Origin of the sequence: Methanobrevibacter sp. (assembly GCF_045646205.1) — an archaeon.
Lineage (GTDB): Archaea > Methanobacteriota > Methanobacteria > Methanobacteriales > Methanobacteriaceae > Methanocatella.
This window is the reverse complement of the sequence record NZ_JAZRKF010000035.1, coordinates 1-57671: the sequence shown is the minus strand read 5'-3', so window position 1 is coordinate 57671 and position 57671 is coordinate 1. Positions and strand designations below refer to the sequence as shown.

Genomic DNA, 57671 nt, shown 5'->3' with positions numbered 1-57671 from the left:
TTCAAACACTCCAAATTGATGGAAAAAATACATCTAATGTTATTTTGGAAAATGCTGACGGTACATTTACAAGATATGTATCACTGCTCAATAACGGTAACTTATATGTATTTAAAGTAAATGGAAAATCACTGAATGATACAACATCCAGTGAAATTGAATCTGTATTGCAATCAGTACATATTGGATAGTATGAATTAACTTCATACTCTTCAATTTAATTTTTTTAGTATACAATGAGTAAAATAAAGATAGCTTTATGTCAAATGAATGTAGTTGACAATAAGCAAAAAAACATATTGAACGCAACTTCAATGATAAATGAAGCTGCTAGTTTAAATTCTAATTTTATTGTTCTTCCAGAAATGTTTAACTGCCCATATTCCAATGATAAATTCGTTGAATATGCAGAAGAAGAAAATCAAAGCCCCACACTTAACGCCATTTCCAAACTAGCCGAAAAACATGACACATATATTTTGGCCGGATCAATACCTGAAAAAGAGGATTCTGAAATATTCAACACCAGCTACCTCTTTGATAAAAATGGTGAAATAATTGCAAAACACAGAAAGATGCATTTGTTTGACGTTGATGTCAAAGGAGGAATCTATTTTAAAGAATCAGACACATTAACGCCAGGAAATGAATTTAATGTCTGTGAATGTGATTTTGGAAAAATCGGGCTTGGAATATGTTATGACGTCAGATTTCCCCAACTAGCTCAAATAAATGTCGAAAAGGGTGCTGAGGTATTATTTTATCCGGGAGCATTCAATATGACAACAGGACCTGCCCACTGGGAACTTCTTTTTAGGTCAAGAGCTTTGGATAATCAGGTATTTTGTGTTGGTGTTGCTCCTGCATTGAATGAATATGCAAGCTATCACAGCTATGGCCATTCAATTGTTGTCAATCCATGGGGCGAAGTTATTTGTCAGTTAGGCCAAAAAGAAGAACTCAAAATTGTTGAAATAGATTTAGACGAAATAAAAAAAGTAAGGAATGAAATTCCTATTTTAAAAAATAAAAGAAATGATTTGTATGAAATAATTGAAAAATAATTATTTCATCTTATTTAATCTGTCAACAAACCATTTTTCTTTTCCAGGTTTTTTTACAGACAATACATCAATAGCTTTTTCTAAAACAGCCACTTCAGCATCATAATCATTTAATTTTCTATATAAAATAGCCAATCTTTTATATGGAGCGTCCTTATCACTTTCAGATTGAACATATTTTTCATACTCTTTTATTGCCTTTTGAGGATTGGTTTTTTCCATTTCCTTAATTGTTTTCATAGGGATTGTGCTGACCACAACTTTTCCTTCAGATTTAGCTTTTTGAAGTTTTTCAGCCTTTTTAAGAGCTTTTTTACAAGATTTCTTAAAGTCTTCATCTTTTTCTGCCCTTCTTGCTTTTTTAATCAATGCAATTGATTCATCTGTAGCCAAATCAGCACATGCATGAATAGTGGCTAATCTAACTCCCCAATCTTCATCATCCAATCCTTTAGCAATTACATCCAAGTAATCATCAGCCTGAAGTTCACCCAAAGCACGGATTGAAACTTTTCTAACACCAAAGTCTTCATCACTTACTGCTTCGGCAAATAGAGGAATAGCTTTTTCATTATTAGTTTCTTTTAAAGCGAATGCTAAAAATCTTTTGTTTTTACCGGATTCGGATGTGAATTTAGAAACCAATCTGTCAAATGCAACATTGCCCATATTTCCTAAAATTTCTGCAGCTTTAAATCTGACTTGTGCACTTTCATCTGTTGTAGCTTCAATCAATGGGTCAATAGCCGCTTCATCAGTTACGCCAATTAATGATTCGATAGCTTCTTTTCTAATACTTACATCTTCGTTTTGAAGATTTTCAATCGCTTCAGTCATTGTTAAATTAGACATTTTTATAACCTCTAATATCAATATATTAATTATTAATTTTGAAAATATATAATCTTTAATACAAACAGAAAATTGGTTACTATGATTCATGAGCAGACAAAAAATTATTCAAAAAAGGCCATATACAAAACCCTGCATCCATGGGTGAGAGAGTGGTTTGACAACAAATTTGATGATTTTACGCCTGCACAGAAAAGATCAATTGTAGAAATCCACAAAAACAAAAACATTTTAGTTTCATCACCGACAGGTTCAGGTAAGACATTGACCTCATTTTTATCAATTATCAGTGAGCTTACAACATTATCCGAGAAAGGGCGTCTTGAGGATAAGGTTTACTGTATCTACATTTCTCCCCTGAAAGCGCTGGATAACGATATCGAGAAAAACTTAGAAGAACCCCTTCGTGAAATTGAAGAAATTGCAGGTAAACCCTTAGGAATCAGAAAAGCTGTCAGAACAGGAGATACAACCCAATACCAAAGGCAGAAAATGCTTAAAGTTCCGCCACATATCCTGATTACTACACCTGAGACATTGTCAATTCTTCTTGTTGCTCCAAAGTTCAGGGAGAAATTAAGCCATGTCAAATATGTTATCATTGATGAAATACATTCTTTAGCTGAAAATAAGCGTGGAGTTCATTTAAGCCTATCATTGGAAAGATTACAGCATTTAGTCGGTAATTTTACAAGAATCGGCCTTTCAGCAACGGTCAGTCCGCTTGATGAAATCGCACGTTTTTTAGTCGGATATGAATATGGCGTCGAAAGGGAATGTGAAGTCGTCAATATCGATTATTTAAAGGATTTGGATATGGAAGTGATGTGTCCGGTAAGCGACATTACGATTGCCGATGAAGAGGACACGAGAATGGGAACATACAGTCTTCTTGATGACCTGATTCAGGAAAACAAGACAACATTAATCTTTACAAATACACGTAGCGGAACCGAAAGATTCGTCTATAACCTGAAAAAGATGTTTCCAATGAACTATAATGATGAAAACATCATGGCACACCATTCCTCCCTTTCAAAATCCGTCAGACTGGAAACTGAAAACAAATTAAAAGAAGGAAAACTGAAAGCGGTCGTTTCATCAACATCCCTTGAACTGGGTATTGACATCGGTTATATTGATTTGGTTGTGCTCATTAACTCTCCAAAATCAGTTTCACGTGCACTTCAGAGGATTGGGCGAAGCGGACACAGGCTACATGAAAAGTCAAGGGGAAAAATCATTGTAACCGACAGGGATGATCTGGTTGAATGTTCCGTTCTTTTAAAGAATGCCAAAGAGGGAAAAATCGACAGGATACAGATTCCAAAAAACTGTTTGGACGTTCTCGCACAGCACATTTATGGAATGAGTATTGAAAACATATGGGATATTGATTATGCCTATGATGTCATTAGAAAAAGCTATTGCTATAAAGACTTATCAAGAGACGATTATGAGGATGTTTTAAGTTATATGGCCGGAGAATATCCTCAGCTTGAAGAGAGATATGTCTATGCAAAGATTTGGATTGATTATGATAAGAAAACATTTGGTAAAAGAGGCAAATTGGCAAGAATGCTTTATTCAACAAATATCGGTACCATCCCCGACAGTTCAGGAGTTTTAGTAAAATGCGACGGAGAAACTGTGGGCAAGATTGAAGCCGAATTTATGGAAAGGCTGAAAAAAGGAGATACTTTTGTTTTAGGAGGAAATACCTATAGATTCAATTATGGTAAGGGCATGACAATCAATGTTTCACCGTCCAGCGGTCCTCCGACAATACCATCATGGTTTTCACAGCAATTGCCGTTGTCATTTGATTTGGCAATGGACATACAGCGTTTTAGGGCACATATGGATTCAATGTTTCAGTACAGACGAAGCAAAGAAGAAATTATGGAATTTATCTACGATTATCTTTACGTTGATGATTTTGCGGCCAATTCCATATATGAATATTTTGTTGAACAGTTCAAGTATGCTCAGATTCCAAGCAACAGGAAAATGCTGATAGAGTATTACCGTGGTTTTGGTGGAAGACGCTTTGTAATATTTCATAGTTTGTTTGGAAGAAAGGTGAATGATGCACTCTCCCGTGCAGTAGCTTACTTGGTAGCAAGAAGATACAATATGAATGTCACGATATCCATATCTGACAATGGATTTTACTTAAGTTCGGACAGTAAAATTGGCGGACTTGAATCATTCAAGGAATTGACTCCGGAAAATTTCCGCCCGATACTTACACAGTCACTTGAAAAGACAGAAACCTTAGCAAGCAGATTCAGACACTGCGCCGGACGTTCATTAATGACTCTCAGAAGATATAAGGGAGAATCAAAATCCGTTGGTCGCCAGCAGGTCCGGGGAAAGATATTGCTTAAATTCGTTCAGGAAATGGATGAAAATTTCTCAATATTGAAGGAAGCTAAAAGGGAAGCTCTCGAAGATTATATGGACATTGAAAATGCTCAAAAGGTAATAGAATGGATTGCATCAGAAGACATGGAAATAAAAACAATAAATACTGTAATTCCAACGCCATTCGCATTCAATCTAGTTTCACAAGGCTATCTTGATGTTTTAAATCAGAACGATAGAGCAGAATTTACAAAAAGAATGCATTTGGCAGTGCTTGAAGAAATCAAGAACAAACTAACCGATTTATATTAACAAATAATATTTAATAATGAAAAGATATAAATAACCTTAAAAAAAATAATATTCTAGTTAAATTCTAAAAGGTGAAATAATGACTAAATGGAGTGCAGTGATTATTGGTTTTATATTAGCAATGTTTGTTCAACTGTTCTTTGGACGTTATGAATTTATAGGATTATTAATTGTTGGATTCATTGTAGGTTATATTGCCCATTCCGGAGCAGCGGGAGGACTTTGGAATGCAGCAGTTGCCGGAGCATTCGGTACAATAGTATCTGCAGTACTTTTCATCATACTTGTTACGGTAGGAAGCAGTGCTACCGGAATTCTGGGAGGACTTACCGGTTTTACAGTTTCTGGAATCACCAGTTTAATTGAAGTTGCAAAAGAAATCATTTACTATGCAATAGTAATGGGGATTACCGGAGCAGTAGGCGGAGCTATTTCATCAAAAAAAGAATAGGGGAGAAAATATGGAGTTATTTACTGATATTGATTGGAAATCATTAATTATTGGTGCAGCCATAACTGCTGCAATAATTATTGTTGCGTCACATGGCTATGATTGGTTATACGTATTCTCAGCCATTGGAATAATATATGTTGGATATACAGCTAAAAACATTAAATATGGAACTATCCTTGGTGCTGTTGCTGCAACACCTATTGTTATTTTAGCATTTCAAGGAACATTAGGAACATTTTCAGGATTTTTCGCAACAGAAACTGGAATAATTACTTCAACAATACTTATTCTTCTTGTAGGAGCATTTATCGGTTTTGTTGGTGCATGGGGTAAAAGAGACCGCATTAAAGCAAAAGAAGAATATGAGAAAAAACAGAAAATCGGAAAAAATAAAAATAAAAATAAAAAGAAAAATAATAACTAAATTATGTTATTATTTTTTCTAATTCATCTCTTTCTATACCATTTTTAATTTCTAAAGCAATTCTTCTACCCATACTCATCGGTTTGCCGTAGGTTAAGTATGAGTAAGGAGATCCGTCCATGAAAGTGTTTGTACCACCATCAGTTCTTGCACTAATTTCAAAACAAATAACTTCCAGGTTATCGTTTACTAAAGTTTGCATACAGAACGGTCCGTTTAATCCCGGTGCAACTAATTTTTTAGCGCTTTCAGTTAATTTATCAGCGATATCGAATACTTGCGGAAGTAATGATTCTCTGATTACTGCAGGGTGGTTACCGGTTACAACATAGGAAGGGCTTAAATCAATGTCCAATTGGTCTTTTGCAGGCATTCTTACAAAACCATCGATACTTGATTCATATCTTGTATCCATTCCCATTAATTCAACGGTATCATCCAAAGCGGAGTAGAAATAGTGTATACAGTAATTACAACCTGAAACATATTCTTCAATGTGTGCTGCCTCAACATCAGAGTCTTCTAACCATCCACGTGATTTCATAGCTTCGATTTTAGCATCGAATTCTTCTGTGGAGGATGCTACAAAGTAACCTCTTCCTCCTCTTGCTCCAGGGAATTTGACCATTACCGGTCTGTCGATTTGGTCAGGACTGTCATATTTATAAGGGATACGGACATCACCTTCAACAAGCAATGCTCTTTCCTTATCTCTTTCAGCTTCCCATCTTAAAACATCCCTATTACCGAACATAGGGACATTGAATTTATCTTCAACGTTATCCAAACCGGCATATGCTACAAAAGAACCGTGTGGAATTACAATTGCATTCATATCTCTTAATTGTTGTTGAACATCTTCATTTACGATGTCTTTGAATTCATCGACAATGATATATTCGTCAGCAACGCCAAACCTTTGATATGGTATTTCTCTTCCTTTTTGACAAACAATAGCTGTTCTGAAACCTTCTTCTTTAGCACCCTGTAAAATATGTAAAGAAGTGTGGCTTCCAAGGGTAGCGATAGTTATTTCATCTTTATCATATTTACTTAAAATCTCCAAAATGTCTTCTTTTTTAACTTGACCCATAAATATCAATCCTCGAAGATGATGATATTATTTATATTTTTATAAATTAATAACTCTTTTTATTTGAAAATTTAAATGTTATAATAAACAGAGTATATTTGAGGAAAACGTTATGTTAATAGGATTAATTTCAGACACCCATATTCCAGACAGGGCAAGAGTGATACCGACAAAAGTTTTAGAGTCATTTGAAGATGTTGATTTGATAATGCATGCTGGAGATTTAACAACGACTGACGTTATTGACGAATTGGAAAAAATAGCTCCAGTAATTGCCATACAGGGAAATATGGATAGAGTTGCAGGACTTGATTTGCCAAAAGCAAGAGTAATTGAGTGCGAAGGCGTTAAAATTGGAGTGGCGCATGGAGAAGTCTATCCAAGAGCAGATACTCAGCAATTATTATATCTGGCAAAACAATTGGACGTTAATATCCTGGTTACCGGCCATTCCCACCAGCCAAAAATAGAACAGGTTGAAGATGTGCTGCTTTTAAATCCCGGAAGTCCAATCGTTCCCAGACTTGCCGACAGGACTGTGATGTTACTTGAAATTAATAATAAAAATGTTGATGTTGAAATAGTTAAAATCGGTGCGCCGGTATGTGCTGCGCTTGATTTTAGTCAATACCCGGAGGAATGAACTATGGGCAGCAAATGGCAGATGGAGAGAAAAAAAGACCCTTATTATAAAAGAGCCAAATCAGAGGATTATCGTTCAAGAGCATCTTATAAACTTAAACAGCTGGATAAAAAATATAAAATCATTAAACAGACAAATACGGTTGTTGATTTGGGAGCGGCCCCTGGCGGATGGTCACAGGTAGCCTTAGAAAAAGTAGGTGAAGAAGGCATTGTAGTTGGTGTTGACTTAAATCATATAAGAGCCCTTCCGGAAGAAAATTACTACAGAATAAAAGGAGATTTCACCACACAGGAAGTTCAGGATAAAATCATGCGTGTAATTGGTGGAAAGGCCAAAGTGGTAATGAGTGACGCATCACCGGAATTGTGCGGCATTAAAAACCTGGACCAGTTAAGATCAATTGATTTGACAAATGCAGTTATCGGAATAGCTGACAATATCCTAGAACAAAAAGGAAATCTTGTTATGAAAGTATTTCAGGGCCCAGAATATAAGGAAATGCTTGACGGACTTAAAAGGAAATTCAGACAGGTTAAAACAACCAAACCACCGTCATCACGTAAAAAAAGCTCTGAAATGTATGTTGTCGGTTTAGGTTACAAACATCGTGTGAAAAAATAGAAATCGTGCATAAAACGGAACTTAATAGGGAATTAATAAAATATGAATAACCAGGCACAATGGAATTCTATTCTAACATTTATCTTAGCCATGATTGGATTAACCATTGGAATAGGTAATATCTGGCGTTTCAGTTATGTGCTATATTCCAATGGAGGGGGATCCTTTTTCATACCGTATGTTATTGCAATAATCATCATGGGAATTCCATTTTTAATTTTGGAATACGGATTGGGTTTTAGTTTTAAGGCAAGCTTCTCAAAATTGATGCGCAGTATACGTCCCGAATTTGAAATTATCGCATGGATGGTAGTTTTATTCGTGTTTATCGTTGTAATATACTACATGGTTATTTTGGGCTGGGATTTTGTATATTTACTAAATAGTTTCAATTTCGGATGGGGAGATAATCCAGCTTCCTTTTTCACAAACAGTGTGGGAGGAAGTGCAAATTTAGCCAACGCAACATCATTCATTATTCCAACACTAACTTGCACATTGATTTTATGGGTGATTTTTTGGTTCGTATCATATAGAGACATCGATAAAGGAATAGGAAGATTATCCACAGTTTTAATTCCACTGTTATTCATATTAATGATACTCATTATCATTTATGCATTTACGCTGCCAAATTCTGAATTAGGGATTATTACATTGCTTACTCCAGATTGGTCGGCTTTATCGAATATAAATATTTGGCTTGCGGCATTTGGACAGATAATATTTACTTTAAGTATAGGACAGGCCATGGTATATACTTATGCAAGTTATCTGCCTAAAAACACGAAATTAGTCGATGAGGTATTGTTGGTTGTAGTTACAAACTCATTATATGAGATATTTGTTGCATTGGGAGTATTCTCCATACTGGGATACATGTCCTCCATTTCCACAATACCAGTGAATGAACTGATTAGTGAAGGTACGGGATTGATATTTGTAGTATTTCCTCAGATTTTTAATGAAATGGGATTAATGGGTCATATTATAGCCCCATTATTATTCACTTCCATATTATTTGCAGGAATCACATCTTCATTTGCATTATTTGAACCTATGCTTTCCTCAATGTGCGACAAATTTGGATGGTCCCGTCGAAAAGGAGTTACAATATTAACAATTGTTGCCTGTATCTGTTCAGTCCTCCTTTCAACAGGAATCAGCAGCCATTTAGTTGAAGTCATTGATAGTTTTGTAAACAATTTTGGAATTTTGATTTTAATCGGTGCCCAGGCAATAATATTCGGATGGTTCTACGGTGTTGAAAAAGTAATACCATATTTAAATGAATTTTCAACAATTAAAATGGGTAAAAAATGGATTTTCATAATTAAATATATATTACCAATTCTTTTAATAGCAATATGGATATTCGGTCTTTTTGGATTAGTCGAGAATAGTAATTTGTTTGAAATTGTTGTTGATTTGATTATCACAGTTATTGTAGTTAGCCTTTCAATACTCTTCACAAAAATTAACCGTTCAAACAACCTGCAAAAATAAGAATTTCTAAAAAAAATAAAGAAAAAAGAATTAAAGATTATCAAATGCTTGACGAGCATCTGCCAACTTCTGTTTAGCGAATTCAATCCTACTGTCCACTTCATTTGACGGTTTATCAGCATCAAGTGCAGATTTAACATTATCAATAGCAGAAGAGGCACGTGAAAGTTCTAATTTAGCATCATTATATTTCTGAACATCATTTGTAGTTCCTGAATAATATGTTGATTTAACAGATTCGAACTTGGATTCCAAATCCCCATATTGGGATTTTAACTCAGCCAAATCATCATATTGATTTCCTGAAGATATTTCATCAGTGATTGATTCATTTACGACGCTAAACCCTACATAAGCCACAACAATAATTGTAGCGATAATCATGATAATTCCAACAACGGAAATCAGCATGGATGTGGATTTAAATAAGCTTAATCTTGATTTTCTCATAATTACCTCATCATAAAATAAATATTAATATAATTTTTTATTAATTTAAGTATAAATGTTTTTCTTAATATAACATTATCCCACAAATTAGTTAATTCATTGCCACAACCGTTATTGTATTCTTGAAAAATTATAATTCTCTTCGTTTAAGTTCTTTAGTAATTTCAACTGAATCTGTCGTGAATGGTAATGTAATAGTATTGGCCAAATCTTTAAGGGACTTTTTACCACTTTCCTGTTTTGATTGCTCCATACCTTTGACTATCCATGATGTTATCACTTCATTCTGCGTCATTTTAGATTTAACTGCAAAATCATTGATTTGTTGAATTAACTCATCATCTAACGTTAATGAAATTTGTCTTTTCCTCATTGAAAACACCACATGCCATCTTTGTAACGAAATATGTCAGCAATACTTAAAAAATTTTTTGTGTAAACTAATCTATCCAATTGTTTTTTATGTATGAAAAATTAATGTAATATATAATGAAATCTACTAATAAATCACAAACATCAATTGCGAAATTTGAGGAATTTTTTGCAACCTCATATAAGGATGATGTGTTTGAAATTCTCGAAACGTATCCTGATAACAGATCGCTGACTGTAGATTATAATACATTAGAAGTGTTTGATCCGGACTTGGCTGATTTGTTGATAGATAAACCTGAGGAAGTTATTGAAGCAGCGCAAATAGCTGTTAAAAATATTGATCCATTGGCTAAGGATGCCGATTTGAATATCCGTTTCAAGAATGTGACAAATATCATTCCTTTAAAGATACTGTTGAGTAAATATATTGGAACATTCGTTGCTGCAGAAGGTATTGTCAGGAAAACTGACGAAATAAGACCTCGTATTGAAACTGCAGTTTTTGAATGTAGGGGCTGTATGCGTTTGCATGAAGTGGAGCAGACTTCAGACAGGACAATACTGGAACCTTCCCTATGTGGAGAATGTGGTGGAAGGTCTTTCAGACTGCTTCAGGAAGAATCCCATTATATTGATACTCAAACGGCAAGAATGCAGGAACCTTTAGAAAACTTGTCCGGGGGAACCGAACCTAAACAGATGTTGATGATTTTAGAAGATGATTTAGTAGATGAATTAAACCCTGGAGATAAAGTAAGAATTACCGGTACTTTAAAGACGTTCAGAGAAGAGCGCAGCGGTAAATTCAAGAATTACATTTATGTCAATCATATCGAACCTCTGGAACAGGAATTTGAAGAGCTGCATTTATCAGAAGAAGACGAAGAGGAAATCCTTGAGTTATCAAAAGACCCTAACATTTATGAAAAGATTATTAAATCAACTGCCCCTTCAATCAGAGGTTATCGTGATGTAAAAGAAGCTATTGCATTACAGCTCTTTGGAGGATCTGCAAAACAGCTTGAAGATGAAACCCGTTTAAGAGGAGATATCCACATTCTTATTGTAGGAGATCCGGGTATTGGTAAATCCCAGATTCTTAAATACGTTTCAAAACTGGCTCCAAGAAGTATTTATACAAGTGGTAAAGGTACTACCGGTGCAGGTTTAACTGCAGCTGCGGTTAGAGACGAATTAGGCGGATGGTCTCTTGAAGCAGGTGCACTGGTTTTAGGAGACCAGGGTAACGTATGTGTTGACGAACTGGACAAGATGCGTTCAGAAGACAGATCAGCACTTCACGAAGCTTTGGAACAACAGACCGTTAGTATTGCAAAGGCAGGAATTATGGCAACATTGAATTCAAGATGTTCCGTTCTTGCAGCGGCAAACCCTAAATTCGGAAGGTTTGACAGATTTAAAGTACTAGCTGACCAGATTGAACTGCCACCCCCAATCCTATCTCGTTTTGATTTGATTTTCGTTGTTGAAGATAAACCTAGCAGAAAAGGAGATTCCGAGCTTGCACAGCACATTCTTAATATTCACCAGTCAAATACTGTGAATTATGAAATTGAACCAGATTTGCTTAGAAAATATATCGCTTATGCACGTAAAAACGTTAATCCAGTTTTAAGTGATGAAGCAAATGAAGTATTGAAGAATTTCTATGTTGATACAAGAAACAGTAGCGGCAATACAGAAGAAAACTCCGTTGTTCCAATCACTGCAAGACAGCTTGAAGCTATTATTCGTTTAGCAGAAGCATGTGCTAAAATGAAATTAAAAGAAGTTGTTGAAAAAGAAGATGCTAAAAAGGCAGTGCGCCTACAAATGGCATGTCTTAAAGAGGTCGGAGTAGACCCTGAAACAGGTGAACTTGAAGCAGACATTGTTGGTGGAGGAAGGCCAAAATCCGAAAGGGACAAAATGAGCACACTTGTCGATGAAGTCAAACTGCTTGAAGAGGAATATAACGGCCAAGCTCCGTTAAATGTTTTAAAAAGCAATATGGAAGAAAAGCACGGTGTCAGTGAAGATAAAGTTGAAAATCTAGTCAGAACATTACAGCAAAGAGGAATTCTTTACGAACCTAATTCAGGATACTGGAAAAGAGTATAGGTAAAATTATGCATGGATTGAAAATCAGAGATATAACGATTTTCAACAATAACTTAATAAATGATTAAAATCATAGTTAATATATTATACTTATACTAATTTTTATGGAGCGATAATATGGATAAATATGAAGATTTATTAGAAAGAGCAATAGACCAATTACCTCCTGAAGTATTTGAACACAAAAGATTTAAAATTCCTAAAGCTTATTCAGATATCCAAGGTAATAGAACATTCATTAAAAACTTTAAAGAAGTAAGTGAAGGTTTGAATAGAGACCCTCAGCATTTATTAAAATTTTTAATGAGAGAATTAGGTACTGCAGGTAACGTAGATGGTGCAAGAGCAATATTGCAAGGTAAATTTACCCATTACTTAATTAATGAAAGAATTGAAGATTATGTAGACAAATACGTAATTTGCCATGAATGTAACAGACCAGATACTAAAATTATAAGAGAAGGCAGAATATTCCTATTGAAATGTTCCGCTTGTGGTGCAACCGCTCCGCTTAAACAATTATAATTTTTTATCTTTTTTACTATTTTTTAAATGATTTTTATGTTTTGTATAGAATGTGGAAGCGAAAATAAACAGATGGTGGGAGAAATCTGTATTGATTGTTTTTTAAAGGATTTTCAAATGATAGAAATTCCTAAAAACATTAATGTGGAAATCTGCAGCCATTGTAATAGCCGTCTGGAAGAAGGAAAATGGAGTGAATCATATCTTCCGGAAGAGGAAATCATCTATCGTGCACTGGAGAGAAATATAAAAATCAATGATTTGGTTGAAAACGAAGAAATTAACCTTGAAATAGACCAGATTAAAGGAACAATAGCTAACTGTTTTATTGAAGTTGTCGGTGACGTATATGGAGTTTCAATTGACGAAACACATGATGTGGAAGTAAGAATTCAAAAAACTGTTTGTCCACCATGCAGCAAAATGCAGTCAGGATATTATGAAACCGTAATTCAGTTTAGAGCTGACAATAGAGAGATTAAAACTGAAGAGTATGAAAAAGCCGATGAAATTGTTGCAAGAACACTGGACAAGCAAGCAAAAGTAGACAAATTAGCATATTGTCCTCAAATAGCTAAATTAAAAGAAGGTTATGATTATTATATCGGATCATTTAAAACCGGCCGTAAAGTTGCTGAAGCCTTAAAAGACGAGTTCGGTGGAGTTATCAAAGAATCCCCGAGACTTATAAGTGAAGACAAATCCACCGGAAAAGGACTTTATAGAATTTGGATTTCCGTTAGAATTCCTGAATTTGAAAATGATGACATTATTGAATTTGAAGATAAAATCATACAGGTAACTGACATTGATAAAAACAGAGTTGTTGGAACGGATATTAAAACCGGCAAAAAGCATAATATCCCATTAAAGAATATGGACAATATCAAACTTGTTAAAAAAGCATCAGATATAGAAACTACAACCATACTTTCAATGTCACCGAGAATAATTCAAATTTTAGACCCGAGCGATTATTCAGCAGTTGATATGGAAATGAAAGAAGACTTCAGCGATTATAATATCGGCGATGAAATCAAGATTATTAAAATTGACAATTATATTTACTTAATCAAGTGATAACATGGATATTGAAGAAAAAATTCAGTTAATTGAAGAAGGTACCCTGGAAGTTATAGACACAGAAGAATTAAAAGAAATTCTCAAAAAAGACCAGCCTATAGCTTATACAGGATATGAACCTTCAGGAAAAATCCATTTAGGACATGCCGTAACTGTACAAAAGCTTAAAACATTACAAAAATTAGGTTTTAAAATTAAAATATTGCTTGCAGATTACCACGCATTTTTAAATGGAAAAGGAACCGTTGAAGAGATTGCGCAAACTGCAGAATACAACAAAAAATGTTTCCAGGCATTAGGACTTGATGAAACCACTGAATATGTTTTAGGTTCATCATTTCAGTTAGATGCAGATTATACAGATAAAGTTTATCAATTAGCTACAATGACCACATTAAAAAGAGCAAGAAGAAGTATGGATCAGGTAAGCCGTGCAGACGATAATCCTAAAGTAGCCAGTGTAATCTATCCAATCATGCAGACTGTAGATATGGCTGCTCTGGAAGTTGACATTGCATTAGGAGGTATGGAACAGAGAAAAATCCAAATGTTAGCACGTGAAAACCTTGAAAAAATTGGTGAAAATGTTCCTGTATGTATCCACACCCCATTATTGCATGGTCTTGACGGTGACGCTAAAATGTCTTCAAGCAAAGGCAATTATATTGCAGTAGACGATTCCGTTAAAGAAATTACTAAAAAAATCAATAAAAGTTACTGCCCACAGGGAGAAATTGAAGGCAATCCAATGATTGAAATTGCAGAAACTTTTGTTTATCCAAATCAAGATACTTTACTTATTAAAAGACCTGAAAAGTTCGGCGGAGATATTGAATTAACTCATGACGAATTGATCAAAGAATTTGGTGAAGGCAACTTACACCCAATGGATTTGAAAAATGGAATTAAAGATTTCTTAATTGAATTCTTTGCACCTGTAAGAGAATATATGGAGGAAAATTAAATGGAAGAAGAAGAATATCAAATGGGAATACCAAATGGTGTTGGAGAAGCTATGCTTGCACATGCAATTGATAAATTTGATGTGAAACTCGAACAGACCGAATTTGGCCCTAAACTCATCGGTTCTTATGAAGAACTTGAAAAAGCAAAACAATTCTTGGCAGATGCCATTGCTGAGAGATTAAAAGAATTAGAAGGATAATTATCCTTCAATTTACTATTTTTTTATTAAATTTTTTTACAAAAACTTTTCAACTTCTGCCATATACTCTTCAGCATTATTAAACTTCTCTTCAGCATCTTCTTTAAAAAAAACTGCAAGAGAATCATAACTAGTATCTCTCCTCATAGCTCTAGCGTCAGTTAAATATCCAAAAATTTCACTATCAAAATCACCATCGCGAATAAATTCACGACCGAATACTCTCACTAGACCTTCATGAGTTTAAACTGTATAATCTTTAGTAAGTAATAATGCTTTAGATGCACTATACATGGCATAATAAGAATGAGTAATTGAATCCCTATATTGGCCGGCATCTAACAATATTTTGGCTGATTTAAGTTCGTATCTAGCTAAACTTAATTCAGCATCAATTTTCTTATACGGCTCATTATCCAACAAGAACCACACCTTCATTTAATACATTAGTTAAAAATGGATAATTTATTGTTTTATTGAAATGTTCTTCAGTCATCAAATGAGCGGAAATCAATTCATCTTTTTCTAAAACAATATCAACAACAATTTTATTTATATCTTTCCTAATATCCCTAGCGATTGGAGAAACAATTAAAATATCAATATCGGATTCTTCAGTATCTTCTTCACGAGCAACAGAACCAAATACAATTATCTTTACAATATCTTCAGAATTTATAAGTTCTGCAAACTCTCTAGCAATCTCCATTCTATTATTCATCAAAATCACCAAAGACTAGTTTATTCTATAAAACAATATCAACTTCATTAATAATAAATATTTTCAAACTGAGTCTATGAAAAAAATTTGCCTAAAAATAATCAGAAATTTTCAAAACGTATTCCATATATTACAATTTTAATAAATTTAACAGTGCAAAGTTTTTGGACGAACAGAAAAAGTTGTTGCGGAAATATTTGGTACTACACCACCAAATATTACCATGCATTTTTCAAATATCGTTCAGGAAGAAGAGCTTGACAAAAAAAACAATCATAAAATCAAACGAGCTATTTAAAGACCAATCTGAATTTAGTAAGGAATCCTTACTAAACTCTAAAAAAGGCGGAAGACATGAAATATGGTATAATTTAGATGCAATGATACCAATTGGATATAGAATCAACTCTAAAGAAGCAACAAATATTATTAAATAAAAAATATTGATATTTAATCAATATAAAGCAAGATTTAATTTACCAAAAAAATAAGAAAAATCATGGCAAATTCACAAATTTAAGATTAATTCCATCATCGATTTTTAGCAATGCCACAGAAGCATTTGACTTAATGGGCCTGTTTGAACTTCCAGGATTAATCAAGTGCATTTCATTAACTATTTCATGATTTGGCTTATGGGTATGGCCGCTTACAACAATATCTGCACCATATTTTAAACCAGATTCATACAAATCTTTTTTGTCTCCATGAACCAAAAGAATCTTTTTGTCTTGAGCTTCAATTAGTTCATATTTTTCCAAATCCAAATTGTCATTATTTCCCAATACCGCAATGACTGGAGCAATTTTGCTTAAATCATCCAATACATCCTGAACAGTAATGTCTCCGGCATGCAAAATCAAATCCACACCATCAAAGATTTCAAATATTTTTTCTGGAAGTTTTCCTCTTTTGGGAGTAATGTGTGTATCTGAAATCAATCCGATTAACATAAATAAACCTTATAAATTAAAAAAAGAAAATTGGAATTAGCCTTCAGCATCCCAATCAATGAAATTATTTACTCCACGCACATACCAGCAATCAGGACACATTTCCTCACTGTCATCAACATATGTTCCGCAAACAGGACATTCCCACATAGCTATCACCTTGCATTAAACACATCTTTATAACAATATAACCATCCAAATATATAAAGTTATTGAATGCAATCCCTGCATAATCCCACATGAGGCGCTACAGCTTTTTTAATGTCTGATGAAACCTTATTGACACCATTATTAGCATCAATTATCTCATGATTGAAGTCTTTAATGATTTTTAAATAATTATCCTTAACATTAGCTAAAAATTCCTCATTTTCAAATTCATCCTCACCAGACGTTCTTGCTACAGAGGTTTTTACATCCAAATCCAAAAGTAAAACCAAATCCGGCTTTTTGGCATATTTATTAAGTTCAGCAATCCATTCAGCATGTTCCTGATAAGCCAAACTTGAAATAAATGATCTGTCTGATAAAATCACTTTTTTATCGTTTGATAACTCATCCATTATAAGCATCCTATCTGCTGCAAAAAGCAATCCCAAAGTTTTTTGAACCCTGTCAGTAGATGCATCGCTTCTTTGTAGGATTTTTCTAATCAATTGACCAATTTCAGATCCGGTTGGCTCAACAAATGTTTCTACTTCATATCCATTGGCTTCCAGCCATTCTTTCAGAAGTTCTATTTGTGTGGATTTTCCAGCACCATCAATTCCTTCAAAAACAATATACATAAAAATACTTTGATAAAAATATTATTTAAAATATAGCAAATTAAACCTCATTATAAATAATACAAAAAACATAATTTAATATGTTAAAAATTATTAAAGGTGTAAATAAAAAATGGTTTTACAGGAATTATTGGCTCCGGCAGGTTCTTATGAAGTTCTAGTGATTGCAGTTAACGCGGGAGCTGATGCAGTATATTTTGCAGGCCAGAATTATGGGGCAAGGGCTTTTGCCAAAAATTTTACTTTGGAAGAGATTGAAAAAGCAGTGAATTACGCTCATTTAAACAGCGTTAAAGTTCATGTTACGGTAAATACTCTTGTAAATAACTTTGAAATTATTGATGTTCTAAATTATTTATTTAAATTATACCAGATTGGCGTAGATGCAGTAATTGTGCAGGATTTTGGAATAATACAACTTCTAAAAACATTGATTCCTGATCTGGAAGTTCACGCTTCAACGCAAATGGCATTGAGCAATTATACTGCAATGAAATGGGCATATGAAAATAATATTAAAAGAATTGTTCTTCCAAGGGAAAAATCAATTGATGATATAAGTAAAATCCATAGCCAATTGGAAAAGGACAACATTGATTTGGAACTTGAAGCTTTCGGTCATGGCGCATTATGTTACTGTGTTTCTGGAAATTGCTACATATCATCATATAACAGCGGAAGAAGCGGAAACAGAGGAGCCTGTGCACAGCCCTGCAGGAGAGAATATCGTCTAAAATACAGAGGATATAATATCGGGAACGGATTTTTACTCTCAACTCACGATCTTGCAACCTATGACAATATTAAAGCAATATCCGATGCAGGCATTACTTCATTAAAATTGGAAGGAAGAATGAAATCCGGAGACTATATCGGAACCATAGTTAACAGTTACAGAAACATTATTGATGGAAATCCTGGAGATTGGAAAAAAGACCTGCATCTTGTTTTTAACAGACAATTTACAAACGGATACATCATGAACGACAAGCCTGGAGATGTTTTGGGAAGAGGAAGTTCAGGCCATGAAGGATTATATATCGGAGACATCACAGACATTGATGGAACCAAAGTGACGATTGAAATTAAAAATAAAGAAATACCGGTCATTTTAGAAAAAGGAGATGGAATAGCTTTTAAATACAACGGCAAAATCAAGGGAATCTATCTTGAAAACATCATAAAGCAGGATGAAAATGAAATTATAATCGACACCACCCGTCTGGTCAAGGTTGGAACTGAAGTTTTCATCAGTTATTCAGCAAAAACCCATGAAAGTTTAAAGCAATTTAAAAACGAAACGGTGAAAAGCAGCATTCCGATTAATGTCACATTCAATTTCCAGAAAGATTTGACCGCTTCAATTAAGGTCGAATACTACATTGACGGTGAATTAATCAATTTCAGACATAAGGGAATTGCCAGATTTGAAGAGGCCAAAAATAGACCAATAACTAACGAATCAATCATAACTCAGCTTGAAAAGACTGGTGGAACCCCATTTTATATGGAAAAAATAAGGTTTAATGACATGCCAGACAATTTATTCATCCCAATAAGTGGTCTGAATAAAATAAGAAGGGAAATCCTTGATAAAGCTCAGGAATTACTCTTAAATCATTATACCCCAACCAAGAAATCCGTTAAAGCAACGAGAAAACGATTACAGGAATTTGAAGAAAATTACAATTCCTACGAAAATAAACGTAATAAAAAAGCAAAATTGTCCCTGTTTGCCAACGATTTGTCCCAGGTTAGAGTGGCCAACGGATTTGATTTGAAAAGAATATATCTTGACGTTAATTGCTTATACAATAATCCTGAAGATTATTATGAAAACATAAAAGACATTTTAAAAGAAGCAACCCAAATAGCTCCGGAAACTGAGATTGTATGGGTATTGACATCATTCATTAACGAATATGAATTAATTAAAGCTAACGAAATAGTTAAGGAATTGGAAAGTGAAGGATATCTCATATCTGTAATGGGAGATTCACCAGGAATGGAAAAGATTTTTGAATGCAGCATCTATGGAAATCATAACCTTAACGTATGGAATTCATTCGCAGTGGAAAACCTGTCCAAATTCAACGGACTCATATTGTCATCCGAGCTTTCAGGACGTGAAATCAAAGAAATAACCCGGAAAAACTACATTAAAAATACTGATCTGGAAATGATTGTTCACGGTAATCTGGAAGTGATTGTAAGTAAAGACGACTTTTCCAACCTGAATGAAGGAAGAGACTTCATCATTGGAAACAATGCGGATTATGCAATCCTCGAAGATAAGAAAAGGAAAAAATTCAAATACAAAATATTTTTCGATTATAACACACAAAGCCACATCCTTAACAAGGACTGTCTATGTTTAATTGAAGAAATGAATGAAATAAAGACCCTGAACTTGGATAACTTAATTATTGACTGCAGATATTCAAATGAACAGTACACCAAAAGTATCTTATCCATTTATAATGAGAGTTTAGGTGACATAAGTGATGAAAAACTGTCTGAATTCAAATATGAAATAATGGACCTTTCACAATCATACATCAATAAAGGAAATTACATCGAAGGAAGATTACATGAGGATACCTGAGTTACTGGCCCCGGTCGGATCTGTGGAGCATTTAAAGATTGCAATTAATGCGGGCGCCAGTTCTGTTTATTTGTCTGGAAAAAACTATGGCGCGAGAAAGTTTGCCGAAAACTTTACTTTAAATGAAATTCATGAGGCAGTAAAGCTTGCACACCTGCATAATGTACGTGTTTATGTAACTGTAAATACCCTGATTAAGGAGTCTGAAATAGAAAGCGTCCTGAATTACCTGAATGAATTATATGCAATAGGCGTTGATGCAGTTTTAATTCAGGATTTAGGTCTAATTGATTTGATTAACACACACATTCCAAAGCTTAAAATCCATGCCTCAACACAATTAACCTGTGAAAACCAGAGAAAAATCGATTATCTTGAAAGTAAAAACGTTAAAAGAGTTGTTTTGCCTCGTGAAATGAGAAAAGAAGAGATTGAAAATATCCAAACCAATATGGAACTTGAAATCTTTGCTCACGGAGCACTATGCTATTCATATTCCGGACAGTGCCTTATGAGCAGTTTTAAAGGCGGAAGGAGTGGAAACAGAGGAACCTGCGCCCAGCCATGCAGGCAGCTATACAAACTGGACAATAAAAAAGATTACTTCCTCTCCCCAAGGGATTTATGTTTATATGATGAGTTAAAGGAAATAGCTGAATTAAATATCAGATGCATTAAAATTGAAGGCAGGATGCGTTCAAAAGAGTATTTGGCAGTTGTTGTAAGTGAATACAGAAAGGCATTAAATAAGTTGAAAAGCAATAAATCATCAAAAACTGAAAATTTAAGCCTGGTATTCAATAGAGGATTTACAAAAGGACAGTTCAAAAATACTTATCAGAAAAGTTTAAGGCCAGGACATTTGGGTTTAAAAATCGGAAAAGTCATTAAAACTAAAAAATCACAGATTGCAATTAAAATAGATGATAACATTCAAAACATACCAGAAAAAGGTGATGGATTGTTATTCATTAAAGGCAAAAATGATTACGGTATGGAAATATCACAAAATCCGCTGATTACTTCCCTAAATCATTTCAATAAAAATAAAATAAAAGAAATTAAAGATTTAAGCCGGAAAAATAAGGTATTAATCATTAAAAAAGTCCGCCAAAATAAAAGGAATGACTTTGATTTGACAGATTCCCACGTATATTTAACAAAAAGAAATTCATTAGCTAAAGCAGTTAAAGAAATTGAAAATAAGGGTTCCAGTTTTATAAAGTCCAAACTGATATTGACATTTTCACTTAAAAATAAATATCCTCACCTGAAAGGGCGTTTAACTTTAGCCAACCATAAAGAGGTTAGCTTTGAAGTTACAGGTACTGTAAAATTTGAAACACCTCTTAAAAGGAACGTCTCACAGGAAACAATTAAAAAACAACTTTCAAAATTGGATAACTATCCATATCAGATAACCCAGATTAATATGAATTACGATGGAAGTTTATTCATTCCAATAAAAGAAATCAATAAAATAAGAAGAGAGCTCTTTGAGGGTTTAGCATCAGAAATTAATAAATTATATGAAAATGAAAAAGAAATAATCCGATTAACTAAAAATTATTCAAAAAGAAGTGATGAAATAGCTTTTTCATATTATACCAATAACTTGGAGGATTTATCTGAAATATCTGGCATCAAAAGAGTTTATTTAGAAATTCCACAAACAGACAGTATTAATGCCATGGTTAATTTCCTGAAAGAAGCTATTGAAACAGCCTATCCGAAAGACTATGAATTAATATGGAAATGGCCGGATATCGCCCATGACGGATTAATTAAATCACTGAATAAAGTTAGAGGGATTTTAAATAAGATGCATTATCCGATAGAAATAATGTCCAATGATTTTAATGGAGACTATGACCCGTATTCAATGAACATTGCAAATACCGAGTCAATAAACTCACTTGAAAATTACAAAGTAATCACAGTATCACCGGAGCTAAGAAAAAAGGATTATGAAGACATTATTAAAAATTGTGAGGACAACTCAAAAATTGAGCTTTTGGTTCAGGGATCAGTTGAACTGATGAAGACCAGATACGGATTTACACAAAAGATAAAAAATTCACAGTTAGTTGATGAGAAAAATAATGTTTATCCAATTCAAAAAAGCCTATCCGGTGAAGAACTGATTATATTTAACAGCAAAGATTTGTCATTGATTGAAGAAATCCAATATTTGGCATCTATCGGTTATGTTAACTTTTCTATTGATGGCCGTTTTAAGAATAAAGATTATATCAAAATGATTGGCCTGTATAAAGAAGCATTGAACGGTAAAATAAAAAATAAGGAAATTTTTAAAAATTCAACTAAAGGCAATTATTAGTCGTCAAATGCTCTAGGCAAAGACCTATTTATATAGACGTATTTAAATTAATGTAAGGGTTTGGTTAAAATGGAAGGAGACTTACATACATTGCAAGACATAAAAGGAATTGGAGATAAACTCTCCGAAAAAATAGTGAGAAGTGTTGGGGGCGAAGAAGAGCTCCAAAAAATAATTGAAAATGTTGATGTGGAAAAAATCATTGCGATTGATGGAATCAGCCAAAGAAAAGCCATTTCCATAATGAATCAATTATTGAATAATCAGAATTACGATTTTATCAAAAGCGACAGGGCAATGGAAATTTATGAAGACATCATAAATAAGATCATTGCTTATTCCAACACATCCTACTCAAAAAACAGAATACTTTTATTATCTCCTTCAAAAGACATGGCCAAAATCAAAAAACAAGTTAAATTTGTTATGGATGCCAAAAGACAAGTTTCCCAAATGCCAATCATTAAATTGAGAGGATTGATGAAAAATTTAAAGGAACTTGAAGAGCCTAAAGCTGAATACGATGCAAGTAAAGTTATCCTGGTTGAAAGTGAAGAGGATAACTCATATTTAACCGATTTGGGCCTTAACCAATACTACCCTATTTTAACCGCAAGCGACTCTCCACTGCTTAGGGAAGAACTGATGAATTATGATTTAATCTTTTATGTTTACTCCCAGGGAATACTGGACTTTGAAGGAATGCCTAACCTTGTAATGGTTAATATCGATGAAAACGATTACGAAATTGTTCCAGAAAAAATAATTAATTTCTTTTTACAAAACCAGGACATTTTTGAGAGAGTTCATGAAATCCAAAAGATTAGAAATAAGGAAAGTGTTCTTGGAGAAATCATCCCAATACTTGATGAACTGAATATTGTAGACAAACAGGAAGTTGATATTGACGATGTTGTTAACTCCTTAAAATATGATATGGATGAAGAATTGGAAAAATCCATTAAAAATATTGATCTTGAAGGAGATGAAATTCTCAACTTATTAAACAATAACTTCCCGCCAAAAATCAGTAAAATATTTGACGATATCATAAGTAAACGTAAGAAAATCATCAAGGAAAAAACCGGAATAGATTTTGATCCATACCTCAGAAAGTATCCGATAGAAATTGATGAAGCCGAAGTTGAAAGAGTCAAACTTGAAAGATCATCCAAAAAGGAAAACGATATTTTCGACATTAAAAAAAGCGCTGCAATCCAGTTGAATTCAATAAAAGAAAAAGCTATAAAAGAAGTGGAAGACGTAATCAAATTCGATTATGAATTTACACTCGGAAGCTTTGCATATGAATATGAATTAACAGAACCTGAATTCAGCGATGAAATTAAATTAAAAGGTGCGATTCACCTTGATTTATCACTTAAAAAAGATAATGACGATATTCAAAAAATTGACTATGAACTGACTGAAAATGAAAATATTGCATTATTAACCGGAGCAAACAGCGGCGGTAAAACAACCCTTCTTGAAACGTTAACCCAAATATCAATAATGGCACAGATGGGACTTCCGGTAAATGCCGAACAATGTGAAATAAAGCTCTTTGATGAGATATATCACTTCTCCAAAAAACGATCACTTGACGCAGGAGCATTCGAATCCTTTTTAAACGTATTTATTCCGATTGTTACAACCAAAAGTGAAAAACTGGTTTTACTGGATGAACTTGAAGGAATTACCGAACTTGAAGCTGCAGTCAAAATCATTTCAACATTCATAGACATGATTAAGGAATCAAATTCATACGGAATAATAGTAACCCACATGGCAAGAGAACTGATGAACTATACTGATGTCAGGGTGGATGGAATAGAAGCAAAAGGACTTGATGAAAATTACAATTTAATAGTCGATAGAACCCCTAAAATGAATTTCCTTGCTAAAAGTACACCAGAATTGATTTTAAAAAGAATATATGAAAAATCCGATGATGAACTGAAAGTTGTATATGCAAGAATTTTGGAAAAATTCTAAATACTATATTATACAAAATCCATATTAATGAAAGTCAGGGAAAACAAAAGAAATTCGGATATAATAAGAATCAATCAGATTTATCAAGTTCTCAAAAAGAATGATTTTGGCTATTTAATAGAAGAAAATACATTCTTTAAAACATTTCCTTTTTTAAGAAACAGAAAATTTTCAAAAGACGATGAATTACCTGATGAAACAATTCCTGGAAGAATAAGAAGAGTATTTGAAGATTTGGGTCCGGCATATATTAAATTGGGTCAGATGTTATCAACAAGACCAGATTTGGTCGGCACAGAAATATCCGAAGAACTGGAAAAGTTAAGGGATGATACACCAGTCACCGAATTTTCAAAAATGAAAGAAGTTATTGAAGAGGAACTGGGCCATCCATTGGATGAAATTTACACAGATATTGATGTGACCCCCATAGGTTCAGCTTCAATAGGCCAGGTTTATACTGCAAAATTAAAGGAAACTGGCGAGAAAGTAGCTATTAAAGTTCAAAAACCGAACAGTGAAGAAATTATAAAAAGCGACTTGAAAATAATGAAATTCCTGGCAGCGAGAGCTGACCGTTTTATCAGCAAATCAAAAATTTATAATTTGCCTGCAATCGTTTCTGAATTTGAAAAATCCATCCTGAAAGAAATCAATTACTTGGAAGAAGTAAGGAATATGGAAATTCTTGGAAATAACTTTAAAAACGTTTCATATGTACACATACCTAAAGTCTACCATGAATACTGCTCCGGAAAAGTAATAACAATGGAACTGATTGAAGGGCCGGAACTGTCCAAAGTAATTAAAGATGATTTGGAAGGCTATGATAAAAAGTTAATCGCAAAAAGAGGGATGAATTCCTACTTCAAACAGATAATGGAAGATGGATTTTTCCATGCTGATCCCCATCCTGGAAATATAATGATTTTAGAAAAAAATAAAATCTGTTACATTGATATGGGAATGATGGGAATATTGGATGAAACATTTAAATCAAATCTGGCTGAACTCATATTGCTGTTAACTAGCGGTAATGCGGACAATATTATTAATCAGTTAATTTACATGGACATAATTAGTCCGGGACAAAATACACCTGAGCTGAAAGAGGATATTAACGACTTAATGAAAAAATATTATGGAGCAAAACTGAAAAATGTTAACAACAGCATTGAAGATTTGCTTAATGCAATGATTAAAAACAATATAGTGATGCCGAGAGAATTCGTAATGATTGGACGGGGATTGGCTTTAGTTGAAGAAAGCGGTAAAAAGTTAAATCCTGATTTTGATACTGCAGATGAACTTAAGAAAATATCCAAAAGAATAATGATTAAGCAGTCATCACCTAAAAGATTATTTAAGGTAGGTACGAATTATTTTCTGGAAATAGAACATTTAGCCAAAAATCTGCCGAATACAGTTAACAATACACTATCCAAATTGGAAGAAGGAAACATTGCAATAAAAATAAAAATCGAGGGAATAAGTGAAATATCAAAACAAGTTACCACAGCAATAATAATAGCAGCATTAATCGTTGGATCATCACTAGCATTATTTGCAGACAAAGGCCCTACATTTATTGATATTCCTATTATAGGGTTAATTGGTTTTATAATAAGTTTTGCACTGGGAATATACCTTGTAGTGCAATATATAATGTTTGAAATGGAATAAAAAAATTCAGTATTTTCTCACAAAGCCATTCATAACAAAATTAATAATGTAAAAAAACATATACATAATATAATTAAAGAAAATCTGAAAGAGTGTTTAAAAAGTAATCTTGAAAAAAAGTATATGGAGTTAATTATTGAAATAATAATCTTTTTTGTGCAATTCATTTATTATTTAAAGAAAAAGGGTATTCTTGAACAAATGAATAATATAAGTAAGTTTCCATTTCATGATATTTTTGTTAACAATTTAATGGTCCATTAATAGGAGGAATTTCATTTGAATTATTATGATGTTAAATTTTCATTAAATTTTGATAAATATGATTATTCAAAAATTAAATACATTTTCAACAATGCAAGAAGTGCTTTAAATTGGCAGTTTGATGAAAATTTTAATGCAAAACTAATTGATGGGGATATTGATTACCAGATTAGAGATGTTTCAAATTTAGAAAGGAATGAAATTGATAAAATTATTGATTCATTTTTTAGATTTAGTTTTGATGAAATTATTAATGTTCCCCTTTACAAGTTTTTAGTTTTAAAAAACAATAACGAATTGAAAATTTTAGCTAATATTAACTCATTAATATTTGATTATTCCTCAATAAACGATTTTTATGAATTATTTAAAGATTTGAATAAATCCTATCCAAAAAAAGAGTTGGATACATATTATGGTGATATAAAAGACTATTTGAATTCCTCTAATTTCAAAAAAGATTCCCAATATTGGACAAAATATATCTTCAATTCAAATAATTACATCAATTTTTATAATTTAAAAAATAATGTTTATAAAAGCCGATTAATCAATGTTGATAAAGATTCTGTTTTTACATTCATTGAAAATCATGATTGTTCTTTATTTGATTTTTATGGATCTGTATTCTCATTATATCTCTCACGCATAAATAGAATTGGTGGCTGTTTATTAAAAAGCATTATCCCCCATGAAAAAAGTGATTCTAGAGTATTTGATAAAACTACATTGTTAAAAATCGATGCCAATAATGACGATTCTTTCAATGAGTTGTTAAATGTATTCTGTGAGGAATTTAAAAATGCTTTAAATCACACCACAGTGGATGTTGAAAATTATTTGGATGAGAATGCATCCTATTATTCAATTTATGATTTTAATGACTTAAATGAAAATATAAGAGTTTTTACAGGAGAATACTCTGCATTAACATTGAATATTTATGAAAATTCCTTGGAACTTACATATAATTGTGATTTGTTTTCAGATGTCTATATGGAGCATATGGCTAAAAATATTGAAAGCTTGATTAATAATGTCTTAAGTTCACCTAATCATGCAACAGCTAATGTTGATATTCTTTCTAATGAAGAAAAAGCATTACTTTCCGATTATTGCAAAGGAATAAGTATTGAAGTTAAAAAAGATAAAACGCTTTCTCAATCATTTCGCGAACATGCACTCGCCAATCCTGATGCTATTGCAGTTGATGACGGAGTCAATCAAATTTCATATGGAGAATTGGAGAAATCAAGCAATTCAATAGCCAAGGATTTATATGAAAATCATAATATTGGCCCAGGCAGCCATGTAGCATTAATGCTTCATAGGAATTATCATTTTTCGGAATTTGTATTGGCATTGAATAAGATTGGTGCTACTTATGTCCCAATAGATTTGTTATTCCCAGTTAATCGTATTGAACACATGTTAAATATCTCTGAAACAGATCATCTCATCACAACCGAGACAATAGCCAAAAGTCTGGATTTGAATGTGAATATTATTTCTATTGAAGATTTAAATTATGATAACGATGTGGATGTAGAAATACTTGCTAAAAGTGATGATTTGTTTGCAATACTATTTACTTCAGGCACAACGGGCATTCCAAAAGGAGTAATGTTTCAAAATAAACAGGTACCCTGGTTCAGTGCTTCATTTGCAGACATGTTCAATTTCACATATGGAGATGTTGTTGGGTCATATTTCAGCTTTAGCTTCGTAGCATCATTTCTAATTTTTGTTTCCCTATATTTGGGAGGAAGTGTCAGATTATTTAACGAAAATGAGCAGAAAAATAGTTTATTGTTAATTAAAGGCCTCAAGGAAACACATATTAACAATTTAATTTTACCTCCATCCGTAGGAGTTCCTATTTTCGAGAATGAAGATTTAAACCTGGATTATTTAATTCTAGCTGGTGCAAAATTAAACAAATTAACTAAAAAAGATAGACATACTAAATTAGTTAATTTTTATGGTACAACAGAAGTTCTCTTTGCAATCAGCAAGATTTATGATTTAAATGATATTGAAGATGACCGTGTGCCTATAGGCAGACCTGTTGCAAATTCATGGACGTACATTTTGGATGAAAATGGCAATCAGATGCCTATTGGAGTTCCTGGTGAGATATGTATTTCCAGTGCGGGCATTACTCAAGGATACTACAATGATTCCCAGTCAACTTCAAAAGTTTATATGGACAATCCTTTCTGTGACAATGAAATTAATAAAAGAATGTATTGTACGGGAGACATTGGATTTTATAATTTTGATGGTGAAATCGAAATTATTGGTCGTGATGACGATCAATTATCCGTAAGAGGATTTCGGGTTGAGTCAAAAGAGATTTTAACCATCATGAAAGGTTTTGAAGAAATTTCAGACATTTATCTGGATGTTGATTACGATAATCTAATCGCATACTACACAACCATCGATGATTTGGATATCAATGAAGTTAAAGAGGCATTAAAGACAGAATTACCTTATTACATGGTTCCATCCCTTTTCATTGAATTGGAAAAGATTCCTTTAAACATCAATGGAAAAATAGATAAATCATCATTGAAAGTTGTTACAGACAATGAAAATATTGAAATATCCGATGAAGTCCTCTCCTGCATCGTTGATGCATTCAAAGAGGTTTTAAATCGAGATGTTGTTTTAATTGATGATGATTTTGTTTCATTGGGAGGAAACTCACTATCTGCAATGAAACTGCAGTTATTGCTGAAGGAAAAATTAGACGTCAGCTTATCTTCAAATGAATTGATAGATCTTTCCACACCCCAGGATATTGCAAATCACATTAAATTTAATTTAAATATTCATTCAACGATTGATGAGGAAAAATACACTTTTGATAATCCGTGTCCATTATCTGAATCCCAATTAAACGTTTATCTTGATGAAAGCGTAAATGACATGGGCACTGCATACAACAATTCATTTAAGATAGATTTCAAGGACAATTATTCGGTCAGCGAAATAAAAGATGCATTAATGAAACTATTTGAAGCATTCCCTATTTTAAAAGCACGTGTTTTAAATAATAATGATGTTTTGTCTTTTGTTTTTGATGCGGAACCGGAAATTATTGAAGGCTCTTTAAATGACATACAATCTTTTGTAAAACCATTTGAATTTGACAAATATTTATCCAGATTTTTAGTTGTAGAGGACAATGCATCAATTATTCTATGTGCCGATTTCCATCATTTGATTTTTGACGGTACCTCACTAAATATTTTATTGAATAAATTGTCTTCAATTTTAGAAAATGAATACACAGATTTTATTGATAAGGGAGTATTGAGACAAGCTTCATTCGAAGAAATTATAGGCCAGGATTATATGGATGATGCCCATAAATTCTTTGAAAACATGCTGGCAGATAGGGAAGAAGTTTACGAATTGTTACCTTCTTTGAACGGTAATGAAGACGAATTTGAACTGATTGATACTTTCGATATTGATATTGAAAATCTGAATTCATTTTTACAAAATAATTCCATTACATATAATCAGTTCTTCACAAGTGTCTTTGCATATACATTATCAAGATTCACAGGTTCTGACAAAGTTCTATTCAACATCATTGAGAACGGCAGAGGCCATATTGATTTATCCCAGTCCGTGGGAATGTTTGTTAAAACACTGCCTCTTTTAATGGACTGTAAAAATCAGGATATTGCTTCATATCTTGAATATTCTTCAAAGTTAATTAATTCCGTAATGAAGTATGACCTGTATCCTTTCCGCAGTCTGGCCAGTGATTACAATTTGAATTCAAATATTCTATTCCAGTATTCCCATGATCTTTTCAGCGATGTAATTAATAAGGAGGATTTAAAGTATATCGTTGATGAGTTGGATCATGACCTGAATGCGGATTTGTCTTTCTACATATTTAATAATGGGGAAAATAGGTTAACAATCAGAATTCTATATTCCTCAAGATACTCTAAAAATTTCATTGGGAGTTTTATAGAATCTTATAAGTTAATATTGCAGCAAATAACTAATGTTGAACTATTAGAAGAAATCACTTACATTACAAATGAAGATATTGAAATTTTGGATAGTTATAACCAGACAGAAAACAAACTATCTTATGATGATATTTTAGATGCATTTAATGATAATTTATCCAAATATCCCGACAATACATTTGTATCATATAACGATGTTTCATACACATTTGCTGAAGGAGCGTTTATAACAGATAGAATCGCTAAATGTTTAATTGAGTTGGGAGTTAATGCCCAAGACTGTGTTGGATTTTTACTGCCTCGAAACGAATTATACGCTCTTTCAATTTTAGGTATAATGTCAATGGGCGCAGTTTATGTTCCCCTAGATGAAAACCTTCCAGATGAACGTGTAGATTTCATGATAAAAGATACCCAATCCAAGGTTCTTATTGTCAGTGATGAGACCTACAGACGAGGATGTGATTTAGACAACGATTGCATTATCCTAAACATATCTGAAATCATCAATAGTGACATTAAAACATTAGATAAGTTAAATATTACATATGGTAATTTGGCTTGTATATTATACACCAGCGGCAGTACAGGCCTTCCTAAAGGAGTTAAAATTACACACAAATCCATCCTTAATTTCATAGATTTCCATGTAAACGATTTAAATATACTTAAAGAAGATGTCTACGGATTATTTGCTTCCATTGGTTTTGATGTTGCAATGGCGGCCATTTTCTCAGCAGCATATACCGGATGTTGTGTAAATGTCATTCCAGATGACATCAGGTTAAATATCAAAGCATTGAATAATCATTTCGTTAAATATGGAGTTACACACACTTATATCACTACACAAGTGGCCAAATTATTTATTCAGGAAATTGAATCAACATCATTAAAGGTTCTGGTTGCAGGCGGTGAAAAATTAGGTGAAATCAGTACAAATCGCCATTATAGAATTGTTGATGCATATGGTCCTACAGAAGCCTGTGTTTATGTAATAAGTGCCGCTACAGTTGATAAAATTGATTCAAGTTCTGTAGGTTATGTACAGAACAACACCAAAGCATACATTTTAGACAATGAAAAAAGACGTGTTCCTATAGGATGTGTCGGAGAATTATACTTATCCGGCCATCAACTTGCAGACGGTTATTTGAATCGTGAAAAAGAGACAAAAGATGCATTTATGAACAATCCATTTGATGAGAATCCTGACTACAATAGATTATACCGGACAGGAGATATGGTACGGTTATTGCCTGATAAAACCTACGGTATTATAGGACGCCGTGACAACCAAGTTAAAATAAGAGGAAACCGTGTAGAACTACCAGAAATTGAAGCCATTATTCGTGGCATTGACTTTGTTGATGACATTACTGTTCAAACAATAGAAAAAGATTCCAATGTCGAGTTGGTTGCCTATGTTGTAGTATCCAATGGAATGAACGAAGATAATCTTAAAAGTTATATCCAAGATTATGTACGTGACCATAAACCAGATTATATGGTTCCACCATATGTGGTAAAATTAAATGAAATTCCTTTGAATGTAAATGGAAAAGTTGACAAAAATGCATTGCCTGATGTGGATTCAAGCAGTTTACATGCCGAATACGTCGCCCCAACAACAGAAGATGAAAAAATTATCGTTAAAGCATTTGAAAAAGTATTTAATCAGAAAATTGGAATTAATGATGACTTTATTCGTCTCGGTGGAGATTCATTAACTGCCATAAAATTATTATCTCATCTTGAGGGTTATAATATAACTGCAGTTGACATCTTAAGTTTGCATACCCCATATGCCATCGCTAAAAATATTAAAAAGACCAAACTTGATTTGGATATTTACACTTTAGAAAACGGCTGCCCTTTAAGTGAATCTCAATTAAACATTTATTTAGATATCGAAGTTAATAATAAAGATGATGCTTATACCCTTCCTATTTTCATAGAAATTCCTAAGAAATATGGTGTTAATGAAATATTTGATGCCTTAAATAAAATCTTTGAAACCCATCCAATTTTATCCATGTGCATCAGTGATGAATTTGAAGTTCCCTACTTAGTAAAAGGATCAAACCCATCGATTATTGTTGAAAACGATGTTAGTGATGATTTTATTATTGAATTCATAAATATGCCATTTGATTTACAGGACAGCTTATGCAGATTCTTAATTACTAAGGATAATGACAATTATAAGTTATTCGGTGCTTTCAATCACATAATATTTGATAGGCTATCAACTAACGTATTTAAACGTAACCTGCAAGCTATTCTTGATGGGGAATCAATTAGTGTAGATGAATCATTTTTAAAAGTATCTGCTTTTTCACAACAAATAAAAAACACCGATGAGTACGCCAATGCTAAAAATTTCTATGAATCCATGTTAATAGATAATGAAGAAAGCAGCACTTTAATGGATAGCATAGATTCAAATGAACAGGGCCAATTAAAAATAGATTTAGATTTGGACATCAATTCATTAAAATCATTTTTGGAAAAGCATGGCGTGAGTGAAAACGTATTATTTACTGCTGCTTTTGCCTATACTTTATCTCACTTTACAGGTTATGAAACTGCTTCATTTAATTTAGTGGAGAATGGACGAGACAGATTCAATAATTTCAGTTCCATTGGTATGTATGTAAATACTCTCCCCATATTAGTCAATTGTAAAAATCAGAATGTTGCATCATTTATTGAGAATACAGCCGGTTTAATTTATGATGTTATGCGATATAATTATTATCCATTCAGATTACTGGCAAATGAATATAACATCAACTCCGACATCTTATTCCAATTCCTACCGGAATGGATTGGAAATAATGAGAAATTAGATAAGAACTCATTAAATGATAATGAAAATAAGATAATAACTCAAAGAGATAATCTAATCGCTGATTTTATTGTTGAAGTCACACAAAGTGGTGAAGAATATAATTTAAATATAACATATTGTGACAAATATTCCAAAGATTTTATTGAACGATTTGGCGAATCTTACAAGTTAATAGTGCGGCAAATAACTAATGTTGAAATATTAGAAGAAATCACTTACATTACACAAGAAGATATTGAAATTTTGGATAGTTATAATCAGACAGAAAAGAAACTATCTTATGAAGATATTTTAGATGCATTTAATGATAATTTATCCAAATATCCTGACAATACATTTTTATCATATAACGATGTTTCATATACATTTGCTGAAGGAGCGTTTATAGCAGATAGAATCGCTAAATGTTTAATTGAGTTGGGAGTTAATGCCCAAGACTGTGTTGGATTTTTACTGCCTCGAAGCGAATTATACGCTCTTTCAATTTTAGGCATAATGTCAATGGGTGCATTTTATGTTCCTATAGATGAAAACCTTCCAGATGAGCGTGCAGTTTTCATGATAAAAGATACCCAATCCAAGGTTCTTATTGTCAGCGATGAGACCTACGGAAGAGGATGTGATTTGTACAACGATTGCATTATCCTAAACATATCTGACATCATTAATAGTGACATTGGAACATTAGATAAGTTAAATATTACCTATGGCGATTTGATTTGTATACTATACACCAGCGGCAGTACAGGCCTTCCCAAAGGAGTTAAAATTAAACGCAAATCCGTCCTTAATTTCATAGATTTCCATGTAAACGATTTAAATATATCTAAAGAAGATGTCTACGGATTATTTACTTCCATCGGTTTTGATGTTGCAATGGGAGGCATTTTCTCAGCAATATATGCAGGATGTTGTCTGAATATCATTCCAGAAGACATCAGATTAAATATCCAAGCATTGAATAATCATTTCATTAAACATGGAGTTACACACACAGCTATTACCACACAAGTGGCCAAATTATTTATTCAAGAAATCGAAACAACATCATTGAAAGTTTTAGTTGCAATTGGTGAAAAATTAGGGGAAATCAGTGAAAATCGCCATTATACAATTGTTGATGCATATGGCCCTACAGAAGCCTGCGTTTATGTAACAAGTGCAATTACAACCGATAAAATTGATCCAAGTTCCGTAGGTTATGTACAGAACAACACCAAAGCATACATTTTAGACAATGAAAAAAGACGTGTTCCTATCGGATGCGTCGGAGAATTATACTTATCCGGCCATCAACTTGCAGACGGTTACTTAAATCGTGAAAAAGAGACAAAAGATGCATTTATAAATAACCCATTTGAAGAGAACCCTAACTACAATAAATTATACCGTACAGGAGATATGGTACGGTTATTGCCTGATAAAACCTACGGTATTGTAGGACGCCGTGACAACCAAGTTAAAATAAGAGGAAACCGTGTTGAATTGTCTGAAGTTGAATCCGCAATTCGTGAATTGGATTATGTTGATGATGTCACCGTTCAAACTGTTAAGAATGGAGACAATTATGAGTTAGTAGCTTATGTCGTACTATCAAATGAATTTGACGGCATTATTGAAGAAGAAATTCAAAATCATGTTGGTGAAATTAAACCAGAATATATGATCCCTTCTTTCATTATAAAATTAGATGAAATTCCTTTAACTATAAATAGTAAGGTGGATAAGAATGCTTTACCTGATGTAGATTTGGAAAGTTTGCATGTTGAGTATGTTGCTCCAAGAAATGAAATTGAAGGGGATATTGTTAATGCTTTTGAGAAAGTATTTAATCAGGATAAAATTGGTGTTTATGATGATTTTGTTCGTCTTGGTGGTGATTCATTAACTGCAATTAAATTGTTAAATTATCTTAAGGATTATAATGTTTCTGTTGCGGATGTTTTAAGTTTGCGTACGCCTTATGCTATTGCAGATAATATTAATGAGATTTCATTTGATTTGGATGTTTATTCTTTGGATTCTGGTTGTCCTTTAAGTGAATCTCAATTGAATGTTTATTTGGATATTGTGGCTAATAATAAGAAGGATGCTTATCTTATTCCGGTATTTATGGATATTTCAAATAAATATGGTGCTGAAGATATTGTGGATGCTTTGAATGAAATGTTTTGTGTTCATCCTATATTGGGTATGTGTGTTAGTGATAGTTTTGATGTTCCATATTTAGTTAAGGGTTTAAAACCTTCAATTTCTATTGAATCTGATGTTGATGATGAATTTATTGTAGATTTCTTAACCCAACATTTTGATTTGATGAAGAGTTTGTCTAGATTTTTAATAATTAAAAATGATGATAATTATAGTTTATATGCTGTTTTCCATCACATAATTTTTGATGCCTTGTCAGACGAGGTATTTAAGAAAGATTTACAGATCATTCTTGATGGCGGTATTGTTGATATTGATGATTCATTTTTAAAAATATCTGCTTTCAATCAACAATTACAAAAAACTGAAGATTATTTGGAAGCCGAAAAGTTCTTTAATTCCATGTTGGTTGATAGTGATGATGTAGGCGTTTTATTGGATAGTGTGCTGTCTGATGGTTCTGGTCATTATTTATTTGATTTGGATTTAGATTATGATTTATTTAATTCATTTTTAGAAACTTATAATGTTAGTGCAAATATTTTATTTAGTTCTGTGTTTGCTTATACTTTATCCAGATTTGTTGGTAGTGATAAAGTACTTTTCAATATTGTTGAAAACGGTCGTGACAGATTCGTTAATTATGATTCCATCGGTATGTTTGTAAATACTCTGCCTTTGTTGGTGGATTGTGAAAATCAGGATGTTCAGTCATTTATGGAATATGTGTCTGAAAAGGTTTATGGTGTAATGAAATATAATTATTATCCATTTAGATTATTGGCTAATAAATATGACATTAACTCAGATATTTTATTCCAATATATTCCGGAATGGATTAAAGATGCAAATGATTTTGATGAAATTGAATCTAATAATGAGTTAATAAGTAATATGGATGATTTGATTGCTGATTTGACTGTTGAGATTATTCAAAGAGGTAATAAACATATTTTAAGTATTACATATTCTGAGAAATATTCAAAGGACTTTATTAGTCATTTTATTGAATCTTATAAATTAATCTTAGAGAATATTTTAAATGTTAATGAATTAAGCGAAATTAATTATATTTCTGACAGAGATATTGGGCTTTTAGACAGTTATAACTGGACTGAACATGATTTGATTTATTCTGATATTTTAGATGCTTTTAATGATAATTTGTCCAGGTGTCCGGATAATGCATTGGTAAGATATAACGATGTTTCTTATTCTTATAGTGAGGGTGCTTTTATTGCTTCTCGTATTGCGGAATTATTAATTGACTTAGGCGTGGAGTCTCAGGATTGTGTTGGCTTTTTGGTTCCTCGCAGTGAATTGTATATGTTTTCTGTGTTGGGTATTCTGTCAATAGGTGGTGTTTATGTTCCTTTTGAGGATAATCATCCTGATGAACGTATTAACTTTATTTTAATAGATAGTGAAACTAAAGTTGTTATTGTAGTTGATGAAACTTATGATCGTGCTAAAAGTTTATTTGATGATGATGTTATTCTTTTAAATATTTCTAACATTGTTAATGGGGATGTTGGAAGTTTGTCTGTTTTGCCTGCGAATTATGGTGATTTGGCTTGTATTTTATATACTAGTGGTACTACTGGCATTCCTAAAGGTGTTAAAGTTAAAAGAAAAGCTTTACTTAATGTATCTTCTGATTATGTTGATAAATATGATTTGGGTGCTGCTGATGTTTATGCATTGTTTTCATCAATTGGTTTTGATGTAAGTAGTTTCGTTATTTGTGCAGTAATCCGATCCGGAGCATGTTTATCAGTAATTCCTGACGACATTAGATTAAATATGAGTGCAATGAATGAATATTTTATCAAACAGGGCGTAACTCATGCTTTTATAACTACACAAGTTGGAAAACTATTTGTTCAAACTGTGGATAATACTTCATTGAAAGTTTTGCTTGTAGCCGGTGAGAAGTTAGGTGAATTTGAAAGTCCAAAAGATTATCTGTTGATTGATGCATATGGTCCAACCGAGGCCTTTGCATTCAATACATCTGTTGACAACAATGTTAAGATTGATGGATCTTCAGTGGGAATGTTGAATTACAACACTTCTGCATATGTTTTAGATAATGAATTCAGACGTGTGCCTTTTGGTGCTGTTGGTGAGCTGTATTTGGCAGGTTATCAAGTTGCGGATGGATACTTGAACCGTGAAGAAGAAAATACGATGGCATTTATTGAAAACCCATTCAGTAATGAAGAAGGTTATAATACTCTTTATCGTACAGGGGACTTGGTACGTATATTGCCTGATGGTTCTTTAGGAATTGTTGGTCGTAGTGACAGCCAAGTCAAAATCAGAGGAAATCGTGTGGAATTGGGTGAAGTCGAAGCAGTTATCCGTCAAATGGACAATATTTTAGATGTAACTGTTCAAACGGTTAAAATTAAGGACAATGACGAATTGGTAGCTTATGTGGTGTCTGATGAATCGGATAAAGACACAATTGGAAATGCTATTCAGGAGTATGTCGGTGAAGTTCAACCCGATTATATGATTCCTTCATTTGTCATTTGTCTGGACCATATTCCTTTGACTGTTAACGGCAAGGTTAATCGTAGTGCTCTTCCTGAAGTTGATATGGATTCTTTGAGTGTTGAGTATGTTGCTCCAACCAGTAAAACTGAAGAACAAATAGTCCATGCATATGAAGTTGTATTTAATCAAAAAGACATTGGATTAAATGATGACTTTACTCGTTTGGGTGGAGATTCTATCACGGCTATTCGTCTTATTTCATTACTTGAAAAGGATGGCATTTCCTGCAGTGCTAGAGATATATTGAATTATAAAACTCCCTATTTAATTGCAAAAAACATACAAACTGTTGAAAGCATTTCATATGACGCAGTTGAAGGAAATGTAAATTTACTTCCAATTCAGGAATATTTCTTTGATCAAATCAACAAAGACAATTTCACACAATCATTTGTCCTGAAATTAAAGGAGAAAATAGATAAAAATATTCTGCAAGAGTCCTTTAATGAATTATGCAACATCCATGACATGCTTCGTGCAAATTACAGTTTTGATGAAAATGGAAACCCAATCCAAGAAATATTACCTGTAGGCACCGAAATTTGTAAAATAAATGAACATACTATTTCAGATAACTTTGAAGAATCCCTCAAGGACATTTATATAAAATCATCTGATTCAATAAATAAGCAAAACAAACTAATTGAAATCAATTTAATCAATCACAACAGCGATTTATATATCATGTTTATTATACACCACCTAATCGTGGATGGTGTGAGCTGGAATATTTTAATTTCAGATTTAACCCAAATTTATCATAATTTAAATGAAGAAAAAGAAATAGAAGTTACAAGGCCATATCCTTATAAGAATTGGGTGGAAAACGTTAAAAATCTAGCCGAGGATATTTCATCCGATGAAAAAGAACATTGGATAAAAATTAACAGTTCACTAGATGATTCTGCAATTAAAGGAGATACGAAAGCATTTGCATTTGATGTTGATGTAAATTATGATGTTGATAATCTTTTAATGTTGACTGAAGAGGAATATTGGGCATTGGCAATCGCAAGAGCATATAAAAAGACATATGGCAAAGACATAATATTCAATCGTGAGACTCACGGCCGTGATGAAAGCATTGCAAAACTTAACAGAACAATTGGATGGTTCACCAGCCAATATCCGATATTAGTTAATACAAATAATGATTATGATGACATCTCTTTAATGAAGGACGTATATAACATTAAGACTGCATTTAAAGATGTTAATAATTTAGGATTAAACTACGCTTCTTTAGTTTACACAAATAAAGAATTCAAATTCAAACATTGCCCAGTTACATTTAATTTCCTAAGCAGCGAATTCACATTTGAAAACGAGTTATTCAAATCAATTATGCAAGATTTATCCTTGGATTATAATGCAATGAATACTGACAAAGATTCAAAATCATATGGCGCTACATTCAACGTTTCAAATCAAGGCAATTCATATATTATTAGCGGAGAATATGCAAACAACACATATATTGGTTATGAATTCGACACATTCCTTGAAAATATCAAATCAGAACTTGAATTCATCGGAAATTTCAATTTTAAAAATGAAAACATTATTTGCTGCTTATCCGAATCACAATTAGGTGTTTATCTTGATGAAAAAGCAAATGAAAAAGGCACCGCATATTCAACAGCAGGAATTTTTGAATATGATTCCATATTTTCAACTGACGAAATCAAAGAGGCCATTCATGCTTTGATTAATAAGCATCCTATTTTAAGAGGTCGCATTTTAGACACTGACAGCATTCCTCTTTTGATTTGTGATAACAATCCTTCAATTGAAACAGTAAATAATGCGGATTATCATGATTTGATTAAAGCATTTGATTTGGATAAATCTCTAGCTAGATTCTTCATAGTTAATAATGAAGACAGCAAATTTGTATTTTATGACATACACCACATCATTAGTGATGCAACCACCTTAACTCTCATTAATAAAGAATTAGAGCAAGCTTTAATTGGACAACTGGATGATGAAATTGATTTGGGTTTTGCTTATGCCAGCCGTGATTCATTTGAATCAAAATATGATTATAAATATAAATCCGCTCACAAATTCTTCCATGATGCGTTCGCAGATATTGATGAGGTTCGCTATATTTTAGATGATGTTGATGGAAGTAAAGGTAGTGTCTCCCTCCCTATTAGAGGCATTCGTGAAAAAGTCGAATCATTTGTACAGAAACAGGGAATTACCATAAGTAATTTATTAAATGCAGTGTTTGCATATACATATTCACGTTTCACAGGAAGCAATAAGGTTTATTATAACTTTACAGAACATGGTCGCCATGAAAGTTACTTGCAGGATGCTTGGGGAATGTTTATCAGAACCATTCCTATCCTCGTTGATTGTGAAAATAAATCAGTTAGAGATTTTGTAGACTATATGTCAGATTTAACTTTAAAATCAATGACCAACAGCAGTTATCCATTCAGATTACTTGTAAGAGAATTTAATTTAAACAATAAAGTACTTTTTGAGTATAATCATAATTTAAATGATTTCAACATTGGAAATGACATGGTTGTTAGAGATGATGCTGATGGCGTCAGTGAGTTTTTATGCGTCGTCAATGATTTGGAAGACGGATTTGTCGTTACCATAAGTCATTTAGATAAATTCAGCCAAGATACTGCTAAGCAATTTGTAAAAGTATTTAAGGAAATATTAATCCAATTTTTAGAAAAAGATGAGCTTAAAGATATTAATTACATTTCTGATGCAGATATTGGAATTTTAGATACATTAAATCAAACAGAACATCCTTTAGAGCATAATGATATTCTGGAAGCTTTTAATGTTAATCTTTCCAAATATCCGGACAATAAACTTGTTTCATTTAATGAAAAGAGCTATAGTTATGCTGAGTGCGCTTTCATTGCAGATAAAATAGCAAAATCTTTAAAAGATTATGGTGTCGAAACGGGAGATTATGTTCCATTTTTGGTTAAACGTTCCGAACTGTACATGCTGAGCATTTTGGCCATAATGTCTGTTGGTGCGGTTTATGTTCCTTTAGATGATGCACATCCCGATAATCGTATTGAGTTTATGATTGAAGATACTGCTTCCAAGGCCATTATTGCTGATGACAATACCCTTAAAAGGGTCAAATCTTTTAGCAATGATGTAGATATTCTAAATATCTCCGATATTCTTAAAGAGGATTTGGGTTCATTGCCTAATTTGCCGGTTGTTTATAATGAATTAGCATGTATATTATATACCAGCGGCACTACAGGTGTTCCTAAAGGTGTTAAAATTACTAGAAAATCACTTCTCAATGTTGCAGAGTCCTATATTGAAAATTATGGCTTAAGTAATAATGATGTTTATGGATTGTTCTCATCTATTGGTTTTGATGTGTCCAGTTTTGTTATTTCAGTAGTGATGTGTGCCTGTGCATGTTTATCTGTAATCCCTGAAGATATCAGGCTGAACATGCCTGAATTGAATAATTATTTCATGAAGCAGAATGTGTCTCATGCTTTCATCACAACGCAAGTGGGTAAGCTCTTTATGCAGAGTGTTGATGATACTTCGCTGGATGTTCTGCTTGTTGCAGGTGAAAAGTTAGGGGAATTTGAAAGTCCAAAAAATTACCGTTTAGTTGATGCTTATGGTCCTACTGAAGCTTTTGCATTTGTTTCTTCAATTGACAATGCCAGTAAATTGGATGCATCTTCAGTTGGAATGTTAAATCATAATACTCATGCTTATATTTTGGATGATGAAAAACGTCGTGTACCCTGTGGTGCTGTTGGCGAGCTATACCTGTCAGGTTTTCAGATTGCTGACGGATACTTGAATCGACCTGAAGAAAATGCTGATGCATTCATTGACAATCCTTTTGATAATGAAAATTACGATATAATGTATCGTACAGGAGATATGGTAAGGTTATTGCCTGATGGTTCCCTGGCAATTGTCGGCCGTAGTGATAGTCAAGTTAAGATCAGAGGAAATCGTGTGGAACTCTCAGAAATCGAATCAGTTATTCGGGAATTGGATTATGTTGAAGATGTTACAGTTCAAACTGTTGAAAATAAATCCAATATCGAATTGGTGGCTTATGTTGTAGTATCCAATGGAATGGATGAAAAAATCCTTGAAAAAAATATTCAAGATTATGTGCGTCAGCAAAAACCTGAATATATGGTGCCATCCTTTGTGATAGCTTTAGAGGAAATTCCATTGAACGTAAATGGGAAAGTAGATAAACATGCCTTGCCGGATGTTGACAGAACCAGCCTGCATGTAGAATATGCAGCCCCAAGGAACGAGAATGAAAAAGAGATTGTCAAAGCCTTTGAAAATGCATTGAACTTGGAAAAAGTCGGTATACATGATGATTTCATTCGTTTAGGTGGAGATTCATTGACTGCCATTAAGTTGTTATCCCATATCCAATCCAATGACATTACCATGGCAGATATCTTAACTTTCCGAACACCTGAGGCAATTGCAAAAAACATGTCTGATTTCTCCTTTGATTTGGATCTTTATACAATAGAAAGCGGTTGTCCGCTGAATGCTGCACAACTTAACGTATTTGCAGATGTTACAATTTATAATAAAAGAGATGCTTATCACATACCTGGATACATCCCTATTTCTAAAGAGCATAGTCTTGAAGATATTCAAAGCGCATTAGATGAAATGTTGAAAGTTCATCCGATTTTAGGAATGCACCTGATTGACATGTACGAGGAAAACAATTCAGATGACATTGGCAATTTAGATATAATCAGAGATTTAATAACAACAGCTAAAAAATTTGGAATCAAAGAAATCCTAAGTCTGATTAATGCATACGGATTAAAAGATTTGGGCGGCATTTATAATATGATTAAAACCACCATAAGATTGTTTAAAGGAGAATATCCGTATATAGTAAAAGGAGAAAAGCCTCAAATTTCAGTGAAATCCGAATTTGATACAGATACAATCATAGAGTTCCTTGCCGAAAGTTTGGACATATATAATAATCTGTCCAAGTTTATGATCGTTGAAACTGAAGAATCATATTATCTGTTTTATGTGATTCACCATCTTATTTTTGATGCTGTTTCAGCAGGGGTATTCAAACATGATTTCGAAATTCTTCTTGACGGAGGAAGTGTTAAACTGGATGATACCTTCTTAAAAGCATCAGCTTACACCCAACAGATAAAAAACACTGACAAATTCGAAGAAGCAAGTGAATATTATCATCCAATATTATCCTCCCTTGATGATGTGGGAACATTATCAGAGGACAATTCGTCTGAAGGATATAGCACAGCATCCTGGGATTTAAAATTCGATAAAACAACATTCAAATCATTTTTAAATAATGCCGGAATTAGTGAAAATGTGCTCTTCACCAGCGTATTTGCATATGCACTGTCACAATTCGTTGATGAAGATAAAGTCATATTTACATTGATTGAAAATGGGCGTGACCGATTCAACGAAAATTTCATAGGCATGACATCCAATGTAATGCCGTTAGTTGCAGACTGTAACGACAGAAGCATAAATTCATTCATGAAAGATATGGCCGATGCAGTCTATGGAATTTCAAGGCATAGCTATTATCCGATTCTGTTACTTTATCAGAAATATAATTTTGAGGTTAACACACTATTCCAATTTGTACCAAATTGGATAGCAGATGACTTTGATGTTGAGGACATTGATGATATTGACACTGAAGAAATCATGAACTATATCCTTGATTCATATGGTGATTACATAACTGAATTCTTTGTTCAAATTTACCAGAACGGCGAAAATTACAGAATATTAATCACAAATTCAAATAAATTTTCAAATAAGCTGATTGAAGATTTCAAAGATACTTATATATCAATATTATCAAATATTATTAACACAGACATAAATTCTAATTTGAATAGTACTTTAAAATAGTTTCCGGATGAAAAAATAGATAGTTACAAGGTGAAAAAATGCTTGGAAAAAAGATGATAAGAGACATAATGAAACACAAAATCCAATTCATATCCATCTTTTTAATGGCATTTTTAGGAGTCTTTCTTTTTACAGGTATCAGTGGCGAATGTGTAGGTCTTGAGGTCAATGTAGACAATTTTTATGAGGACACCAACTTGGCCGACGGCTGGATTTATTCCCCTTACCTAAATGATTTGTTTCTGGAACAAGTGTGGAATTTAGGTGCAACTACACAAATGGAAAGGCAGTTAGTTGTTGATTCTGTAGCGGACTTTGAAAATAATCCTGAGATAACGCTGCATTTCGTTGAAAACAATACAATATCCAAATTCTATTTAATTGAAGGTGAATCATTAGACATTAATGATTCCAATGGAGTTTGGCTTGATAAGGGTTTTGCTGATGCCAAAGGCTTGAAAGTTGGAGACAACATTAGCTTTGAATCTGAAGGATATAAAATCGAAAAAGAAATTAAGGGATTAGGATATTCACCAGAATATGTTTACCAGGCATCATCATATTCAATGACCCCTGACCATAGCAAGATCGGCTTTGCTTACTTGTCCTATAAAGCATTTCCAGAGGATACTGTCCCATATAATGTCTTGAATGTAAAATTTACAGGTAAAGCAGAAACTTATGGTAATTTAGTGGATTATCGTTTAAATGGATATTACAATTCATTTATGGACAGGGCAAATCATCCAAGCGTCAACCAATTTTCACAGGAAATTACAAAACACAAAATGATGGCTGACATTTTTCCAGTAGTATTCATCATAATTACAATGCTAATCCTTTTAACAACAATGACCCGAATAATGGCACATCAACGCAATCAGATAGGCATATTAAAAGCCAATGGCTTTAAAAACAAAACAATTTTACTGCATTATATATCCTATGGCTTTTGGATGGTTCTAATTGGATCGATTTTGGGTTTGATTTTAGGGCCCAGGACAATGCCCCAGCTTTTTTATCCATCAATGATTAGAACATATCAACTTCCATTATGGAGTCCTGCATGGAGCATTAATTTTGCATTTTTAATTGTTTTAATAGTCATATTTTCGCTTTATGTTTCATACTCTGCTGTTTCAAGCATTTCAAATGAAAAGCCCTCAGATGCAATAAAACCAAAAGCCCCAAAGGTATCCACTTCAGGGTTTATAGAAAAACTAAAGATCTGGAAGAGATTGTCATTTAATATCCGCTGGAATTACAGGGATGCTAAAAGAAATAAATTTCGAGGATTGATGACTATCATAGGAGTTATGGGTTGCAGTGCACTTTTAGTCGGTGCATTCGGATTGTATGATGGATTAAACGATGAAAAAGAATGGAAATACACTCAAATTGACCATTATGACTCAAAACTGGTGATTGATGAAGACGCATTATCATCACAAATTGAGAATGCAACTAATGAAGTTAATGGTGAAAAAATAATGGAAGGTTCCATTGAAATCGAATCAGATACACTGAAAAAATCGGGGTCGCTTCTTGTTTTAAATGATACCAATCTAATAACACCAACAGATAAGGATTGGAATAGAATAGAACTTAAAAACAATGAAATATCAATTTCACAAAAGATGGCAGACATGCTGGGAGTTAGTGTTGGCGATACAGTCAAATGGCATATTATGGGTTCAGACAAATGGATCAACACGAAAATAGACAAAATCCATGCAGATCCAATATCACAAGGCATTATCATGTCTCCAGATAAAGTAGATGAATTGGGTTTGAATTACACTCCTACAAGCATCATAACCTCCGAACATATGAATAAAACATTTGAAGGAATTAAAACTATCAATACAATGACAGACATTGAAAAAAGTTGGGATGAAATAACTGAGACAATGTGGCTTATAATTTACGTTCTGATATTCTTTGCTTGCGTTTTAGCAATCATAGTATTATATAATCTCGGACTGATGACATTTACGGAAATTGAAAGAGAAATTTCAACCCTTAAGGTACTGGGATTCAAAAGCAATGACTTAAGAAGATTACTATTGACACAAAACCTATTCTTTACATCAATTGGATTTATATTGGGAATACCTTTAGGTTTATACATTTTAGGATTGATGTGGGAGTCTTCAGGAGATACATTTTACATAATCCCTTCATTAACCATTACAAATGTTTTATTGACTGCCGCAATAACATTTACCTTGTCAATAGCCGTGAACCTAATGTTTTCACGCAAAATCAATAAATTGGATATTGTTGAATCACTAAAGGGTGCTGAATAGTGAAATGAAATATTAGTCCCATCCAATTAATTATTTTCATCACTATGCATATAACTTGCATTACCGAGGGATATTTAACTCAATATAATGTAAATATCTGAACGATAGATATAACTCATATCTACATAATTTTTTTAATTATTCAGTATGCAGGTGCAAAAATTGTATTAATATAAACGCATTAATGATAAATTAAATTATATTAAGACACAAAAACTATTAAATAATTATGCGTATGTTGAAGTATTTTAAAGTTATTAATTCGAATGGAACTTTGGAATGTCAACTACATGATAACATTAATATTTTATAAAATCATAAAATTAAATAAAATAATTAATGAATGCTTCGTTTTTTTCTTGTCTCTTCCATTATTATTTTATTTAATCATTATATCTGTATCTGATAAATCTTCAATGACCGTTTCATTACATGACTTCATTATAACTCCGCATTCACAGTCATTTTGCATAATAAGAAGAACACGAAGACCCGCAGATGATATATATTCCAATTTAGAACAATCAATGAAGACACTGTTGATAGTATTATCTTCTTTAATCTTCTCATAATTAGCAAGAAGATTAGGTGCACTTAATGTATCTAGATTTCCAGATAAGATTAAATTAAGCCTATTACCATCAATTGATGCATCTGCATTAAAAGAACCCACCTTGGCATCAGAAATATCCGCCTTAACTGATTCGTCAACTGTAATCTTCCATATACATACTCTCCCAAGGCCTTCCTTAATCTGAGCCACAATCTTAGGGTCCGCATTTTCTAAACTTTTAAACTCAGGCAAATGCTCAGCATATGGAATTCTTTCTAGTTTAAATCCCTTAGAGGCAATATAATTAATTGCATTCTCCATATTCTCCTGAACATCCCCTACGACACGAATATTCATGGTATTCTGTACTGCCTTTACACCAGATTTATCTTCTATTCTATATCTCATCTGATACATAAGTTCTCTTGTTCTGTCGCCATAAAAAGCTTTCATTATCAAAACATAGAGAAGAGATATCTCCGGATCAAGAGTAATCCAATATCCACCATGCTCCGCAAGGATTTTCTTGATATTATCACACATGACATCCATCTCAGAATCTGTAAGATACATCACGAGTCCTTCTGTTGTTATGCATACCTTTCCGTCAATCTTGTCAAATGCAGACTTAAGGGATGGATAATTAGTTACATCCACACCTTCGAAACTGACCCGCTTTTTTTGATCTTCATCTAGCAATGACATAATAGCTGGTTCAATTTCATTAATTGTTGCAGGAAGGTCCATTCCAACAAATTTCTTACCATTTTTTGCAAATTCAAGGGCTCTAGGTGTGAAACCGCACGGCAAGTCAACCACCGTAAAACCGGATTCCTCAGCAAGTTTTCCACTAGTAAAGTACCTTACATCCATAATAATGCTGTTGATAAAAAGGTCATCGTCATCGGCCTTGACGGTCTTACTATCCTGTGTATCTTCCCTAGTAAGATTCAGCCTTTCAGCCATAGCCTTAGCATCATCATGACCTGCAGCGGCCAATTGATAAAGAGTCATCCTTGCTGTATTAAATATGGGATTTGTTCTTTCCAATAAGTCTTGATTAATTTTTATTCCTTCAAAATTAAACGTATTGTCCATAATATCCCTATTGAATATATCAATGTTTCACCAGATTAAACAATAATATTTTCTCTTTCGCTGCTATAAAAAAGAAGACTACATCCCGCATCAAGAGGAGTAAAATTAAATTATTCATCTTTTTGATAGTCAATAATCGCAAATAACCTTTTGATGCTTGAAAATGCAGTTTCAATAGAAGCCATCGAGGTACTTAGTTTCTTAATAGGCTTTGTCATTAATTGTCCATACATAATAAATGCCAATAAAGTTCCCAGCTGTATTTCATTAACTGATAAAAAGTAAACACCCGCAATATAAACAGTTATCTTACCTACATTTGTTAAAAGGGTTGTAATAGGATCCATAAAATTAGTGACATTTCTGGATTTGATATAATTGTCAATTACAGTTTGATTCATTTTTTTAAATCCTTTTTCATGGAATGGATGACGATTTGACAGTCCTCTTTCGAAATAGCTCATCAATCGACCCAGCTGCTTTTGATGACCATCATAATGAGCTTTAGATTTAACGTCACAAATATAAAAGCAGATGACCTGAATCGGCAATATAATCAGATATATCAAGCTCAATCTAACGTCCGTCATCAAAATCAATACCACTACAAGGATTATAGAAAGGATTTGCGCAAAAATTTCAGAAATACGGGAAGAGACAAATTCCCTGATGTTCATCACATCATTGTTCAATCTGGATAGAACCTGACCCTTTGAATTTTCCTGAATGAAGTCTGAACCGATAATCTCAATCTTGTCAAATAATTTCATTCTTAAATTATAGGCAACCTTTTCACCGGTAATTCCCATGATTCTCTTTGGAGTCAACTTAAACAGATATCCTACAGAATATAATACCAGCAACAAGGCAATATTAGTATAGATGGCAAGGTCGTTAGATGAATTCACGTTAGAACTCAATAAATCAACTGTCTTTCCTGCGACTTTAGGCGCATAAACCATACACAGTGTAGATGCGGTAAGTAAAATCATTGATATTATTACTTTAGGCTTATCGTCTTTCAATATTATGCGGAATTTTTGGAAGAGGTCTTTTCTTTCAGCCCAAACGCCCTTATCCTCAAATTCAATATCCTCCTCAACAATTTCTATTTCTTTTGGATTATCATTTGTGTTTTCAGATTTTATGATTTTATCTTCAATATTCAGGACTTCCTCTAAACGCACGGAAGTGGCAAATGCACGTGGCCAGCGATCAATAAAAGCTGGAACAAATGACAAGGTAGAAACGAAGTAAGCAACATATATCAGAATAATAAATGAATCGACTACACTGTCAGTTTCAAAGCCTATGGTGTAACCGGCATTAATCATTGCAAATGTAATCAGAACAATAGAATATAAAGCCCATATTAATACTGGTCCGAGGTAATATTGGCTTAAGAGATACTTAACGTTTTTATCATAGGAATTTTCACATGCCTTTTCAAATTCAGCATCATTCTCCTGTTTATTAATTTGAATCCTGTTGGCAATATTACTGATTTTGGACAAAAACATCTGGTTTAACTTTCCATATGTCTTTTTAGCTCTGAAAAAGATTTTAACAATTTGTTTCATTCTAAAAATTACGATTAAAGTGATGACGCCGATAAATGACAAGAAGAAAATCGCATAAGTCGTATCAATCAATGCTATTTCATAAATAATTGCTACAAGTGTAACCGGAACCAGCATTAACTGTGTGAGTATTATCACTATAAACCCCTGTTCTGAGGACATCCCTCTGGTTGACCGTGTAGTTAGCCCTGAAATTTTAAATTTGGCAATTTCCTCATCGGGCAAGTTCATTAGAATATGAAAGATTTTCTCACGGATAGTGTATGCTGCGTTTGAAGCCACTCTTGTTGAGAGAAACGAAACGGCATAAATGGAAATCATAGCAAAGACAGTATACACTAACATGTATAATCCAGATTTGAAAAGCAAATCGATTTTCTGATTTTTAACTCCAGACAGAGCCACACTAAACAAATCAATTATTTCCATTTGAAAGAATGTCTGAATAATCAGCAATACAAAAATAATTAATATTGTTTTCCATTGGAATTTTAATGCAACACTCAAAAACTTTTTCATAATATTAATTTAATTTTTAAATAATAAAACATTATCCTCTTAATGCAACTTAATCTTAAACATAAGTTAATTAAGTAAAAGAAAAAAAATATTATATAATGTTTGAAATGAATATTTCCCCAGGAATTATTTAAAGAGGTGAAATAATGGATAATATAGTGTTTAAAGATTGTGAATATCGTTTTACCGAAAACAATGAATTATACTGTAAAAACAAAACAGACACTGACATAAACTGTGATAACTGCAAAGAAAACATTCACTTGAACTGTGACAACTTCAGTCCGAAAAAAGATTACTGCCTGAAATTTTTCAGGGAAAATATAAGTGAAGTAACTGAATGCCAAGAAAAAACAGTCTTCAATGATAAAGCATTGTCCAGAAAATGGAGTAATTAGTTATAGAAACATGACATCTTTAATTTAATCAATGAGAACCATTAAAAAGTTCAACATCAAATTTATTAATATGGATGCTAAAAAGTTAAAGTATTATGAGAAAAAATACGAGAGAAATCCTGTTGAAGATGCAATCAAGGACATAAGCAACAAATGGACACTGCATATCCTAAGAGACCTGTTTTTAGGAAAAACACACTTCAACGAATTCCAGACAAACAGAAAAACACTGGACAATAAATCACTGACAAGATGTCTGAAAACCATGGAAAAAAACGGTCTTATCAAAAGACTTGATGAAAATGATGAAATCACATATCATCTGACAGAAAAGGGACACTCACTAAACAAAGTATTCTACGAACTCCTATTATTCGCATTAAACAACGATGAAAATAATGAACACTACAATGATCATGAAAAAGAAGAATTAAAGGAAATGTATTTTGAAATATTGGATTTGAATCAAGAATAATAATTTTATTCTTGATTACTTAAAAGAACTCCGCCAACACCGACATTGTCCGCCTTTCTTTCATTGAACAAGACATAAATCATATCAATCGGCAAACCAGTTACCCTTGAAGCGGATTCTGAAAACTCTTTAGCTAATATTTCTTTCTGTTCTTTTTCCAATTCTACGATATCAAAACTTATTACTGGCATATTAATTACCTCCATTTTATACTAATAACTTTAAATTAAGCATATAAAAGATTATTGTGGCATCAATGCCACCTTTAAACTGCACTGTCGACTTCATGAAATGCTTTTCTTGATGATACCCACACAACCAGCGCAATTACTGAAATTAAAATCGCACCCATCATTACATATGACCATCCGCCAAGTGACCATAAAAATGAAGCCAATGCACTTCCAATAGCACCAAAAATGAAATTGTTAACAACAAAAACAGTATTCAGTCTGCTTCTCTCCTCATTGGACAGGGCAAATAACCTTGCCTGGGACAGGACAGTTATTCCCTGAACACCTATTGAAAATACAGCAGCAATGACGACAATGGCAATTATTGAATCTGAAAACATCAACCCACAGACCATTGTTGCGATAATCATGAATACAAATACTCCTAAAGCCGGCACGCCCAAACCATTATCCTGCAGTTTGCCGAAGTACAGCCCACATACTGCTGCAACAAGGCCAGCGAGACTAACAAGACCAATCTGGAAAGTATTGTAATTGAATGGTTCACCTGACAATAAAAATGTCAGTGAAGTCCAGAATATGTTAAAAACCAAACCGAACAATAATCCGCTGTGAAGCAAAATCCTAAATAAAGTGCCATGTCTTTTAAAAGTTGTAAATACGCTGACTATAAGGCCACTGTATGATTCCAGCTTGTTTTTTCTTGGAATGTCCGGCAGAACATAAATCATCACCATAACCATAACCAAATTCAATATTGCTGCAATCAGATATACAGATCTCCAGCCCCACATTCCTGCAAGAATGCCACTTACAAATCTTGAAAAGAGTATTCCTGATGTTATTCCTGAAGCCACGATTCCAACAATATGCCCACGCTCTTCAGGACTGCTCAAATCACCTGCCAAAGGCAATATGACCTGACCAGAAATTGTTACAATACCCATGCTGAACAGTGACAGTGCCAATATTACAAATGAAGGAGACAATGCACATGCAAGCAAAGTAACAATGGACAAGACCATTACGATAGCGATTAATCTTTTTCTTCGAACAAAATCCCCTAAAGGTACAATAAACAAAATTCCCAATGCATACCCTATTTGGGTTGCTGTTACAAGCAGTCCACCACTGGCAGGTGAAAGCCCAAATGCATTAGTAATCTCAACCAGCAGGGGCTGAGCCCAATACAGATTTCCAATTGCAAGACCAGAACATACAGCAAACAAGGCCGCCAAAAATGTGGTCATCCTAACAGTTTCATTATTAACATTCATTTTCATAGATTAATCTAAATGAAAATTCATATTTAAAGATAATGTGGCATCAATGCCATCTAAAACAAAGATTTGAAGTTACTTTAAAAAATATTTCTACTGCAATCTGAAATTAAAATCCAGTGACACTTTTGATGAACTAAATAATGCATAACCTATTTATCCAATTATATCATAAATATGATTATGAACCCAATACATTTCTTCACATTAGGATATTATCCAGAATATTTATTTATCGGAGTTATATGGGGTATTATTATTGGATTTTACGCATTTTTTAGAGTTAAATATGCTTTAAACAATAGTAACTTATCGAAAAATAAAAAATTAACCATAAATTTCATTATTCCGATTTTAGCATTTATATGCTGTTTAAATATATGGTCAAATGCCGCCATATTAACTTTATACTTATTTTTATCATCCGTAATTGCAGATGTGATAAGAATAATATGGAAATATTTACTTAAGGACAAATATTTAAATTTCATCCCACAGTACCATAAAAAAGGCATTTTAGCGTTGGTTATTTTTGCAATTATAATAATTAGTGGCGTTTACGGAATGAACCATATTGAATTAACAGAATATAATTTGACTACAGATAAGATAAATAACGGATCTTATTCCATTGTTTGGGTTAGTGATATTCATTATGGAACTGTTCAAAATCCACAATTAGTTAAAGAAAGCATTTCCAAAATAAATGATTTAAAACCAGATATGGTTATTTTGGGTGGAGATATTGTCGATGAAAGAACCTCCAAAGAAGACATGAATGAAATATTTAAAGAATTAGGGAAAATCAATTCAACATACGGCACATATTATATCTTTGGAAATCACGATACGCAACCAGATTCAATGGACTATGAAAATGGAAATAGAACATTCAGTGATGAAGAATTGAATAAATCAATAAATGATAATGGAATAAAAATTTTAAATGATGAAAAAACATCAATCAATGATGACATTGTTCTGGTAGGTAGAAGCGATGCACAGTGGGAGGGTAAAAATAATAGAATTGACACCGGTAAAATACTTAACGAAAGTGATTTGTCCAAATATGTTGTTGTTTTAGATCACCAGCCTATTAACTATGAAGAAAATTCACAGCAAGGTGCTGATTTACAACTTTCCGGCCATACTCATGGCGGACAGCTATTCCCATATTCAATTTTTGAAAGTTTAATGGGCCATTTAGTTTATGGGGAATTTCATTTTGGAAAAATGAAACTAATAGTATCATCAGGTTTGACAGGTTGGGGATGGTCAATGAGAAATGAAGCTAAATGCGAATATGTATTAATCAATATTAATTAAAATTACATCTAAACACACTATCATAAGATTAGGATAATTAAACTATCTATAATTAATGATTACACTGCATATTTCATGTGAAATGTGAATTTTCCCAATCCTATTGCAATAATACTAGCTCTGTAGCTATTTCGTCAACGACTGATTTTTCAACTCCTTTTTAAAAAATTATCCAATCACTTCAAAATCAATGCATGCAAGCATTTACTTACATATTTGTTCAAATATTACTCTTTTTCAAAAACTAAATGCAAGTAGTCACTAACTTTCGAAAATATTTATATAAAAACTTTTATATAGTAATAGTTTGAATGGCTATATTTTCGGAGGAATTAAAATTACACATAACACTAAAAAAATCGGGCCACTATTTTTGCTGATTGCATTCATATGTCTTATCGCAGGTGTGTCATGCATCCATGCAGCAGACATTGACAACAGGCAATACATGAATCAAAGCGATATCGAAGACATTGTCCTTGCAGATGGAGGAGATTTTGAAATAGAAAATTTAGAATGTGAACCTGCAGTTATTTTAGCCAGGACCAATCCGACCGCCAACACGACAGAGGATGGGAAAGACTTACAAACATCCCATGCAACATACAACAACCTTAGAGATGACATAGAAAACCTCAATCCTGGAGAGGTCTACAACATCACAAGAGATTATCTAATCGATAACTGCGACAGCACCCTTTCAAAAAATCGCATAATAAACATCTATTCAGACAATGTCTTTATTAATGGTAACGGCCATACAATAAACGGAAATGGATGCAACAGATACTTTGCGCTCTTCAAGATTTTAGGAAACAACGTAACAATTATGAACCTGCACATCGCAAACTTCCGCTCAACCAATACAGACTACTGCAATTCCAAATATAACCGCTATGGAGACGGCTACACAAAAGTGACAAGCCCTATCGAATGGCACGGGGACAACGGGACAATATCAAACTGCAGATTCGACGACAATGCTGGAGTTGACGGCGGAGCAATATACTGGATTGCAGACAACGGAAAAATAGACAACTGCTACTTTAATGAAAACACCGCAGACCGTGGAGGATCCGTTTTCATCAGCGGATACAACAACACAATAAGCAGCTGCATAATGAAGGACTCCTATTCACATTACCTTGATGCAATCTTTTTCAAGAACTTTGACGAAAGCGGCGAAGAGATGACATTCGAAATGAACGACTGCTTTTTCTACAACAGCAATGATTACATAAACGACATCCATGTTGAAGGTCAATGCAGAGTGATGGATGGCGACAAGCAAATTTACCCGGAAATTCCTGAAGGAAGATACGACGATTTTCTTGAAGTCACCAAAAACCTCAAGGACGGTGACGTATACAATCTAACAAGGGACTATTACTTCGACTACACTTGCCATTTCTATCCTATAATGGCAAACAATGTGACAATCAACGGTAACGGCCATAGAATCCACTGCAGAGACGAAATGGCAAATTCCATCATTTGGGTTATGGGAAACAACGTCAACATAAACGCAATGATTTTCGACATTGATGAGCCTGCAGGATACGGAAGCGCCAGCTTCGTCAACTGGAAGGGTGACAACGGTTCCATTACAGACTGTGCATTCACTGGAAACCATGTAAGAAACTGTGGCGCAGTAACCTGGACAGGAAATGACGGGCTCATCGACAACTGTATTTTCATAAACAACACAGCAAGTGTAGCTGGTGGTGCGATTGTCATAAGCGGGCAAAACAACATCATCAGCAACAGCATATTCTTGAACTGTTCTTCACTCTTAACTGGCGAAGCAATCTTCATAGACCACAAGCGCAAGAACATTACCCTTGAAAACATCAGTTTCGACAATGCGGTACCTGTCATCGACGAAGGTGCAACAAGCTATAATATAGACATTGAACAGTTTTCAGGAAACGGATACTACAGATGGGTGGGAGAAAAGTATTATGAAATCTCAAAGCCGATTTACGCTTCCATCATGAAAGGAGGAATAAACTACCTCAACGACAACACATACTATAAATGCAACTATAATAACGTAACTGGAATCTTCGATTTTACCATATCAGTAGTGTATGATGAGCACAACATCACATATTCACAGACATATCTCTTTAAAAACATCTTCAACTACACATTCAGCGATGTATTTTCCAAACTGAGGGCAAACGACTATGAAACCAGTTTCACAATAACCAAAACAGTTTATATTTCAAGCTCTGCCGATTACATCAATACCGTCAAGAATACATTCTGCAGCGTGGCTCCTATAACTCCCGTAATGGGAATATTCGAATGGGACATGGGATTTGCAAACAACGTTGCAAGAAAAGAGCCTGTGACATACGCATTGGATGTCATATTTACCAAAGCACTTACAATCGAATGCAATTCAACATGGGACCTCAAATCATCAATTTTTGATGTGTTAAACGTCAACGGAGCAGGTTCTGTTATCAAAGGTTCTTATGATGATGGGAAAGAGGACAAATGGGTTGCTTTAAAGGAAGGCCATGCAGTGGGCGCAACCAACATTACCATTGAAGGATTCAATACTGCAGTTGAAAATCTGGGCGGACAGTGCATGTTCATATTGTTAAGCTTCAACAACAACAGGATGGACTACATCATCGACAGGGACTGGGGAGCAGGAATACTCAACACTGGAATGCTTACCTGCATCAACTGCTCATTTACAAACAACTATGCAAAAAACGGAGCTGCAATATTCAACCAGGGAATCCTGACAATTCAGGATTGTATTTTCAAAGGAAATGAGGCATACGGTGAAGGAGATGACATCTGTGTCGGCGACGGCGGTAAGGTAATCTATGATGGCGTACTGATCAACTGTACCGGTGAATGTCCTCATGTCGAGTTTCCGAACAGTCTGTCCGTCACTGACAGTACCATAATTACAGTATTCAGCTATGCTTCAAGCTTCCTTGTTGGAGTCGCTGTGGGTCTTGTTACCGCCAACCCGCTAGTCGGTCTTGCAGTAGGGGCATGCCTCGGTGCGGCAATAGGTACAGGATTTTCTGCATGTATCAATACTCTCACTTACGACATAAACCATGACAGGCTCGGAACCTGCCTGAATCTTATCATCGGCTCAAGCATTTCAGGTGCACTGGGCGGATATATGGGGGGAGCCATGGGTGAAATCAGAAATGAATTATGGGCTTTCGATTTTGATATTCAGGGGTGGACAAACAGCTTCAGGCCAGGATTGGCATGGGCTGCAACATGCATTGGCGTATCCATAGTTGGTACTCTCGGAGGATTATACTATTACTTCACCAATTAGGCAAGCGAGAAATCGCTTTTTTCATCTTTTTTAAGAAAAAACAATGTAAAATAGAAACTACGACGAAAAAACCAAATGGACAATTCCGATGCCCCATCGATAATGAACACCGAGTTCATCGAAATGCAAATCAATATACTGAAAAAAGTATACAAAATATAAATACCTGCTAAAGGCCAAATCAATCCCTAAAAAAAGACTTACTTTTTAAAAATATAAACATATACGCTTAACAAAATCATAAAATAAGTTATATTAAATAAATTAAGGGTTAACTTAATATTAATGATTAATATATTAAATAACGCGCAATTTATGTACAATGGATTTTGCCCACATACTATACAAAATATTTAGTACGCTTAGCTCGTAGATTATAATATTTAGTATCAACCCACATAAAGAACTGTTAAATTAAGTGAAGAATATTGAACTTCCCCGCCGTTGAGACGACGGGGATTCGCAAACCAAAAAATTATATTTTGGAATTTTACTGCCCCGCCGCCCCGGCGAGTTCTAAACCTCTTCTGAGGATATTAATACTGGAATTGACATCCCTATCATGATGGGGTTGGATAAGTTAGGAGGATTACTCCTCCCTTCTCTCCGAGGAACCGCCCGTGTGGCTTTCACCACAAGCGGCTCGAGCATAGTTTATAAGAAAATGAGAAAACTAAAGTCTTACTTGTATAGATATTCAAAAGGAGTCT

37 protein-coding genes (1 of these 37 running past the window's edge) are annotated in these 57671 nt (G+C 33.4%); 24 read left to right on the top strand and 13 right to left on the bottom strand.

Annotated features, from left to right (window positions below):
* Together ACKI44_RS07195 and ACKI44_RS07190 are read left to right on the top strand one after the other, a co-directional pair.
* Positions 1-191, top strand: partial view of a zinc ribbon domain-containing protein gene (locus tag ACKI44_RS07195; RefSeq protein ID WP_407422960.1) — the end only. The gene continues 502 nt to the left of window position 1, outside the view; only the last 191 of its 693 coding nucleotides appear in the window; the start codon falls outside the window, past its left edge; the stop codon is at positions 189-191.
* A 45-nt stretch (positions 192-236) separates the two neighbouring features.
* Positions 237-1064: a carbon-nitrogen hydrolase family protein gene (locus tag ACKI44_RS07190; protein ID WP_407422958.1), complete on the top strand. Its 828-nt coding sequence runs from the start codon at positions 237-239 to the stop codon at positions 1062-1064.
* Here the strand turns inward: ACKI44_RS07190 and ACKI44_RS07185 are convergent, their stop codons facing one another.
* Positions 1065-1916, bottom strand: a complete 852-nt coding sequence (locus ACKI44_RS07185) for a HEAT repeat domain-containing protein (protein WP_407422956.1) — start codon at positions 1914-1916, stop codon at positions 1065-1067.
* An 81-nt stretch (positions 1917-1997) separates the two neighbouring features.
* Between ACKI44_RS07185 and ACKI44_RS07180 the strand changes: the two genes are divergently transcribed.
* From ACKI44_RS07180 to ACKI44_RS07170, 3 genes are all read left to right on the top strand, one after another.
* Positions 1998-4595 carry an ATP-dependent helicase gene (locus tag ACKI44_RS07180; protein ID WP_407422954.1) on the top strand — a complete coding sequence of 866 codons (2598 nt, stop codon included), beginning with the start codon at positions 1998-2000 and terminating at the stop codon, positions 4593-4595.
* Positions 4596-4674: 79 nt separating this feature from the next.
* Positions 4675-5046 (top strand): DUF5518 domain-containing protein, encoded by a 372-nt coding sequence (locus tag ACKI44_RS07175; RefSeq protein ID WP_407422952.1) that lies wholly within the window; start codon positions 4675-4677, stop codon positions 5044-5046.
* Between the two features lie 10 nt (positions 5047-5056).
* Positions 5057-5473 carry a hypothetical protein gene (locus ACKI44_RS07170; protein WP_407422950.1) on the top strand — a complete coding sequence of 139 codons (417 nt, stop codon included), beginning with the start codon at positions 5057-5059 and terminating at the stop codon, positions 5471-5473.
* Between the two features lies 1 nt (position 5474).
* On the opposite strand, the gene ACKI44_RS07165 is transcribed toward ACKI44_RS07170, so the two are convergent.
* Positions 5475-6566, bottom strand: a complete 1092-nt coding sequence (locus ACKI44_RS07165; RefSeq protein ID WP_407422948.1) for a formate--phosphoribosylaminoimidazolecarboxamide ligase — start codon at positions 6564-6566, stop codon at positions 5475-5477.
* Positions 6567-6678: 112 nt separating this feature from the next.
* On the opposite strand from ACKI44_RS07165, the gene ACKI44_RS07160 reads away from it, so the two are divergent.
* The 3 genes from ACKI44_RS07160 to ACKI44_RS07150 are packed head-to-tail and all read left to right on the top strand — an operon-like array spanning position 6679 to position 9339.
* A complete protein-coding gene (locus ACKI44_RS07160) occupies positions 6679-7209 on the top strand; it encodes a metallophosphoesterase (protein ID WP_407422946.1) in 531 nt (176 codons plus the stop codon).
* Positions 7210-7212: 3 nt separating this feature from the next.
* The gene (locus tag ACKI44_RS07155) at positions 7213-7833 is read left to right on the top strand and encodes an RlmE family RNA methyltransferase (RefSeq protein ID WP_407422944.1); all 621 of its coding nucleotides are present in this window, start codon (positions 7213-7215) and stop codon (positions 7831-7833) included.
* Between the two features lie 42 nt (positions 7834-7875).
* Positions 7876-9339 (top strand): sodium-dependent transporter, encoded by a 1464-nt coding sequence (locus tag ACKI44_RS07150; RefSeq protein ID WP_407422942.1) that lies wholly within the window; start codon positions 7876-7878, stop codon positions 9337-9339.
* Between the two features lie 30 nt (positions 9340-9369).
* Here ACKI44_RS07150 and ACKI44_RS07145 read toward each other — a convergent pair whose 3' ends face one another.
* Positions 9370-9789 carry a hypothetical protein gene (locus tag ACKI44_RS07145; protein WP_407422940.1) on the bottom strand — a complete coding sequence of 140 codons (420 nt, stop codon included), beginning with the start codon at positions 9787-9789 and terminating at the stop codon, positions 9370-9372.
* Positions 9790-9919: 130 nt separating this feature from the next.
* The gene (locus ACKI44_RS07140) at positions 9920-10162 is read right to left on the bottom strand and encodes a hypothetical protein (RefSeq protein ID WP_407422938.1); all 243 of its coding nucleotides are present in this window, start codon (positions 10160-10162) and stop codon (positions 9920-9922) included.
* A 116-nt stretch (positions 10163-10278) separates the two neighbouring features.
* On the opposite strand from ACKI44_RS07140, the gene mcm reads away from it, so the two are divergent.
* The 5 genes from mcm to ACKI44_RS07115 all read left to right on the top strand — a co-directional run bounded on the left by mcm (position 10279) and on the right by ACKI44_RS07115 (position 15058).
* Positions 10279-12285, top strand: coding sequence for a minichromosome maintenance protein MCM (mcm, locus tag ACKI44_RS07135; protein WP_407422936.1), 2007 nt, complete (start codon positions 10279-10281; stop codon positions 12283-12285).
* Between the two features lie 117 nt (positions 12286-12402).
* A complete protein-coding gene (locus ACKI44_RS07130) occupies positions 12403-12810 on the top strand; it encodes a translation initiation factor IF-2 subunit beta (protein ID WP_292797071.1) in 408 nt (135 codons plus the stop codon).
* Between the two features lie 27 nt (positions 12811-12837).
* Complete coding sequence (locus ACKI44_RS07125; RefSeq protein WP_407422934.1) at positions 12838-13890, top strand: 60S ribosomal export protein NMD3; 1053 nt, start codon at positions 12838-12840, stop codon at positions 13888-13890.
* A 4-nt stretch (positions 13891-13894) separates the two neighbouring features.
* Positions 13895-14857 (top strand): tyrosine--tRNA ligase, encoded by a 963-nt coding sequence (locus tag ACKI44_RS07120; RefSeq protein WP_407422932.1) that lies wholly within the window; start codon positions 13895-13897, stop codon positions 14855-14857.
* A complete protein-coding gene (locus tag ACKI44_RS07115; protein WP_407422930.1) occupies positions 14858-15058 on the top strand; it encodes a hypothetical protein in 201 nt (66 codons plus the stop codon).
* Between the two features lie 36 nt (positions 15059-15094).
* On the opposite strand, the gene ACKI44_RS07110 is transcribed toward ACKI44_RS07115, so the two are convergent.
* Genes ACKI44_RS07110 through ACKI44_RS07100 form a run of 3 tightly spaced genes read right to left on the bottom strand, consistent with a single transcriptional unit; the run spans position 15095 to position 15779 of the window.
* Complete coding sequence (locus ACKI44_RS07110; protein WP_407422928.1) at positions 15095-15286, bottom strand: hypothetical protein; 192 nt, start codon at positions 15284-15286, stop codon at positions 15095-15097.
* Between the two features lie 15 nt (positions 15287-15301).
* Entirely contained in the window at positions 15302-15481 is a 180-nt protein-coding gene (locus tag ACKI44_RS07105) for a HEPN domain-containing protein (protein ID WP_407422926.1), read from the bottom strand.
* Positions 15471-15779 (bottom strand): nucleotidyltransferase domain-containing protein, encoded by a 309-nt coding sequence (locus ACKI44_RS07100; RefSeq protein ID WP_407422924.1) that lies wholly within the window; start codon positions 15777-15779, stop codon positions 15471-15473. The genes ACKI44_RS07105 and ACKI44_RS07100 overlap by 11 nt, the downstream gene beginning before the upstream one ends.
* A 257-nt stretch (positions 15780-16036) precedes the next feature.
* On the opposite strand from ACKI44_RS07100, the gene ACKI44_RS07095 reads away from it, so the two are divergent.
* Positions 16037-16216 (top strand): hypothetical protein, encoded by a 180-nt coding sequence (locus ACKI44_RS07095; protein WP_407422922.1) that lies wholly within the window; start codon positions 16037-16039, stop codon positions 16214-16216.
* 60 nt (positions 16217-16276) lie between these two features.
* On the opposite strand, the gene ACKI44_RS07090 is transcribed toward ACKI44_RS07095, so the two are convergent.
* Complete coding sequence (locus ACKI44_RS07090) at positions 16277-16732, bottom strand: YfcE family phosphodiesterase (RefSeq protein WP_407422920.1); 456 nt, start codon at positions 16730-16732, stop codon at positions 16277-16279.
* 209 nt (positions 16733-16941) lie between these two features.
* A complete protein-coding gene (gene tmk, locus ACKI44_RS07085; protein WP_407422918.1) occupies positions 16942-17520 on the bottom strand; it encodes a dTMP kinase in 579 nt (192 codons plus the stop codon).
* Positions 17521-17632: 112 nt separating this feature from the next.
* Between tmk and ACKI44_RS07080 the strand changes: the two genes are divergently transcribed.
* The 6 genes from ACKI44_RS07080 to ACKI44_RS07055 all read left to right on the top strand — a co-directional run bounded on the left by ACKI44_RS07080 (position 17633) and on the right by ACKI44_RS07055 (position 46216).
* Entirely contained in the window at positions 17633-20125 is a 2493-nt protein-coding gene (locus ACKI44_RS07080) for a U32 family peptidase (RefSeq protein ID WP_407422916.1), read from the top strand.
* Positions 20112-22466, top strand: a complete 2355-nt coding sequence (locus ACKI44_RS07075) for a DUF3656 domain-containing protein (RefSeq protein ID WP_407422914.1) — start codon at positions 20112-20114, stop codon at positions 22464-22466. Before ACKI44_RS07080 ends, ACKI44_RS07075 begins: the two co-directional genes overlap by 14 nt.
* A 69-nt stretch (positions 22467-22535) precedes the next feature.
* Positions 22536-24461, top strand: a complete 1926-nt coding sequence (locus tag ACKI44_RS07070) for a MutS-related protein (RefSeq protein WP_407422912.1) — start codon at positions 22536-22538, stop codon at positions 24459-24461.
* Between the two features lie 27 nt (positions 24462-24488).
* Positions 24489-26144, top strand: coding sequence for an ABC1 kinase family protein (locus ACKI44_RS07065; RefSeq protein WP_407422910.1), 1656 nt, complete (start codon positions 24489-24491; stop codon positions 26142-26144).
* Positions 26145-26423: 279 nt separating this feature from the next.
* Complete coding sequence (locus ACKI44_RS07060) at positions 26424-43907, top strand: amino acid adenylation domain-containing protein (protein WP_407422907.1); 17484 nt, start codon at positions 26424-26426, stop codon at positions 43905-43907.
* Positions 43908-43945: 38 nt separating this feature from the next.
* A complete protein-coding gene (locus ACKI44_RS07055) occupies positions 43946-46216 on the top strand; it encodes an ABC transporter permease (RefSeq protein ID WP_407422905.1) in 2271 nt (756 codons plus the stop codon).
* Between the two features lie 379 nt (positions 46217-46595).
* Here ACKI44_RS07055 and ACKI44_RS07050 read toward each other — a convergent pair whose 3' ends face one another.
* Positions 46596-47867, bottom strand: a complete 1272-nt coding sequence (locus ACKI44_RS07050; RefSeq protein ID WP_407422903.1) for an STAS domain-containing protein — start codon at positions 47865-47867, stop codon at positions 46596-46598.
* Positions 47868-47977: 110 nt separating this feature from the next.
* A complete protein-coding gene (locus ACKI44_RS07045) occupies positions 47978-49966 on the bottom strand; it encodes an ABC transporter transmembrane domain-containing protein (RefSeq protein ID WP_407422901.1) in 1989 nt (662 codons plus the stop codon).
* A gap of 146 nt (positions 49967-50112) precedes the next feature.
* Here ACKI44_RS07045 and ACKI44_RS07040 point away from each other — a divergent pair, with 146 nt between their 5' ends.
* Positions 50113-50364, top strand: a complete 252-nt coding sequence (locus tag ACKI44_RS07040; RefSeq protein WP_407422899.1) for a hypothetical protein — start codon at positions 50113-50115, stop codon at positions 50362-50364.
* Positions 50365-50434: 70 nt separating this feature from the next.
* A complete protein-coding gene (locus ACKI44_RS07035) occupies positions 50435-50839 on the top strand; it encodes a winged helix-turn-helix transcriptional regulator (RefSeq protein WP_407422897.1) in 405 nt (134 codons plus the stop codon).
* A gap of 5 nt (positions 50840-50844) precedes the next feature.
* On the opposite strand, the gene ACKI44_RS07030 is transcribed toward ACKI44_RS07035, so the two are convergent.
* Together ACKI44_RS07030 and ACKI44_RS07025 are read right to left on the bottom strand one after the other, a co-directional pair.
* The gene (locus ACKI44_RS07030; protein WP_407422895.1) at positions 50845-51030 is read right to left on the bottom strand and encodes a 4-oxalocrotonate tautomerase family protein; all 186 of its coding nucleotides are present in this window, start codon (positions 51028-51030) and stop codon (positions 50845-50847) included.
* Between the two features lie 74 nt (positions 51031-51104).
* Positions 51105-52316, bottom strand: a complete 1212-nt coding sequence (locus ACKI44_RS07025) for an MFS transporter (protein ID WP_407422893.1) — start codon at positions 52314-52316, stop codon at positions 51105-51107.
* Positions 52317-52496: 180 nt separating this feature from the next.
* Here ACKI44_RS07025 and ACKI44_RS07020 point away from each other — a divergent pair, with 180 nt between their 5' ends.
* Both ACKI44_RS07020 and ACKI44_RS07015 read left to right on the top strand, forming a co-directional pair.
* Positions 52497-53639 carry a metallophosphoesterase gene (locus ACKI44_RS07020; protein WP_407422891.1) on the top strand — a complete coding sequence of 381 codons (1143 nt, stop codon included), beginning with the start codon at positions 52497-52499 and terminating at the stop codon, positions 53637-53639.
* 307 nt (positions 53640-53946) lie between these two features.
* Positions 53947-56961 (top strand): hypothetical protein, encoded by a 3015-nt coding sequence (locus ACKI44_RS07015; RefSeq protein WP_407422889.1) that lies wholly within the window; start codon positions 53947-53949, stop codon positions 56959-56961.
* Positions 56962-57671 lie beyond the last annotated feature (710 nt).

Bases quoted from the DNA above. Each gene is read 5' to 3' on its own strand.
- ACKI44_RS07190 (WP_407422958.1), top strand. From the start codon at position 237: ATGAGTAAAATAAAGATAGCTTTATGTCAAATGAATGTAGTTGACAAT.
- ACKI44_RS07185 (WP_407422956.1), bottom strand. From the start codon at position 1,916: ATGTCTAATTTAACAATGACTGAAGCGATTGAAAATCTTCAAAACGAA.
- ACKI44_RS07180 (WP_407422954.1), top strand. From the start codon at position 1,998: ATGATTCATGAGCAGACAAAAAATTATTCAAAAAAGGCCATATACAAA.
- ACKI44_RS07175 (WP_407422952.1), top strand. From the start codon at position 4,675: ATGACTAAATGGAGTGCAGTGATTATTGGTTTTATATTAGCAATGTTT.
- ACKI44_RS07170 (WP_407422950.1), top strand. From the start codon at position 5,057: ATGGAGTTATTTACTGATATTGATTGGAAATCATTAATTATTGGTGCA.
- ACKI44_RS07165 (WP_407422948.1), bottom strand. From the start codon at position 6,566: ATGGGTCAAGTTAAAAAAGAAGACATTTTGGAGATTTTAAGTAAATAT.
- ACKI44_RS07160 (WP_407422946.1), top strand. From the start codon at position 6,679: ATGTTAATAGGATTAATTTCAGACACCCATATTCCAGACAGGGCAAGA.
- ACKI44_RS07155 (WP_407422944.1), top strand. From the start codon at position 7,213: ATGGGCAGCAAATGGCAGATGGAGAGAAAAAAAGACCCTTATTATAAA.
- ACKI44_RS07150 (WP_407422942.1), top strand. From the start codon at position 7,876: ATGAATAACCAGGCACAATGGAATTCTATTCTAACATTTATCTTAGCC.
- ACKI44_RS07145 (WP_407422940.1), bottom strand. From the start codon at position 9,789: ATGAGAAAATCAAGATTAAGCTTATTTAAATCCACATCCATGCTGATT.
- ACKI44_RS07140 (WP_407422938.1), bottom strand. From the start codon at position 10,162: ATGAGGAAAAGACAAATTTCATTAACGTTAGATGATGAGTTAATTCAA.
- mcm (WP_407422936.1), top strand. From the start codon at position 10,279: ATGAAATCTACTAATAAATCACAAACATCAATTGCGAAATTTGAGGAA.
- ACKI44_RS07130 (WP_292797071.1), top strand. From the start codon at position 12,403: ATGGATAAATATGAAGATTTATTAGAAAGAGCAATAGACCAATTACCT.
- ACKI44_RS07125 (WP_407422934.1), top strand. From the start codon at position 12,838: ATGATTTTTATGTTTTGTATAGAATGTGGAAGCGAAAATAAACAGATG.
- ACKI44_RS07120 (WP_407422932.1), top strand. From the start codon at position 13,895: ATGGATATTGAAGAAAAAATTCAGTTAATTGAAGAAGGTACCCTGGAA.
- ACKI44_RS07115 (WP_407422930.1), top strand. From the start codon at position 14,858: ATGGAAGAAGAAGAATATCAAATGGGAATACCAAATGGTGTTGGAGAA.
- ACKI44_RS07100 (WP_407422924.1), bottom strand. From the start codon at position 15,779: ATGAATAATAGAATGGAGATTGCTAGAGAGTTTGCAGAACTTATAAAT.
- ACKI44_RS07090 (WP_407422920.1), bottom strand. From the start codon at position 16,732: ATGTTAATCGGATTGATTTCAGATACACACATTACTCCCAAAAGAGGA.
- tmk (WP_407422918.1), bottom strand. From the start codon at position 17,520: ATGTATATTGTTTTTGAAGGAATTGATGGTGCTGGAAAATCCACACAA.
- ACKI44_RS07080 (WP_407422916.1), top strand. From the start codon at position 17,633: ATGGTTTTACAGGAATTATTGGCTCCGGCAGGTTCTTATGAAGTTCTA.
- ACKI44_RS07075 (WP_407422914.1), top strand. From the start codon at position 20,112: ATGAGGATACCTGAGTTACTGGCCCCGGTCGGATCTGTGGAGCATTTA.
- ACKI44_RS07070 (WP_407422912.1), top strand. From the start codon at position 22,536: ATGGAAGGAGACTTACATACATTGCAAGACATAAAAGGAATTGGAGAT.
- ACKI44_RS07065 (WP_407422910.1), top strand. From the start codon at position 24,489: ATGAAAGTCAGGGAAAACAAAAGAAATTCGGATATAATAAGAATCAAT.
- ACKI44_RS07055 (WP_407422905.1), top strand. From the start codon at position 43,946: ATGCTTGGAAAAAAGATGATAAGAGACATAATGAAACACAAAATCCAA.
- ACKI44_RS07050 (WP_407422903.1), bottom strand. From the start codon at position 47,867: ATGGACAATACGTTTAATTTTGAAGGAATAAAAATTAATCAAGACTTA.
- ACKI44_RS07045 (WP_407422901.1), bottom strand. From the start codon at position 49,966: ATGAAAAAGTTTTTGAGTGTTGCATTAAAATTCCAATGGAAAACAATA.
- ACKI44_RS07040 (WP_407422899.1), top strand. From the start codon at position 50,113: ATGGATAATATAGTGTTTAAAGATTGTGAATATCGTTTTACCGAAAAC.
- ACKI44_RS07035 (WP_407422897.1), top strand. From the start codon at position 50,435: ATGGATGCTAAAAAGTTAAAGTATTATGAGAAAAAATACGAGAGAAAT.
- ACKI44_RS07030 (WP_407422895.1), bottom strand. From the start codon at position 51,030: ATGCCAGTAATAAGTTTTGATATCGTAGAATTGGAAAAAGAACAGAAA.
- ACKI44_RS07025 (WP_407422893.1), bottom strand. From the start codon at position 52,316: ATGAAAATGAATGTTAATAATGAAACTGTTAGGATGACCACATTTTTG.
- ACKI44_RS07020 (WP_407422891.1), top strand. From the start codon at position 52,497: ATGAACCCAATACATTTCTTCACATTAGGATATTATCCAGAATATTTA.